The sequence below is a fragment of the Devosia sp. LjRoot3 genome, from assembly GCF_964252865.1.
Lineage (GTDB): Bacteria > Pseudomonadota > Alphaproteobacteria > Rhizobiales > Devosiaceae > Devosia.
In genome coordinates, this window is sequence record NZ_CAXUPK020000006.1 from 169,099 (window position 1) to 222,550 (window position 53,452).

General features: G+C 61.7%; 59 protein-coding genes and 1 pseudogene (2 of these 60 running past the window's edge). 25 read left to right on the forward strand and 35 right to left on the reverse strand.

Going from position 1 to position 53,452, the window contains the following annotated elements:
* Positions 1-462, reverse strand: partial view of a siderophore ferric iron reductase gene (locus ACSQ2A_RS20450; protein WP_436073725.1) — the 5' portion only. The gene continues 330 nt to the left of window position 1, outside the view; only the first 462 of its 792 coding nucleotides appear in the window; the start codon lies at positions 460-462; its stop codon lies off the left edge, out of view.
* Positions 463-612: 150 nt separating this feature from the next.
* On the opposite strand from ACSQ2A_RS20450, the gene ACSQ2A_RS20455 reads away from it, so the two are divergent.
* Positions 613-1,041, forward strand: a complete 429-nt coding sequence (locus ACSQ2A_RS20455; RefSeq protein WP_295413900.1) for a TadE family protein — start codon at positions 613-615, stop codon at positions 1,039-1,041.
* Positions 1,038-2,672, forward strand: coding sequence for a TadG family pilus assembly protein (locus ACSQ2A_RS20460; protein ID WP_436073726.1), 1,635 nt, complete (start codon positions 1,038-1,040; stop codon positions 2,670-2,672). The genes ACSQ2A_RS20455 and ACSQ2A_RS20460 overlap by 4 nt, the downstream gene beginning before the upstream one ends.
* 95 nt (positions 2,673-2,767) lie before the next feature.
* On the opposite strand, the gene ACSQ2A_RS20465 is transcribed toward ACSQ2A_RS20460, so the two are convergent.
* Entirely contained in the window at positions 2,768-2,986 is a 219-nt protein-coding gene (locus ACSQ2A_RS20465) for a cold-shock protein (protein ID WP_056312801.1), read from the reverse strand.
* A gap of 313 nt (positions 2,987-3,299) precedes the next feature.
* On the opposite strand from ACSQ2A_RS20465, the gene ACSQ2A_RS20470 reads away from it, so the two are divergent.
* The 4 genes from ACSQ2A_RS20470 to ACSQ2A_RS20485 all read left to right on the forward strand — a co-directional run bounded on the left by ACSQ2A_RS20470 (position 3,300) and on the right by ACSQ2A_RS20485 (position 6,409).
* Positions 3,300-3,665: a GntR family transcriptional regulator gene (locus tag ACSQ2A_RS20470; protein ID WP_295413890.1), complete on the forward strand. Its 366-nt coding sequence runs from the start codon at positions 3,300-3,302 to the stop codon at positions 3,663-3,665.
* A complete protein-coding gene (locus ACSQ2A_RS20475) occupies positions 3,662-4,561 on the forward strand; it encodes an ABC transporter ATP-binding protein (protein WP_436073727.1) in 900 nt (299 codons plus the stop codon). The genes ACSQ2A_RS20470 and ACSQ2A_RS20475 overlap by 4 nt, the downstream gene beginning before the upstream one ends.
* Positions 4,558-5,451, forward strand: coding sequence for a hypothetical protein (locus tag ACSQ2A_RS20480; protein ID WP_295413885.1), 894 nt, complete (start codon positions 4,558-4,560; stop codon positions 5,449-5,451). The genes ACSQ2A_RS20475 and ACSQ2A_RS20480 overlap by 4 nt, the downstream gene beginning before the upstream one ends.
* A 148-nt stretch (positions 5,452-5,599) precedes the next feature.
* Positions 5,600-6,409 (forward strand): hypothetical protein, encoded by an 810-nt coding sequence (locus ACSQ2A_RS20485; RefSeq protein WP_436073728.1) that lies wholly within the window; start codon positions 5,600-5,602, stop codon positions 6,407-6,409.
* Here ACSQ2A_RS20485 and ACSQ2A_RS20490 read toward each other — a convergent pair.
* Positions 6,406-7,278, reverse strand: coding sequence for a glycosyltransferase family 8 protein (locus ACSQ2A_RS20490; protein WP_436073729.1), 873 nt, complete (start codon positions 7,276-7,278; stop codon positions 6,406-6,408). The genes ACSQ2A_RS20485 and ACSQ2A_RS20490 overlap by 4 nt on opposite strands.
* Before the next feature lie 3 nt (positions 7,279-7,281).
* Entirely contained in the window at positions 7,282-8,160 is an 879-nt protein-coding gene (locus tag ACSQ2A_RS20495) for a glycosyltransferase family 8 protein (RefSeq protein ID WP_436073730.1), read from the reverse strand.
* A 138-nt stretch (positions 8,161-8,298) separates the two neighbouring features.
* Here ACSQ2A_RS20495 and ACSQ2A_RS20500 point away from each other — a divergent pair, with 138 nt between their 5' ends.
* Positions 8,299-9,336, forward strand: a complete 1,038-nt coding sequence (locus tag ACSQ2A_RS20500; protein ID WP_436073731.1) for a DUF2793 domain-containing protein — start codon at positions 8,299-8,301, stop codon at positions 9,334-9,336.
* On the opposite strand, the gene ACSQ2A_RS20505 is transcribed toward ACSQ2A_RS20500, so the two are convergent.
* Positions 9,325-9,909, reverse strand: coding sequence for a helix-turn-helix domain-containing protein (locus tag ACSQ2A_RS20505; RefSeq protein ID WP_436073732.1), 585 nt, complete (start codon positions 9,907-9,909; stop codon positions 9,325-9,327). The genes ACSQ2A_RS20500 and ACSQ2A_RS20505 overlap by 12 nt on opposite strands.
* A gap of 73 nt (positions 9,910-9,982) precedes the next feature.
* Between ACSQ2A_RS20505 and ACSQ2A_RS20510 the strand changes: the two genes are divergently transcribed.
* Positions 9,983-10,390 carry a VOC family protein gene (locus ACSQ2A_RS20510; protein WP_436073733.1) on the forward strand — a complete coding sequence of 136 codons (408 nt, stop codon included), beginning with the start codon at positions 9,983-9,985 and terminating at the stop codon, positions 10,388-10,390.
* Here the strand turns inward: ACSQ2A_RS20510 and ACSQ2A_RS20515 are convergent.
* The gene (locus ACSQ2A_RS20515; protein WP_436073734.1) at positions 10,384-10,983 is read right to left on the reverse strand and encodes a hypothetical protein; all 600 of its coding nucleotides are present in this window, start codon (positions 10,981-10,983) and stop codon (positions 10,384-10,386) included. The genes ACSQ2A_RS20510 and ACSQ2A_RS20515 overlap by 7 nt on opposite strands.
* A 125-nt stretch (positions 10,984-11,108) precedes the next feature.
* Here ACSQ2A_RS20515 and ACSQ2A_RS20520 point away from each other — a divergent pair, with 125 nt between their 5' ends.
* Positions 11,109-11,999, forward strand: a complete 891-nt coding sequence (locus ACSQ2A_RS20520) for an NAD(P)/FAD-dependent oxidoreductase (protein WP_436073735.1) — start codon at positions 11,109-11,111, stop codon at positions 11,997-11,999.
* A gap of 167 nt (positions 12,000-12,166) precedes the next feature.
* On the opposite strand, the gene ACSQ2A_RS20525 is transcribed toward ACSQ2A_RS20520, so the two are convergent.
* Positions 12,167-13,204 (reverse strand): aldo/keto reductase, encoded by a 1,038-nt coding sequence (locus tag ACSQ2A_RS20525; RefSeq protein ID WP_295413866.1) that lies wholly within the window; start codon positions 13,202-13,204, stop codon positions 12,167-12,169.
* 70 nt (positions 13,205-13,274) lie between these two features.
* On the opposite strand from ACSQ2A_RS20525, the gene trhO reads away from it, so the two are divergent.
* The 3 genes from trhO (at position 13,275) to ACSQ2A_RS20540 (ending at position 16,968) form a co-directional block, all read left to right on the forward strand.
* Positions 13,275-14,315 (forward strand): oxygen-dependent tRNA uridine(34) hydroxylase TrhO, encoded by a 1,041-nt coding sequence (trhO, locus tag ACSQ2A_RS20530; protein ID WP_436073772.1) that lies wholly within the window; start codon positions 13,275-13,277, stop codon positions 14,313-14,315.
* Positions 14,316-14,402: 87 nt separating this feature from the next.
* Positions 14,403-15,332 carry a LysR family transcriptional regulator gene (locus ACSQ2A_RS20535; RefSeq protein WP_295413864.1) on the forward strand — a complete coding sequence of 310 codons (930 nt, stop codon included), beginning with the start codon at positions 14,403-14,405 and terminating at the stop codon, positions 15,330-15,332.
* Positions 15,333-15,354: 22 nt separating this feature from the next.
* Positions 15,355-16,968 (forward strand): GMC family oxidoreductase, encoded by a 1,614-nt coding sequence (locus tag ACSQ2A_RS20540; protein WP_436073736.1) that lies wholly within the window; start codon positions 15,355-15,357, stop codon positions 16,966-16,968.
* Positions 16,969-17,099: 131 nt separating this feature from the next.
* Here ACSQ2A_RS20540 and mbfA read toward each other — a convergent pair whose 3' ends face one another.
* On the reverse strand, positions 17,100-18,080 hold the full coding sequence (gene mbfA / locus ACSQ2A_RS20545) for an iron exporter MbfA (protein ID WP_436073737.1): 981 nt from the start codon (positions 18,078-18,080) through the stop codon (positions 17,100-17,102).
* 168 nt (positions 18,081-18,248) lie between these two features.
* Between mbfA and ACSQ2A_RS20550 the strand changes: the two genes are divergently transcribed.
* Positions 18,249-18,488 (forward strand): hypothetical protein, encoded by a 240-nt coding sequence (locus ACSQ2A_RS20550; protein WP_436073738.1) that lies wholly within the window; start codon positions 18,249-18,251, stop codon positions 18,486-18,488.
* Positions 18,489-18,656: 168 nt separating this feature from the next.
* Here the strand turns inward: ACSQ2A_RS20550 and ACSQ2A_RS20555 are convergent, their stop codons facing one another.
* Entirely contained in the window at positions 18,657-19,910 is a 1,254-nt protein-coding gene (locus ACSQ2A_RS20555) for an NAD(P)/FAD-dependent oxidoreductase (RefSeq protein WP_436073739.1), read from the reverse strand.
* A gap of 36 nt (positions 19,911-19,946) precedes the next feature.
* Positions 19,947-20,867: a LysR substrate-binding domain-containing protein gene (locus ACSQ2A_RS20560; protein ID WP_436073740.1), complete on the reverse strand. Its 921-nt coding sequence runs from the start codon at positions 20,865-20,867 to the stop codon at positions 19,947-19,949.
* 112 nt (positions 20,868-20,979) lie between these two features.
* Here ACSQ2A_RS20560 and ACSQ2A_RS20565 point away from each other — a divergent pair, with 112 nt between their 5' ends.
* Positions 20,980-21,126, forward strand: a complete 147-nt coding sequence (locus ACSQ2A_RS20565; RefSeq protein WP_436073741.1) for a hypothetical protein — start codon at positions 20,980-20,982, stop codon at positions 21,124-21,126.
* A 55-nt stretch (positions 21,127-21,181) separates the two neighbouring features.
* Positions 21,182-21,580 (forward strand): hypothetical protein, encoded by a 399-nt coding sequence (locus ACSQ2A_RS20570; protein WP_436073742.1) that lies wholly within the window; start codon positions 21,182-21,184, stop codon positions 21,578-21,580.
* A gap of 2 nt (positions 21,581-21,582) precedes the next feature.
* Here ACSQ2A_RS20570 and ACSQ2A_RS20575 read toward each other — a convergent pair whose 3' ends face one another.
* The gene (locus ACSQ2A_RS20575) at positions 21,583-22,437 is read right to left on the reverse strand and encodes an extensin-like domain-containing protein (protein ID WP_436073743.1); all 855 of its coding nucleotides are present in this window, start codon (positions 22,435-22,437) and stop codon (positions 21,583-21,585) included.
* 92 nt (positions 22,438-22,529) lie between these two features.
* On the opposite strand from ACSQ2A_RS20575, the gene lepA reads away from it, so the two are divergent.
* Complete coding sequence (gene lepA / locus ACSQ2A_RS20580; protein WP_295413839.1) at positions 22,530-24,335, forward strand: translation elongation factor 4; 1,806 nt, start codon at positions 22,530-22,532, stop codon at positions 24,333-24,335.
* A 405-nt stretch (positions 24,336-24,740) separates the two neighbouring features.
* Here lepA and ACSQ2A_RS20585 read toward each other — a convergent pair whose 3' ends face one another.
* Positions 24,741-25,871, reverse strand: a complete 1,131-nt coding sequence (locus ACSQ2A_RS20585) for a DUF2235 domain-containing protein (protein WP_436073744.1) — start codon at positions 25,869-25,871, stop codon at positions 24,741-24,743.
* A gap of 126 nt (positions 25,872-25,997) precedes the next feature.
* Positions 25,998-26,186 carry a hypothetical protein gene (locus ACSQ2A_RS20590; protein WP_084587478.1) on the reverse strand — a complete coding sequence of 63 codons (189 nt, stop codon included), beginning with the start codon at positions 26,184-26,186 and terminating at the stop codon, positions 25,998-26,000.
* A gap of 157 nt (positions 26,187-26,343) precedes the next feature.
* Between ACSQ2A_RS20590 and ACSQ2A_RS20595 the strand changes: the two genes are divergently transcribed.
* Together ACSQ2A_RS20595 and ACSQ2A_RS20600 are read left to right on the forward strand one after the other, a co-directional pair.
* Positions 26,344-27,240, forward strand: coding sequence for a WYL domain-containing protein (locus ACSQ2A_RS20595; RefSeq protein WP_436073745.1), 897 nt, complete (start codon positions 26,344-26,346; stop codon positions 27,238-27,240).
* A 62-nt stretch (positions 27,241-27,302) separates the two neighbouring features.
* Entirely contained in the window at positions 27,303-27,827 is a 525-nt protein-coding gene (locus ACSQ2A_RS20600; RefSeq protein WP_436073746.1) for a hypothetical protein, read from the forward strand.
* A gap of 503 nt (positions 27,828-28,330) precedes the next feature.
* On the opposite strand, the gene ACSQ2A_RS20605 is transcribed toward ACSQ2A_RS20600, so the two are convergent.
* Positions 28,331-30,655 carry a membrane-bound PQQ-dependent dehydrogenase, glucose/quinate/shikimate family gene (locus tag ACSQ2A_RS20605; protein ID WP_436073747.1) on the reverse strand — a complete coding sequence of 775 codons (2,325 nt, stop codon included), beginning with the start codon at positions 30,653-30,655 and terminating at the stop codon, positions 28,331-28,333.
* Between the two features lie 313 nt (positions 30,656-30,968).
* On the opposite strand from ACSQ2A_RS20605, the gene ACSQ2A_RS20610 reads away from it, so the two are divergent.
* On the forward strand, positions 30,969-31,868 hold the full coding sequence (locus ACSQ2A_RS20610; RefSeq protein ID WP_436073748.1) for a DMT family transporter: 900 nt from the start codon (positions 30,969-30,971) through the stop codon (positions 31,866-31,868).
* Between the two features lie 31 nt (positions 31,869-31,899).
* Here ACSQ2A_RS20610 and ACSQ2A_RS20615 read toward each other — a convergent pair whose 3' ends face one another.
* The 4 genes from ACSQ2A_RS20615 to ACSQ2A_RS20630 all read right to left on the reverse strand — a co-directional run bounded on the left by ACSQ2A_RS20615 (position 31,900) and on the right by ACSQ2A_RS20630 (position 34,411).
* Positions 31,900-32,607, reverse strand: a complete 708-nt coding sequence (locus ACSQ2A_RS20615; RefSeq protein WP_295413822.1) for a L,D-transpeptidase — start codon at positions 32,605-32,607, stop codon at positions 31,900-31,902.
* A 58-nt stretch (positions 32,608-32,665) separates the two neighbouring features.
* On the reverse strand, positions 32,666-33,004 hold the full coding sequence (locus ACSQ2A_RS20620) for a hypothetical protein (protein ID WP_295413819.1): 339 nt from the start codon (positions 33,002-33,004) through the stop codon (positions 32,666-32,668).
* Positions 33,005-33,057: 53 nt separating this feature from the next.
* Complete coding sequence (locus ACSQ2A_RS20625; protein ID WP_436073749.1) at positions 33,058-33,807, reverse strand: M48 family metallopeptidase; 750 nt, start codon at positions 33,805-33,807, stop codon at positions 33,058-33,060.
* Between the two features lie 145 nt (positions 33,808-33,952).
* Positions 33,953-34,411, reverse strand: a complete 459-nt coding sequence (locus tag ACSQ2A_RS20630) for a DUF2852 domain-containing protein (protein ID WP_295413813.1) — start codon at positions 34,409-34,411, stop codon at positions 33,953-33,955.
* Between the two features lie 140 nt (positions 34,412-34,551).
* Here ACSQ2A_RS20630 and ACSQ2A_RS20635 point away from each other — a divergent pair, with 140 nt between their 5' ends.
* Together ACSQ2A_RS20635 and ACSQ2A_RS20640 are read left to right on the forward strand one after the other, a co-directional pair.
* Positions 34,552-35,856 (forward strand): ActS/PrrB/RegB family redox-sensitive histidine kinase, encoded by a 1,305-nt coding sequence (locus ACSQ2A_RS20635; RefSeq protein ID WP_295413811.1) that lies wholly within the window; start codon positions 34,552-34,554, stop codon positions 35,854-35,856.
* 56 nt (positions 35,857-35,912) lie between these two features.
* Positions 35,913-36,464 carry an ActR/PrrA/RegA family redox response regulator transcription factor gene (locus tag ACSQ2A_RS20640; protein WP_295413808.1) on the forward strand — a complete coding sequence of 184 codons (552 nt, stop codon included), beginning with the start codon at positions 35,913-35,915 and terminating at the stop codon, positions 36,462-36,464.
* 100 nt (positions 36,465-36,564) lie between these two features.
* On the opposite strand, the gene ACSQ2A_RS20645 is transcribed toward ACSQ2A_RS20640, so the two are convergent.
* A complete protein-coding gene (locus ACSQ2A_RS20645) occupies positions 36,565-36,915 on the reverse strand; it encodes a DUF1428 domain-containing protein (protein WP_295413805.1) in 351 nt (116 codons plus the stop codon).
* Positions 36,916-37,041: 126 nt separating this feature from the next.
* Here ACSQ2A_RS20645 and ACSQ2A_RS20650 point away from each other — a divergent pair, with 126 nt between their 5' ends.
* Positions 37,042-38,697: an MBL fold metallo-hydrolase RNA specificity domain-containing protein gene (locus tag ACSQ2A_RS20650; RefSeq protein ID WP_436073750.1), complete on the forward strand. Its 1,656-nt coding sequence runs from the start codon at positions 37,042-37,044 to the stop codon at positions 38,695-38,697.
* A 4-nt stretch (positions 38,698-38,701) separates the two neighbouring features.
* Here the strand turns inward: ACSQ2A_RS20650 and ACSQ2A_RS20655 are convergent, their stop codons facing one another.
* The 7 genes from ACSQ2A_RS20655 to ACSQ2A_RS20685 all read right to left on the reverse strand — a co-directional run bounded on the left by ACSQ2A_RS20655 (position 38,702) and on the right by ACSQ2A_RS20685 (position 45,516).
* The gene (locus ACSQ2A_RS20655) at positions 38,702-39,841 is read right to left on the reverse strand and encodes an MFS transporter (protein WP_436073751.1); all 1,140 of its coding nucleotides are present in this window, start codon (positions 39,839-39,841) and stop codon (positions 38,702-38,704) included.
* Between the two features lie 15 nt (positions 39,842-39,856).
* Complete coding sequence (locus ACSQ2A_RS20660) at positions 39,857-40,321, reverse strand: MmcB family DNA repair protein (RefSeq protein ID WP_436073752.1); 465 nt, start codon at positions 40,319-40,321, stop codon at positions 39,857-39,859.
* Positions 40,314-41,468 (reverse strand): MFS transporter, encoded by a 1,155-nt coding sequence (locus tag ACSQ2A_RS20665; RefSeq protein ID WP_295413797.1) that lies wholly within the window; start codon positions 41,466-41,468, stop codon positions 40,314-40,316. Before ACSQ2A_RS20665 ends, ACSQ2A_RS20660 begins: the two co-directional genes overlap by 8 nt.
* A gap of 70 nt (positions 41,469-41,538) precedes the next feature.
* Positions 41,539-42,720, reverse strand: coding sequence for an MFS transporter (locus ACSQ2A_RS20670; RefSeq protein ID WP_436073753.1), 1,182 nt, complete (start codon positions 42,718-42,720; stop codon positions 41,539-41,541).
* Positions 42,717-43,889, reverse strand: coding sequence for an MFS transporter (locus ACSQ2A_RS20675; RefSeq protein WP_295413794.1), 1,173 nt, complete (start codon positions 43,887-43,889; stop codon positions 42,717-42,719). Before ACSQ2A_RS20675 ends, ACSQ2A_RS20670 begins: the two co-directional genes overlap by 4 nt.
* An 89-nt stretch (positions 43,890-43,978) precedes the next feature.
* Positions 43,979-44,563 (reverse strand): hypothetical protein, encoded by a 585-nt coding sequence (locus ACSQ2A_RS20680; protein ID WP_436073754.1) that lies wholly within the window; start codon positions 44,561-44,563, stop codon positions 43,979-43,981.
* An 80-nt stretch (positions 44,564-44,643) separates the two neighbouring features.
* Positions 44,644-45,516, reverse strand: coding sequence for a LysR family transcriptional regulator (locus ACSQ2A_RS20685; protein WP_295413789.1), 873 nt, complete (start codon positions 45,514-45,516; stop codon positions 44,644-44,646).
* A gap of 181 nt (positions 45,517-45,697) precedes the next feature.
* Here ACSQ2A_RS20685 and ACSQ2A_RS20690 point away from each other — a divergent pair, with 181 nt between their 5' ends.
* From ACSQ2A_RS20690 to ACSQ2A_RS20700, 3 genes are read left to right on the forward strand one after another with little or no spacing between them, the layout of a single operon-like run.
* Positions 45,698-45,856, forward strand: a complete 159-nt coding sequence (locus tag ACSQ2A_RS20690) for a DUF1127 domain-containing protein (protein ID WP_436073755.1) — start codon at positions 45,698-45,700, stop codon at positions 45,854-45,856.
* 1 nt (position 45,857) lies between these two features.
* Positions 45,858-46,853: an aldo/keto reductase gene (locus ACSQ2A_RS20695; RefSeq protein WP_436073756.1), complete on the forward strand. Its 996-nt coding sequence runs from the start codon at positions 45,858-45,860 to the stop codon at positions 46,851-46,853.
* Positions 46,846-47,844: an aldo/keto reductase gene (locus ACSQ2A_RS20700; RefSeq protein WP_436073757.1), complete on the forward strand. Its 999-nt coding sequence runs from the start codon at positions 46,846-46,848 to the stop codon at positions 47,842-47,844. The genes ACSQ2A_RS20695 and ACSQ2A_RS20700 overlap by 8 nt, the downstream gene beginning before the upstream one ends.
* A gap of 53 nt (positions 47,845-47,897) precedes the next feature.
* Here the strand turns inward: ACSQ2A_RS20700 and ACSQ2A_RS20705 are convergent, their stop codons facing one another.
* From ACSQ2A_RS20705 to ACSQ2A_RS20745, 9 genes and pseudogenes are all read right to left on the reverse strand, one after another.
* Positions 47,898-48,248: a septal ring lytic transglycosylase RlpA family protein gene (locus ACSQ2A_RS20705; protein WP_295414458.1), complete on the reverse strand. Its 351-nt coding sequence runs from the start codon at positions 48,246-48,248 to the stop codon at positions 47,898-47,900.
* A 453-nt stretch (positions 48,249-48,701) separates the two neighbouring features.
* On the reverse strand, positions 48,702-49,337 hold the full coding sequence (locus ACSQ2A_RS20710) for a peroxiredoxin (protein ID WP_436073758.1): 636 nt from the start codon (positions 49,335-49,337) through the stop codon (positions 48,702-48,704).
* A 159-nt stretch (positions 49,338-49,496) separates the two neighbouring features.
* Entirely contained in the window at positions 49,497-50,018 is a 522-nt protein-coding gene (locus ACSQ2A_RS20715) for a CreA family protein (RefSeq protein WP_295413778.1), read from the reverse strand.
* Between the two features lie 164 nt (positions 50,019-50,182).
* Positions 50,183-51,000: pseudogene (locus tag ACSQ2A_RS20720) on the reverse strand (amino acid ABC transporter permease).
* Between the two features lie 177 nt (positions 51,001-51,177).
* Positions 51,178-51,969, reverse strand: coding sequence for a substrate-binding periplasmic protein (locus tag ACSQ2A_RS20725; RefSeq protein WP_436073759.1), 792 nt, complete (start codon positions 51,967-51,969; stop codon positions 51,178-51,180).
* Between the two features lie 213 nt (positions 51,970-52,182).
* A complete protein-coding gene (locus tag ACSQ2A_RS20730) occupies positions 52,183-52,551 on the reverse strand; it encodes a YegP family protein (protein ID WP_436073760.1) in 369 nt (122 codons plus the stop codon).
* Positions 52,552-52,614: 63 nt separating this feature from the next.
* Positions 52,615-52,917: a SelT/SelW/SelH family protein gene (locus ACSQ2A_RS20735; protein ID WP_436073761.1), complete on the reverse strand. Its 303-nt coding sequence runs from the start codon at positions 52,915-52,917 to the stop codon at positions 52,615-52,617.
* Positions 52,914-53,375, reverse strand: coding sequence for a Crp/Fnr family transcriptional regulator (locus ACSQ2A_RS20740; RefSeq protein ID WP_436073762.1), 462 nt, complete (start codon positions 53,373-53,375; stop codon positions 52,914-52,916). The genes ACSQ2A_RS20735 and ACSQ2A_RS20740 overlap by 4 nt, the downstream gene beginning before the upstream one ends.
* 73 nt (positions 53,376-53,448) lie before the next feature.
* A protein-coding gene (locus ACSQ2A_RS20745) for a glutathione peroxidase (protein ID WP_436073763.1) crosses the window boundary here: on the reverse strand, positions 53,449-53,452 show its final stretch. 476 nt of this gene lie beyond the right edge of the window; the window shows 4 of its 480 coding nt (coding positions 477-480); the start codon falls outside the window, past its right edge — the gene reads right to left on this strand; its stop codon occupies positions 53,449-53,451.

The window sequence follows — 53,452 nt, forward strand, 5'->3', positions numbered from 1 at the left end:
TGTAAGCTCATTGATTTCAGCGAGGAGACCATCGGCGAAGGCGCGGAGGTCCGTGCCGGCGCGCCAGATGAGGTCGTCGAGATCGGCCTTGTGCTGCGGGCCGGCCGGCAGACGAAAACCGCTGACATCGATCCCCTTGACCTGCTGGCTCACGCTCGACAGTTGCGGCAGGGCGCCATGGACGTGCGCGCCGATGACAGCGACATAGGCCGGCTGCCAGAAAAGATTGGTGAGGAGGCGCACGGCATAGAAGGGCTGGCCTGCCGCGGGATAGGTTGCTTCGAGCCTTGCATAGAGCTCGCGCAGGAATTGCAGATTGTCCCCGCCCGGCACATACCAGCCCGGCAGAGCTTCACCCGGCGCGCCCTTGAGAAAGCCGGTGACCCGCGCTGCGGTTTCAAGAAACCGCGTCAGCGCGACATCATCGCTATCAAGGGCAAACAGAAAATTACGGGCGGCCACAGGGCTTTTCCATGGTTTCGCCCTCCCTATAACCGCATCCGCCCAATATTCAAAGACCCAAGTATATTGGGAAATATCCGTAAGTACGGTTTTATACTTTTATAACAGATGAAGCGGACAATTACCTGACAACGAACGTATGGGGGCAGTATGCTGCACCACAGCGCTTCTTGTCTACGCAGTAATCATGGCAGTGCGGCAGTAGAATTCGCCATTCTGGCGCCTGTCTATCTATTGATGCTTTGCGGCATGCTGGCCTATGGGCTCTATTTCGGGGCGGCCCATTCGCTGCAGCAGCTGGCTGCCGACGCGGCGCGCATTTCCATTGCCGGGCTCGACAGCGCCGAGCGCGACAGCCTCGTCGGGCGTTATCTCGACCGCCATGCCGGCGACTATATGCTGCTCGATCGGCAATACCTGACCTATGCCATTGGCGATGACCCCGGCGATCCCACCCAATATCGCGTCGCCCTGCGCTATGACGCCATAGAATTGCCGATCTGGAACCTTTATCCGCCCCTGCCCATGCCCAGCCGCTACATGGTCTATGGCGCCACGATCAGGCAGGGCGGGCTGTGATCGCTTCATTCTTTCGCGACAGCAGCGGCAATATGGCGGTGCTGTTCGCCACCGCCTTTTCGCTGTCGGGCGTCATCGGCGCCATCGCCGTCGACGCTGCCGCGCTTTATCACGAGAGGCGCGTCATCCAGTCCACCGTCGACCTTGCCGCCCTCAGCGCCGCGCGCAATCCCGGCCGCGCCGAAGAAATCGCCGCGGAAGTGCTGACCCAGGCCGGCTTTGCCGATCAGGCCGGCCTCGTCGTCACCGTCGGGCGCTTCGAGGCCGATGCGAACCGCGCGCCGGAAGACCGCTTCGTGCCCGACCGCACGCCGGCCAATGCGGTCAAGGTGCAGTTCGAGCGCCCGGGCACGCTGCATTTTGCCGCGAGCTTCACCCAGTCCCCGATGATCGGGGCGACGGGTCTTGCAACCGTCACGCCGGAAGTCTCCTTTTCTTTGGGATCGCGCCTTGCGAGCCTCAATGGCGGCATTGCCAATGCGCTGCTGAGCACATTGCTGGGCACCACGGTCAGCCTTTCCGTCGTCGACTATAACGGGCTTGCTTCGGCGCGGGTGGATGCCCTGAGCTTTCTCGATGCGCTGGCGCTCGAAATGGGCCTCAATGCCGGCAGCTATAATGAAATCCTGTCCTCTGAAGCCTATGCCGGCGACATCGCCGCGGCGCTTGCGAGCCTCGTCAGCGGGGCGGAAAAGGCCGCGCTCACGACGCTGGCCAATGCCGGCCAGGGCAGTCGCGTGCCGCTCGGCAAACTTTTCGACCTTGGCCGCTACGGTTCCCTGGGCCTCGACAGCGCCGGGGCGGCCCTCAATGCCCGCGTCTCCGCCCTCGAAGTCCTTTCCGCTGCCGCCGCGCTCGCCGATGGCGACAAGCAGATCTGGCTCAGCCTTGGCGGGCATCTGCCCGGCATAGCAGCGCTTTCGGTTGAACTCGCGATCGGTGAGCCGCCACAGGGCGGCGCATGGTTCGCCGTAGGCCCGGTCGACACCGTCATCCGCACGGCACAGGTGCGCTTGCGCGTGGATGCGCAATTCCTCGGCGGCCTCGTCCTGCAAGGCGCGGTCATCCGCCTGCCGCTCTGGCTTGATCTTGCCCATGCCGAGGCCCGCGTTGCAGGGGCCTCCTGCCCCGATCGCGACCACCCCAATGGTACCGCCGAGATCGCCGTGCTGCCCGGCGCACTCGAACTTGCCATCGGCCAGGTCACCAATGCACAGATGCGCGATTTCGGCGCCACCCTGCCTGTCACACCGGTGCGTATCCTCGATGCACTCCTCCTGCGCATTTCCGCCGCGGCGCATGTGGAAGTGGCGCAGACGACGCCGGTGCTGCTGGCATTTTCCTCCAGCGATATCGGCTCGGCGCGTCTGAAGACGGCAAAAACCACGACGCTGGTGACCTCGCTCGGCCAATCGCTGCTGGCCGACCTCAAGCTGGAAATTTCCGTGCTCGGCCTCGGCCTCTCCCCGCTCAATGTCATCGCCAATGCCCTCAAGGCTGCCATCACCCCGATCGCCGCCCCGCTCGATTCCATCGTCAACACGCTGCTCACCACGCTGGGCCTGGGCATCGGGGAAGCGGATGTGCGGGTCTATGGGGTGCGATGCCTCAATCCGGTGCTGGTGGGATAATTTCGCTCTCGGCCAGCAAAAAGCCCGCCCAGCTTGTGCTGGGCGGGCCAAATTTTCAGATCGCTATGGAGCGACCTTCAACGCTCTTGCAGAACTTACTGCTGAACGAGCGTCAGGTTGATCGCGGACTCGCGGCCATCACGACCGGTCTCGACCTCGTAGGTGACCTTGTCGTTTTCGTACAGGCCATCGACGCCCGAACGCTGAACTGCGGAGATGTGAACGAAGTGGTCCTTGCCGCCATTGTCGGGGGTGATGAAACCAAAACCCTTGGTGGCGTTGAAGAACTTGACGGTGCCGTTGATGGTGGCCATTTCAGTATCCTAAAAGCTCGGAGCCGAAGCGAAGCGAGCGTTTCCCTCCGCAACATGCAAGAGGGCCTACAGACGTTCGCAAAGCGTATCAGTGAGCCAAGACCGGGATTAACCGGGAGAGGCAGCCAACTTCGGCTGAAAACGTATGGGGTGCTTTATGACAGCGGATCGTGGCTAGAGCAAGACCGCAAAGAAAAAACCAAGATCGTGTTTGGGGCCGGGCGAGAAAACGCGTTCCCATTCCGAGCTTTATCACCGCTTGACTCGGCGCATTAGTGTGCTACACATGTATCACACTAGATAGGCACGACACATGGATGATTTTCACGCCAGCCAGCCGATCTTCGTGCAGATCCGGCAGCGGCTGATCGAGATGATCCTGCGTGGCGCAGTCGGGGAGGGCGATTCCCTTCCCTCGGTGCGCCAGATTGCAGCAGAACTTTCGGTCAATCCGCTGACGGTCACCAAGGCCTTCGAAGCCCTGGTCGAGATCGGCGTGGTCGAAAAACGGAGGGGTCTTGGAATGTTCGTTACCCAAGGCGCACAAGACAAATTGCTTACCCACGAGCGCGAAAAGTTCCTCAAGGAGGACTGGCCGCGCATCCTCACCCAGATCAAGGCCCTGAACCTTGATCCCAAAACCCTCTTTGCCGAAACCCCGGTGGAGCCCAAGCCATGACTGACACCAATCTCACCCTCGAGCCCGTCGTCACCGCACGGGGTCTGAGGAAAAAATTCGGCCGCAAGGAAATCCTGCACGGGCTCGATTTCGACATTCCCGCCGGCCGCATCTATGGCCTTGTCGGGCACAATGGCGCGGGCAAGACCACGACGCTCAATGCCATGCTGGGGCTGACGAGCTATGAAGGCACCATTCGCGTGCTCGGCGAAGATCCCTTTGCCCGCCGCGCCAAGCTGATGGAAAACGTCGCCTTCATTTCCGACGTGGCGAGCCTGCCGCGCTTCCTCAGGGTGCGCGAACTCTTTGCACTTCTCTCCAACATCCATCCCAATTTTTCGACCGACAAGGCGCGCAGCTTTCTCGAGGGCACCGACATCAAGCCCGAGATGAAGATCAAGACGCTCTCCAAGGGCATGGTGGCGCAACTCCACCTCGCCGTGGTCATGGCGATCGATGCCAAGCTTCTGGTGCTGGACGAGCCGACGCTCGGCCTCGACATCACCTATCGCAAGCGCTTCTACCGGCGGCTTCTCGAAGACTACATGACCGAGGAACGGACCCTGATCATCACCACCCACCAGGTGGACGAGATCGAGTTCATGCTCTCCGACATCATGTTCATTCGCGATGGCGACCTGATCCTCCACATGCAGATGGAGACGGTGAACGAGAAATTCTCGCAGCTCGTGACCAATGAGCCGGAATTGCAGGCCCAGGCCCGCGCCCTCGGCCCGGTCTATGAAGAAACGCGCTTCGGCCAGACCGTCTTTATCTTTGACGGTGTCTCGCGGGAAAACCTCGAACCCCTTGGAAAAGTCTCGACCCCGACGCTTTCCGACCTCTTCGTCGCGCTGATGCAGCGACCGACTGCCAATCCGGAGACGGCCCGATGAAGGCTTTTGCTGCACTCGTCCATCGCGAATATATCGAGCATCGCGGTGCCTTCTTCATCGCGCCGCTGGTCATGGTGGCAATCGTCTTCCTCCTCACCATCTTTGCCTTCAGCGTCGACCGCATCAACACGCGCTTTTCCGGCCAGATGCTGACCGTGATGCCCACCTGGGTGTTTGAGGCCGGCTTTGCCGCGCTTGCTGCCGGCTGGCTGATTTACCTCGGCTTCGTGCTATTCTTTTACTGCGCCGATGGCTTTGCCGCCGACAAGCGCAACAATGCCATGCTGTTCTGGAAATCGATGCCGGCTTCGGACCTGAAGGTATTGCTGAGCAAGCTCACCGCTGCCGTAACCATCCTGCCCGGTTCGATCTTTGCCGTGGCGCTCCTCAGCATCGTCCTGATGTTTGGCGTCGCCTATGTGACGACGATGATTGCGGGCCTTGGCAGCGCCACCCTGCTCTGGAGCATTCTGGTCATTTTTGCGCAGATGAGCCTTGTGCTCCTCGTCGTCATCGCCTGCGCTCTTCTGTGGTACCTGCCCTATATGGCTTTGGTGGGGGCCATGGGCACGGCGGCCGGCCGCTGGGCCATCCCGCTGGCCCTGCTTTTGCCTTCGATTCTCTCAGTGCTCGAATGGGTCGTCATGGGCGGGGGTATGCATCCCTTTGCCACGCGCACCTGGGACTATCTCAATTACCGCTCGCAGTTTCCGGTCGCCGTCGACTATCTCGACCGCGTCTGGGAAGGCCAGCAGGCCTTTGACGCCACGGCTTTCACCATCGACTTCCTGCAGAAATTCGACTGGCTGCAGGTCGGGATCGGCGCCGTTTTCGCTGTCGTCGCGATTTACATCGCCAGCGAATATCGCCGCCGCTCCGCCGCCAATTGAGATTTCGTGCGGCTTGACCACCCACCCCTGCCCCCCTCTTCACACGAGGCGAGCGCCTCCCTCCCCCTTGCGGGGAGGGAATGAGGGTGGGGGTATTTTGGCAGTGCCAAGTCCATGCTAGGGAGCGGTCCGAACAGGACCGCTTCCGATGACCCTGCCTACCATTGTCAGTTTCTGGCACGGCCCTTTGAGCTGGCTCGAAATTCTCTGCATCACCTCCTTTGTCCGGCAGGGACACAAGGTGGAGGTCTATTCCTACGAGCCGATCACTGCCCTGCCCGCGGGCGCCGAATGGCGTGACGCTACAACTGTGCTGCCGCAGGAAAAGCTGGTCTTTTACAAGGGCCGCGGTACGCCCGGCGTCTTTTCCGACCATTTTCGCTACGCGGCACTGAAAGCCGGGCTCGGCGTCTATGCCGATCTCGACATGTATTGCCTGCGCCCCATGGAAGGCCCGTTCGACTATCTCATGGCCTGGGAACGGCCGGGCTCGGTCAATGGCGCCGTGCTCTATATGCCGCCCGATGCGCCGCTGCTGGCCGACCTGCTTTCTGTCTTTGAAGAGAAGAAGCGTCCGCTGCTCGAGCCGCACCTGCCGCCACTGCGGCGCTTCGAGGTCGCCATTCGCCGCCTCGTGGGCGACCGGGTAACGCCCGAACACATGCAATATGGCGCAACAGGGCCCATGGCCCTCACCCATTTTGTCGCGGAACATGGTCTCACCGCGCGGGTGCTACCCTCGGCAACCTTCTATCCCGTGCCCTATGAAGGCATTCCGGCACTGATGAAGTCGGGTTCGGACCTCGACGCGGCGATCAGGCCCGAAACCCTCGGCATCCATCTCTGGCGCAGCCAGCTCACCGACCGCGGCCGCGCCGGCCTGCCGCTGCCGGAAGCGGACAGTGCCTTGGCAAAGCTGTGCGCCCGCGAGGGACTTGATCCCGCGAAAGTTGCTTAGCGCCCTAAGCGCAGCTTTTTGAGCCACCACCGCTTCCAGCGGTGTTTTGCAAAGCGATAAAACAGATCATTGGTCATGACGTGGCGATAAAAGCGCGCATAGGCCACGGACTGGAAGGTATGCGCAAAGACGCTCCACGGCTTGGTATCGCCCGTATAGTGGACGATAGCCGGATCGAGCCCGTCATGGGCGTGACGCGCATCGATGGTGTTCCAGCGCCAGGGTAGCTGCAACCACTTGCCCCGAAAGATCAGGTTGAGCAGGTCCTGGTCATAATAGATCCGCTGCATGATCCCGGAGGCATAGGCCTCTTCCATGCGCCCCAAAATGTCGGCCTCGCGCCACTTGGCGATATCGATAAGCACCATGCCGGCATTGAAATAGGGATCGGCGGGATCAAAGATATCTCGGTTCTTTTTCAGGTCCCGCTGCCCGGTAATCAGCGCCCCAGCCGGGTCGCGTACCGCGGCAATGGCCTTGCCCTCAAGGTCGAGATCAAAAAGACAAAAAATATCGTCGCGCACCAGCATGTCGCAATCGAGATAAAGGATGCGCTCGACATCGGGGCCAACCAGACGGTCGATCATCAGCCGCGCATAGACGATATTTGAGAGACGCTTGTTCTCCGGCATGCGGCCGGCGATGTCGCGGAACATGTCGGACTGGTCGAGATCGTACCAGCGCAGCTCGACCGGAAACTCTTCCACGATCTTTTCGAGATCGGCCCTGTGCTCGGGCGCCAGCGTCCGGTGGCAGAGGTGAAAGACCAGGTCTTCGCGCCTATGCGTGAAGAGGCAGACCGAGCGCATGGTGGCAAAGGCCGGCGCCCAGAAATTGTCATCGAAAGTCAGGCAGACATGCATTTTCATGGGTCAGCGCGCCAGCCGCAGCTTCTTGAGCCAGTATCGCTTCCAGCGGTGCCGCATGAAGCGATAGAAGAGGTCATTGGTCATGACGTGCCGATACCAGCGCGAATAGGCCGACGAGCGCAGCATGCCGGCGAACAGCCCCCAGGGTTTTGTTTCACGCGTATAGTGCAGGATGTGCGCATTGAGCGCCTCATGGGCGAGATGTGCGTCAATGGTGTTCCAGCGCCAGGGCAGAGCCTGCCAGCGGTTGCGGAAGACCAGATTGAGCACGTCCTGATCGTAATAGAGCCGTTCGATCCAACCCTTGCCCGCAATCACGGCGACTTCGGCCTTGACGTTGAGCTCGCGCCATTTGGGCAGGTCGACCAGCAGCATGCCGGAATTGAAATAGGAATCGGCCGTGTCGAAAATCCCGACATTTTGGCGCATGTCGCGCCGGCCCATGATGAAGGGCTGCAACGAATCCTGCACCGCGCCCAGCGGATGCCCGCCCAGGTCCAGCTCATAGAGTTTTTCGATCGGCGCACGCACCAGCATGTCGCAATCAAGATAGATGATGCGCTCGATATCGGTGGGCAGGATGTCGGCCATCAGCAGCCGGGCATAGACGATCTTTGGCCAACGGCTGCTGGCCGGCAGTTCGGCAACAAAGAAGTCGAAGAGTTCGGATTTTTCCAGCGGATACCAGCGCAGGCTCGCGCCGAATTCGCGCACTATGCCTTCGATGTCATAGCGATGCTCATCCGATATCGGCATGTGCAGCAGATGAAAAACCAGATCCTTGCGCCGATGGGTGGAGAGGCACACCGAGCGCATCACCGTATAGGCGGGCGCCCAGAAATTGTCGTCGAAGGCGAGGACGATGTGGATGGGTGCGCTCATTCCGCTCTCAAACTCAAGATCGAGAGTTTCTCATAAAGGCTCGGCGCACAAAGGGAAGAGGGTTTGGGTTATCCCGCTAATCCCCGCCCCCTCGGGCGGGTGGAAAATAGGGCAATCTCTCAACAAGGATTGCCAGACATGGACGACACCCCCCGCCTCAGCCTGCCGCAGATCATTTCCGGACAGGCGCTGAAACACATCACTCACAACGAAGCCCTGATGCGGCTCGATGCGCTGGTGCAGGCCAGCGTCGAAGCGAGCACGGTCACGACACCGCCCACCACCCCGCTCGAAGGCGAAGCCTGGATCGTTCCAGTTTCGGCCACCGGCGCCTGGGCCGGACATAGCGAGGAAATCGCCGCCTTCCAGGCCGGCGCCTGGACATTTTACGACCCCGCGCCCGGCTGGCAGGTTTTCGACAAGGCCAGCGGAACGCTCTGCATCTTTTCCGGCACCGGCTGGATTGCCGTGGCTGCCACCGGCGCCGGCCTGCCGCAGTTCGGGATCAATGCCGATGCCGATACCACCAATCGCCTGTCGGTCGCGGCCGATGCGACGCTCTTCACCCATGATGGGGCCGGACACCAGCTAAAACTCAACAAGGCGACAGCAAGCGACACGGCCAGCCTGCTCTTTCAGAGCAATTGGTCGGGCCGTGCTGAAATGGGCCTGCTCGCCGACAATGCCTGGCGCCTCAAAATCAGCGCCGATGGCAGCAGCTGGAGCAATGCGCTGGTCGTGGCCAGCGATGGCAGCGCCAGCTTTGCCGGCGCGGTAAAGCCAGCCACCGACAATGCGCAGACCCTCGGCGCCAGCGGCGCGCGCTGGAGCGCGGTCTGGTCCGCCACCGGCACGATCCAGACGTCCGACATGCGCCTCAAAACCGATATTTTGTCGACCGACCTTGGCCTTGATTTCATCCTGGCCCTGAACCCGGTGCGCTATCGCTGGCGCGACAATGCCTTGGACGAGCGCGTGCATTATGGCCTTATCGCGCAAGAGGTGCTCGCCACCGCCCAGGCCCATGGCGCACCAAATTTCGGCGGCCATGTGCTGGTCGACGATGACGACGCCGACAGCCAGCAGGCCCTACGCTATTCGAGCTTCATTTCTCCGCTCATCGCAGCCGTCCAGGCGCTGGCGGAGCGCGTCAAAAAACTGGAATCAGGTCTTTAGGCCCCTAATCAAGGCCTTGATTGTCTTGCGATAGTCGGCCAGTTCCTCGGCCGGCGCCAGGGCGGCGCGATCAAAAAGCGCGTCGAGGAGCTGGGCGAGCGGCAGGACCGGCAGGTCGCGGATCGCGCCTGCCGCCACCGCGGCCGCAACGCCCTCCACCAAGGTCTTGAGCCCGAAGCGGGAATTGATGGCCTCGAGCCTTTCCCGCGCGATCACGGCCGGCGCTTCGATGAGAAGAATGCGCCGACGGCCGGGATCCTGCATGGCCGCGAGATAGGCGTCGCCCCCCTCGATCAGCGCCCGGACCGGGCCCGGCTCATCCTCTGCCTCGGCCGCCGCATTGATGGCGAGCGCGAGAAGCGCGTGCTCTTCCTCGACCACCGCCTCGAACAGCGCCTGTTTGTCGGCAAAATGGTGGTAAAGTGCGCCGCGGGTCACCCCGGCTTCGGCCGCGATGGCGGGCGTATTGGTGGCGGCGTAGCCGTTTTCGGCAAATTGCCGCCTTGCCGCTGCGATCAGGGCGCGGCGGGTCGCGTCCCGCCGCTCCTCCTGTGTTCTGCGCTGCACTTGCATACATACACCATGTTTGTTATTGTTACGTACACACAGTATGTTTCTAAACTGTCGTTTTCGCAAGGAGAGACCGATGTTTTCAGCCTATTATCCGCTCCTGCAGGTCCGGGACGTTGCCGGCACAGCCGCATTTTACAAGGACCTCTTCGGCTTTACCGAGGTTTTCGCCAGTGATTGGTACATGCATCTGCGCGCGCCCAATGGCTCGCAAGAGCTCGCCATCATTGCCCATGACCATGACACCATCCCGCCTGAAGGCCGCAAGCCGACCAGCGGCCTGATCCTCAGTTTTGAAGTGGCGGATGCCGCCGCAGAGGCTCAACGCTTTGCCGGCAAGGGCATAAAAATCGCTCAGGAACTGCGCGACGAGGTTTTCGGCCAACGTCATTTCATTGCCAGCGATCCCAATGGGGTGCTGCTCGACGTGATCACGCCGATCGATCCGGACCCCACCTGGCTCGCCGCGCAGGGCGGTCAGTAATACCAGGTCAGCGCCGCGGCCGTGTCCGCATTGAAATGCAGCGTCACCGTCACGTCGTTGGTCGGGTCGGTGACGCCATCGGTAAATTGCCGCTGCAACAGGGTGATGGTCTCGGCTGCGGTGTCCGACCCTTTAAGAATATAGTCGTAGCAATCGATGCCTTCGCTGCGACCCTCGCCGATCTCGGTTTTTAGCGACCAGAGCGGGCGGCCATTGACGGCCGTGCCGTCGGCGCGATTGATGGCGCGCAGCGTCGGCACCCAGTCATAGCCCGTCTCGCAGATATAGCGGTTCTCTTCGAATGTTCCGTGGTCGGTAAAGATCACGTCGTAATCGGCGTCCCAGGCATTGCCGATCTCATAGGTCGCGCCCTCGTCTGTCACCTCGAGATAGATATCGGACCAGGAGCAGCTGCCCTCCTGTTCGATATAGCACCAGCGCTCGGCATTGCGCATCAGCGTGGCAATCTCGGTAATGGGAACCAGCTTGCCGACCTTCATCCGGTCCAGCACGTCCTCAGTTCCTGCATCGAAGGCCAGAGCAGGCGAAATCCCAATGAGACCAACAACAAGGCAAGCTAAGAGACGACGCATATTCTCCCTCCCAAGGGCTGTCCGCGCCGCACTCTAGGTCAAACGCGACGGGAGCGAAACCTCGGCTTGACATTTTTGTTATGTTATTACATTGCAGTCGATATTGCGACGAATGGAGATCTTTCATGCAGGATGTCATCATCATCGGCGGCAGCTTTGCCGGCCTCACCGCCGCCATGCAGCTTGGCCGCGCCCGTCGAAAGGTCACCGTGCTCGATACCGGCCTCAACCGGAATCGCTATGCCTCGCACGCACACAATATATTCGGGCACGACGGCACGCCGCCGGGCGACCTGCTGACAGCCGCCAGAGCCCAGGTCGCGCACTATCCGACCGTCAAGATGATCGAGGCGCGGGCCATCGGTGTTTCCGGCGAGCCGGACAATTTTGTCGTCACCACGGCGTCGGGCGACACGATTTCGGGCCGCAGGCTGATCCTGAGCTATGGCATCGTCGATGAATTCCCCGCCATTCCCGGCTTTGCCGAGAGCTGGGGCAAGACGGTCATCCATTGCCCTTTCTGCCACGGCTATGAAGTGGCAGGTACGCGCTGGGGCCTTCTCTATTCCTCGCCCATGTCGCTCCATGGACCAGTGCTTTATGCCAATTGGACCGATGACATCACGCTGATCCTCGATGGGCACGCGATCGTCGACGAGGAGCGCAGCAAGCTCGAAAAGCGCGGCGTTAGAATTGTCGACGGCAAGCCCTCAACCATTCATCACGATGCCGGACGCATTTTCGGCGTCACCATGCAGGACGGCGCGCGGATCGACCTCGAAGCCCTCTATGCGCATCCGCGCAATCGGCCTTCGGCGGACCTGCACCTGCAGCTTGGCCTCGACACCAAGGAGACGCCGACCGGCATCATGCTCGCGGTCGGGGACATGCAATTGACCTCCCGCCCCGGCATTTTTGCCGCCGGCGACCTGGTCACCGGCATGCATTCGGTCACCTTTGCCAACAATACCGGCTCGCTCGCCGCCATGGGCGCGCTGCAATCGATAATGGTTTGAGGTCTTTCGAGACCACCTGACTATCCCAACCACGGCGTCATTCCCGCGAAAGCGGGAATCCCCGTCTCGAAATGGAGATCCCCGCTTTCGCGGGGATGACACGGTGGGATTCGAAAGTACGGTTGGAACAAAGACGGGCAGCCCCAAGCAGGGCTGCCCCAAATCCCCTACCGCAACCAGCCCTGCGGGCGCGGATGCAGTTCCATCTGACCGCCCTTGGTCGCTTCATCGATCGCCGCAACCTCTTCCGGGCTCAGCTCGATATTGTCGATCACGCCCAGATTATCCTTGAGCTGGGCCAGGGTGCGCACGCCGATCAGCGCCGAGGTCACCTCCTTGCGCCGCAGCACCCAAGCGAGCGCCAATTGCACCAGCGACTGGCCGCGATTCCGCGCGATAACGCTGAGCTTGTCGACCGCTTCGAGCACGCGCGGCTCGATATGGCTGGCGCGCAGCGTGCCATTGGGATTGTCGCCACGGGAGCCATCCGCGTGGCCCGAGGAATATTTCCCCGAAAGCACGCCTTGGGCCAGGGGTGAAAAGGCAATGATGCCGATACCGAGATCGCCACAGGCATCGATCGTCTTGTCGTTCTCGATCCAGCGATTGAGCACGGAATAGCTCGGCTGGTGGATGGTCGTCGCCACGCCCATTTCCTTGAGAATTCGATGCGCTTCGCGCGTTTCCTTCTCGGGATAGGAGGAGATGCCGACATAGAGCGCCTTGCCCGAGCGCACCGCATGGGCCAGCGCGCCCATGGTTTCCTCGAGCGGCGTATCGGGATCAAACCGGTGCGAATAGAAGATGTCGACATAGTCGAGCCCCATGCGCTTCAGGCTCTGGTCGAGGCTGGCGAGCAGGTTTTTCCGGCTCCCCCATTCGCCATAGGGCCCCGGCCACATATTGTAGCCGGCCTTGGTGGAAACGATCATTTCGTCGCGATAGGGGCGGAAATCGCGGCCCAAAACCTGGCCGAACAGTTCTTCGGCCGAGCCGGCCGGCGGCCCGTAATTGTTGGCGAGATCGAAATGGGTGATGCCCTGGTCGAAGGCATAGCCCAGAATTTCCATGGCACCGGGATAGTCGCGCGTGCCGCCGAAGTTTTGCCAGAGGCCAAGGCTGAGCACGGGCAGTTTCAGGCCCGACTGCCCCGAACGGCGATAGTGCATGGTGTCATAGCGTGCGGGATCCGCGCGATAGGTCATGAAAAGTCCTCCCGATGTCTTGCTTGCGGCCGCCCGTGACGCCGGGCTCGGCCAGTGGTATGAGCGCGCCATGACCGCGCTCAATCCAAAATCCGCCGCCACTGTGCAACAGGACAATCATCCATACAAGGTGATGGCGATCTACAAATTCGCCTCCCTGCCCGATGCCGAAGCGCTGAAAACGCCGCTCGCCGCCTTTTGCTGCCACCGCGGCATCAAGGGCACGCTTATTCTGGCGCCCGAAGGCATTAATGGCACCGTGGCCGGCACGCCCGACGCGATCGACGCCCTGGCCGATTTTTTGTTTGTCTCCGGCCCCTTTGGCACCCGCCTTCTTGGCGCGGAAACCAAATATTCCTTCGCCGATGACGCCCCGTTCCTGCGCATGAAGGTGCGCCTAAAACCCGAAATCGTGACGCTGCGTGCGCCCGAGGCCGATCCATCCCAACAGGTCGGCACCTATGTCGAGGCCAAAGACTGGAACGCGCTCATCGACCGCAACGATGTCGTGTTGGTCGATACCCGCAATGACTATGAAGTCGGCCTCGGCACGTTTCAGCGCGCGCTCGACCCGAAAACCGCGAGCTTTGTCGAGTTCAAGGACTATGTGGCCAAAAACCTCGACCCCGCGCGGGACAAGAAGGTCGCCATGTTCTGCACCGGCGGCATCCGCTGCGAAAAGGCCTCTTCCTACCTGCTGAGCCAGGGTTTTGAGGAGGTGTTTCACCTCAAGGGCGGCATCCTCAAATATCTCGAAGTGACACCCAAGGAAGACAGCCGCTTTGCCGGCGAATGCTTTGTGTTCGACGAGCGCGTCTCGGTCGGCCACGGCCTTGAACTGGGCAATGCCACCCTCTGCCGCGCCTGCCGCCATCCGCTGACGGAAGCCGATCGCCAGCACAAGGACTTTGCCGAAGGCCTCTCCTGCCCCCACTGCATCGACGACACGGCCAAGCACGAAGCGGCCGCCGAACGCCAGAAGCAGATGGACCTCGCCAAAAAGCGCGGCACCGCGCATCTCGGCGACGCCGTCGCCGAAATCGCAGCCAAGGCCAAGGCCCGGAAGCAAGCTCTGGCCGAAGAGTCCCGGGCGCGCAATTCGGAAGACTGACGTCATCTGCGCCATTCAACGCATAGACATGTCCTATGCGAAAACCCATATTCCGGCTTATCGACCGCTCTTGCATAAGCCAATCCTATGGACCTCGACCAGCTTCGCACCTTTGACCGCATCGTTCGCGAGCAGAGTTTTACCAAGGCGGCGGCCTATCTGAACATCACCCAGGCCACCGCCTCGATGCGCATGCGGGCGCTGGAACAGCTTTTAGGCGTCACCCTTTTTGTTCGCGGGCGAACGGTCAGCCTCACCGACCAGGGCATGACCTTTTTGCCCTTTGCCCGCCGCATCATCGGCACCGCACAGGAGGCGCGCGAAGCCCTGCGTAGGGTCGAGCGCGGGCGCATCGCCATCGCTTCGCTCCGCAGTCTCGTCTCCCCGCTCATCACCGAAAGCCTCCTGCGCTTTCAGGAAAAGTACCCGGCCGTCGACGTGGTGGTGAACGAAGGTCGGCAGGCCCAGATCGCCGAAATGCTGCATGAGCGCGAATCCGAACTGGGCATCCTCTGCTGGCCCAATCTCGAACCACTCGCCGTCGATCTCGTGCCGCTTCTCACCATGCGCGAGCGTGTGCCGCTGGTGATCTCGGCCGACAAGGCGGCAAAACTCAGCGCCACCCCGGAGATCGAAGAGGTGCTTGCCTTGGTGCCGCGCGCCATTTCGCTGATCTGGTGGCAGGTGGCTCCTGAAGCCTCCACCGCCCTGACCCGGCGCGCACCCACCAGCGTCGAACTCCCCACGGGCCCCGCGCGGCGTCTCGCCATCAAGGGCGAAGGCATCGGCTTTTTCGTCAATTCCGCCGTGGCCGACGACATCGCCGCCGGGCGCCTCGTCGAAATCCAGCCGATCGATATCGAACCTCTCCATCGCGACACCGCCATGGTGGTGCGCTCGCTGGCAGCGCTCGAGCGGCCCATGCTGGTCGATTTCATCCGCGAAATTGCCGTGGAATGCGCGCGGGTGGGCACAATCCTCGATAGCCGACTAGAAGACCTGCTTGCTGCCGCCTAATCTCCCGCCAAGAGGAGATATTATGCCCACATACGACTTCATTATCGCCGGTGGCGGCTCGGCTGCCTCCGTCACGGCCTGGCGCTTGGTGAAAGAATTCGGCTTTTCGGTGCTGATGCTCGAGCGCGGTCGCGCCCGCACTAACCGCATCATGGCCATGCCCGCTGGCTATATGAAATATCTGGGCCAGGACACGTTCCTTGAAATGCACAAGACCGTGCCCCAGCCCCAGCTTGGCGGCCGCGCGCCCATCGTGCCTGTCGCAAAAGTTCTCGGCGGCGGCTCCTCGGTCAATGCCATGGTCTATATGCGCGGCCAGAGGGAAGACTATGACGGCTGGGCCCAAAGCCTCGGCAATGACCCGAGCTGGTCCTATGACGCCATATTGCCCCACTTCAAGGCCGTCGAAGACAATGCGCGCCTCCATGACGGCTTCCACGGCAGCGGCGGGCCCCTCCGTGTTTCCGATCCCGGCTATGCGACGCAAACGACGCACGATTTCATCGCCGCGGCACAGGCGCTCGGCCACAAGGCCAATCCCGATTTCAATGGCGCCACCCAATTCGGCGTCGGCATCATGCAGCACACCTATGGGCAATGGGGTCGCTACAAGGAACGCTCGGACGCGGTAAAAGCCTTCCTCGATCCGCTGAAATCCGACGGCAAGCTGACGATCATTTCCGGCGCCCGCGTCGATCGCATTCTGGTCGAAAACGGCCGCGCTAATGGCGTCGCCTATACCAAGGATGGCGAGAGCCACACTGTTCGCGCCGAGCGCGAAGTGCTCGTCGGCGCCGGCACGTACAACAGCGCAAAACTGATGATGCTCTCGGGCATCGGCCCCGCCGATCACCTGCGCCAGCACGGCATCGACGTCGTCGCCGACATTGCCGGCGTCGGCCAGAACCTGCAGGACCATCATGAGGTCCCGGTCATCGCCACGACCAAGGGCAAGTCCGGCTACTTTGGGCAGGACCGCGGCTGGAACATGATCCGCAACGGGCTGCAATATATCCTGACCAATTCCGGCCCCGTCACCACCACCGGCATCGAAGCCTGCATGTTCTTCGATCCCGATGGCGGCAGCCGCCCGACGATCCAGCTCTATTGCGCGCCCATCGTCTATCTCGACCGCGACGTCTCGGCGGCAAAGCCCACCTATGGCGTCACTTTTACGTCCTGCCTCTTGCGCCCCAAGGCCCGCGGCAGCGTCACCCTGCGCTCGGCCAATCCAGAGGACCAGCCGGTAGTCGATTGCAATTTCTTCGGTGACCCCGACGACTTGCGCCTCACCATCGCGGCGCTGCACGAGGCACGAAAACTGCTGAAGTCAGCACCCCTAGCGGACAAGATCGACACCGAACTGCTACCCGGCCAGGCCGTGATGGACGATCCCGAAGCGCTCAACCGCTATTGCGGGCAAACAGTGAAGACCAACTACCACCCCGTCGGAACGCTGCGCATGGGCCGCGACGATGATCCGACGGCCGCGGTCGATGCCGAACTAAAGGTCCGCGGCATTGACGGCCTGCGCGTGATCGACTGCTCGATCATGCCGCAGATTGTTTCCGGCAACACCAATGCTCCGGCCATGGCGATCGGCTCGAAGGCGGCGAGTCTGGTCGCGGGGGCTTAGCCCCCGCGTACGCCGCTGGCGCATCTCGCCCACCGCGTCATTCCCGCGAAAGCGGGAATCTCTACCTGGGCGCGCACCACGGAGAGGGATTCCCGCTTTCGCGGGAATGACGCCGCGTGTGGGGCGAGACGCTAAGCACTCCCGATCAGCACGCCGGCCGCAAACACCAGCGCGCCGCCCAGAACCACCTGCATCACCGCCCGCCAGAACGGGGTCTGCATGTAACGCTTCTGGATGAAGGCGATGGCCCAGAGTTCAAGCAGAACCACGAGGCCGGCAATAAAGGTCGCCGTCCAGAAATCATGGATGAGATAGGGCAGCGCGTGCCCGAGCCCGCCCACTGCCGTCATGATCCCCGCGGCAAGGCCACGCTTGATCGGCGAACCACGGCCCGTCAGCTTGCCATCGTCGGAAGCGGCCTCCGTAAAGCCCATGGAAATGCCGGCGCCCACTGCGGCAGCAAGACCAACCAAAAAAGTCTGGTGCGTATCGCCCGTCGCAAAGGCCGCCGCAAAGACCGGCGCCAGCGTCGACACCGAACCGTCCATCAGCCCGGCGAGGCCCGGCTGCACATAGGTAAGAAGGAACTGGCGATGCGCCTCGTCCTTCTCCGTGTCGTGGCCGGCGTCGCCCAACAGCTTTTCGTCGAGCTTTGTCGCCGATGCCGCATGGCCGCGCTCGGCCCGGGCGAGATCGCCGAGGAGCTTGCGGATGCCCACGTCATTGGCTTGCTTGGCCGCCTCAAGATAAAAGTGGTAGGCGCTCTCCTCCATTTCCCAGACCTGCTGGCGCGCCTGTTCGAGCGTCAATGTCTTGAGCAGCCAAACAGGCTTGCGATTGAGGAAGCCGCGCACATGCTCGCGGCGAATGGGCACCAGGCGTTTCCCAAAACGGTCGACATAGATATCGAGCAACCGCCGGCGATGATCGTCTTCCTCGGCCGCCATGGCTTCGAGCAGCGCGGCCGTGCCGGGATAGGTCTCGCCCAGCCGCGTTGCCAGTTCGGAATAGATGCGGCCATCCTCTTCCTCTGCGGCGATGGCGAGAGACAGGATTTCACGTTCCGAAAGCGTTGCGAAGGCGCGTCTATTGTCCGGCCAGAGGGTAAACATGTCCGCCTCATAGATTAGAATGATTCCAAACATTGTTTAGAACCGTTCTAATGTCTATGCAAGAGGCATTCGGCCCTGCGACGTTAACGCTCTTTCCCGCTTTGTGGCCTCTGCCATTGTGACGGGGGCAGCGCATTCCCATCTGCTTTCGCTCAAACGGGAAAAAACATGTCCAGCGACAAGCCAGATCACGCCACACTCGAAGCCCAGCGACGGCGCTCGAATGTCTATGCGTTCCGCCGGCTGAAATGGGGTGCGCCCGAGAAGCTGAGGTCAAGCGCGTCGCGGACAAAGGTAAAAATGCCGCTGCCCCTCGCAAGACCGAGCAATGGAAGGACGCTCAATGTCGCCCTCCTCGTCGCCGTGGGTTTTGCCTGCGGCGTGATCGCTGTGGCGGCGCTGGGTTAACCGGGCATCTGCGTAACCCGAACCCCCTCCCCATCCCTCCCCGCAAGGGGGAGGGTGTTGGGCCGGTGGCTAGCGCATATCCAGCCAAATACTCGATGCAGCACCTCCCCCTTGACGGGGGAGGTTGGGAGGGGGTGTCGGCAATCTCAGAAGACGGGCCAAAGCCTATCAATGTCCGAGGAACCTTTCCATCCGGAACGGCTTTACATCAATCGCCGTCGCTTCCCCGGTCATCATCTGCGCCAACAGCTCGCCCGTCGCCGGCCCCAGCGTAAAGCCGTGATGGGCATGGCCGATACCGGCATAGAGCCCCTCATGACTTGGCGCCTTGGAAATGATCGGCATCATATCCGGCGTACAGGGTCGCGCCCCCTTCCACGGCTGCGGATCGACGCGTTCGCCCAGCGGAAAGACTTCCTTGGCCGCCTGCTCGGCCTTGCCCAGCTGCACCGGGGTCGGCGCCGCGTCGCGCAGGTTGAACTCCGCGCCCGTCGTCAGGCGAATACCGCGCGCCATGGGCGCCAGCACATAGCCAACCTCGGCATCGAGCAGCAGGTGATTGAGCGCCGCGCCCTCGGCCGGTTTGTAGTGCATGTGATAGCCACGCTTGACGAAAAGCGGCAGGCGATAGCCCAATTTGTCGAGCACTTCCGGCGCCCAGGGCCCGAGCGCGATGACGGCCTGCTTTGCCGTATGCAGCGTGCCGCCGACCCGTGTCTGCCAAGTGCCCCCATCCTGCGTCAGCCCCGAAGCCTCGCCGGACACAAAAGTGCCGCCCAGTTTTTCGAAAAGCTTGAAATATTCCGTCACGAGCCCGCCGGGATCCGTGACGGTCCAGGGATCGGTCCAGTGAATGCCACCGGCCAGCCCGCCGATCAGGCTCGGCTCCAGCGCCTTCAAACCGGCCCAATCCACCACCTCGTGGTGAATGTTGAAGCGCTTCCGGTCTTCCTCCGCCTTGGCGGCTTCGCGCTGCAGCTTTTCGAGCGTGCGGAAAACCAGGTACCAGCCCTTTTTCGAGATCAGCTTTTCCGCATCCGGCCCGGCCTCGGCGATCAATTCCGCATGGGTATCGATCGAGCGGGCAATCAGCGGCGCATAGTTTTCGACCACCTGCCGATAGTGGTCCGGCGAAGAAGCCCACCAATATTTCAGCAATGGCGGTGCAATGCGCGGCAGGGCCAGCGGCTCATAGCGCGCAGCAGTGGACAGATGCAGCCCCACCTGCATCAGCGTATGGAGATCACGCGGAAAAGCGTGCGGCCGCACCCCTTCGCGCTGAATAATACCGGCATTGCCATAGGAGGTTTCGCGGCCGGGCTGGTTCTTGTCGACCAGGGTCACGCTGCGCCCGCGCTTCAAGAGATGGATCCCGGTAGAAATGCCGACAATGCCGGCTCCAAGGATCAGGACGTCTTGCATATTCGCCTCCTTGACGAATTTCCGGTCCCCGCCCGCCTAGCCGGCGTTTGGCGGGGACTGGAACAGATAGCCTCTGGCGCTGGCAGGCACTTCCTCGGCCAACCAGTCGCGAAACAGTTTTAGTTTTTTGGACTCTCGGCGCCCCTTGGCGGTCGCGAGATAGTAGCCATGCCCGCCCTGAACCGGCTTTTCGAAGGGCCGCACCAGCCGCCCGTCGCAGACCGCATCGGCGCTCATCATGTCGGCAGCGAGCAGAATCCCCTGGCCGGAAATGGCGGCGTCAAAAGCCAGCGACGCGTCGGAATAGACCGGGCCCGACAGTTTTAGTTTCGGATCGAACCCAGCCGCCCCGAGCCAGAGCGGCCAATCGAGCATGCTTGTCTGGTCGGCGATCACGGGAATTTTTCCGAGGTCGGACATATCGGGATAGCGCCGCAAGAATTCGGGCGCGCAGACGGGCTGGAAATCCTGCCCGCCGATCAGGCTGACGGAGACGGCAGGCCAATTGCCATCGCCAAAGCGAATACCGCAATCAAGGTCCGGCCGCGTCAGGTCGAGCATGGCGCCGGTCACGGTCAGACGCACCTCCAGCCCCGGATGGCGCGAAGAGAATTTGTTGACCCGCCAGATCAGCCAGCGCGAAGCAAAGACGCTGCCTACCGTGACATTGAGTACGCCCTCATGCGCGCCGGTCAGCGTCGCCAGCCCATCGCGCAGCGAGGCAAAACCGGCCGAGAGCTGCGGCAGGATGTCGATCAGCTCCGGCACGGGTTTCAGGCCCTGCGGGGTACGCGAAAAGAGCTCCATGCCCAGCCGCTCCTCGGCCCGCCGCAGGTGCTGGCTGACCGCGCCGACGGTGACACCCAATTCCTCGGCAGCCGGGGCCAGTGCACCGGCCCGCGCCACGATCTCGATCGCCCGAAGGGCATTGAGCGGAATTGGAAAAGGGCTGCTCATATAGATTTTCTATACTGAGGTAAAAACCTTGTCCATTGCGGCGAAGGGGTCTCGGGCGCAGGATGAAGACACTTCAACACCACCCCGCAACGTTAGCGAACAGGAGACAACCATGTCCCGCCTGAACGACCTTTTGCGCCTTGTCATTGCCTGGCTCAATGCGCCCGCCGTGCCAGCACTGGTGGAACCGGAAATGAGTTCGAAGGATTGGGCTGACCTGCCCCCGCACCATCCCAAGGCCGACTGCACGCCGTGCTGAGGCCATAATCGGCCTGACAATGGCGGGGAATGTTTTCCGAGCATGGAGTGCCGACATGCCCCGCTTCGCCCTAGCCTTTTCTGTCCTTGCCCTGACCATCGCCGCCCCCCTGGCGCAGGAGGCCGCACCGGCACCTACTGCCACCCCGACCATAACGGTCGATCCGAGTGCAGTCGTTGATGCCATGCCCAAGCAGGGCCAGCTTCTTACCGGTCTCTACGCCACTCAGGCGACGATTGAACTGTGCAACATCACTGTCGCCGAGCCGGGCGTCACCGCCATGAACGCGCATCGCCGCCAGCTCGAAACCGATTTTCACCTCGAAGGCGAGTCTGCAGTGAAAGCCTATGAGACGGTAAAGGCCGATGTCGAAAAAGCCGGCGTCGATTGCGCCGAAGGCAGCGTCGACCGCCAGCAGACCGACGCCGTCATCGCCGTCTATTCCGGCACCTGATTTTACTCGCAGATCTGCGCCGTGCAGGTCTGCCCGTGGCAGCCGAGGTCGAGATGCAGGTGATCTTCATGATCTGCATTGGCCTCGGGCCCTAAGACAGTCGTGAACTTTCCACACGCCGCGCCATGTGACTGCCGGAGCAGCTTCGCCTCCGGCGTCGTCGCCGGCAGCCAGTTTTCCTTCACCGCAATGCTGCGCCCATCGGCCAGGGTAAAACCGACGATATCAACGGCATTGGCAAAGCCATGCTCCGAGGTGAACTGCTCCGCCCCACCGACACGGGGGCGGCACATATAGCTCGTGCCCGTCTGCAGCGCTGCGAGTTCGCTATCCAGCGCCGCCTTGGCATAGGCATCCACTTCCCCAGCCCAATCAACCATCGCCGTCGCCATCTCGCAATTGGTCTGGATCGGACTGGTCAGTTCCACAGTCTTCCCATTCAAATTCAGCGCCGTCACCTCGAGCGGCGATTGCACCGCGCAGACACCTTCAGCGATCGGCGCCAGCATTTTGGCCACCACCTTGCCTGAAATCACCGCCGGGCATGCCGTCTGGTAGATTCGGTCATCCACTACCTCGGCCGCAGGCGGCTCGGGCTCCGGCGCAGCCTCCTCCTCAACCGCCACTTCCGGCTCAGGCTCGTCGCCCAAACCCTCCGGCCGCGGTTTTGGCAGCGGTGGCGGCGTTTCGGCCTCTTCCTCTACCTCCATTGCCTTGGGCACAGGCTTCGTCGCCGGCGCCCTTTGGGGCACGAGATCTTCGACGAAATCCTCGAGGGGTTTGAAAAAATCCTGGGCCGGGACGGAGACCGGCAGGAGGATCAAAAGAGCGGCGAGGGTGCGAATGGGAAAAGTCATGCCCCTGCAAACGCGCTTTCGCATGCAAACGTTGCCGTTTACCGCGCGGAAACCATCTTTCTTGGAGTCCAGCCTTCTGCTATCAGCGCCCCATGACCACGCCGCTCAAGAATATCCGCAATTTCTCCATCGTCGCTCACATCGACCATGGCAAATCCACGCTCGCCGACCGCCTCATCCAGATGACCGGTGGCCTCGACCTGCGCGAGATGAAGGAACAGGTCCTCGACTCGATGGATATCGAGCGCGAGCGCGGCATCACCATCAAGGCGCAGACCGTGCGCCTCAACTACAAGGCGAAAGATGGCGAGGACTATGTCCTCAACCTCATCGACACGCCCGGCCACGTCGACTTCGCCTATGAAGTTTCCCGTTCCATGGCCGCCGTCGAAGGTTCGCTCCTCGTCGTTGACGCCTCCCAGGGCGTCGAGGCGCAGACCCTCGCCAATGTCTATCATGCGCTCGACGCGAACCACGAAATCGTCCCCGTCCTCAACAAGGTCGACCTGCCCGCAGCCGACATTCCGCGCGTAAAGCAGCAGATCGAGGACGTCATCGGCATCGATGCTTCCGACGCCGTCGAAATCTCGGCCAAGACCGGCCTCAATATCGAGTCCGTGCTCGAAGCCATCGTCACGCGCCTCCCCGCCCCCAAGGGCGACATCAATGCGCCGCTAAAAGCCCTGCTCGTCGATTCCTGGTACGATACGTATCTGGGCGTCGTCGTTCTCGTCCGCATCATGGATGGCGTGATGAAGAAGGGCCAGCGAATCCGCATGATGGCCTCGGGCGCCGTTTACGAACTCGATCGCGTCGCCGTGCAGACCCCCAAACTGCTCGAGGTCAAGGAACTGACCCCCGGCGAACTCGGCGTCTTCACCGCCTCGATCAAGGAAGTGGCCGATACCAATGTCGGCGATACCATCACCGATGATCGCAAGCCGACCGAAAACCCGCTGCCCGACTTCCGTCCGGCCCAGCCGGTGGTGTTCTGCGGCCTCTTCCCGGTCGATGCCTCGGATTTTGACGAGCTGCGCGCCGCCATGGGCAAGCTGCGCCTCAACGACGCCAGCTTCTCCTTTGAAATGGAAACCTCCGCCGCGCTCGGCTTTGGTTTCCGCTGCGGCTTTTTGGGCCTGCTGCATCTCGAAATCATCCAGGAGCGCCTCTCCCGCGAGTTCGATCTCGATCTCATCGCCACCGCTCCTTCGGTGGTCTACGAGGTCCAGATGACCAATGGCGAGACGATCATGCTGCACAATCCGGCCGACCTGCCGGATGTGATGAAGATCGAGGAAATCCGCGAGCCCTGGATCAAGGCGACGATTCTGACGCCCGACGAATATCTCGGCGCGATCCTGAAACTCTGCCAGGACCGCCGCGGCATCCAGAACAATCTGAGCTATGTCGGCAATCGCGCCATGGTCGAATATGACCTGCCGCTCAACGAAGTGGTCTTTGACTTCTACGATCGCCTGAAGTCGATCTCGAAGGGCTATGCGAGTTTCGACTATCACCTCGATACCCATCGCGAGGGCGATCTGGTGAAGCTGTCGATTCTCGTCAATGCCGAGCCGGTCGACGCGCTCTCCATGCTGGTGCACCGCTCCGTTGCCGAATCGCGCGGCCGTTTGATGTGCGAAAAGCTCAAGGAGCTGATCCCGCCGCATCTGTTCGTCATTCCGATCCAGGCCGCCATCGGCGGCAAGATCATCGCGCGTGAGACTGTGCGCGCCATGCGAAAAGATGTCACCGCGAAGTGCTATGGCGGCGACGCGACGCGTAAGCGAAAACTCTTGGACAAGCAGAAAAAGGGCAAGGCCAAGATGCGTCAGTACGGCAACGTCAACATCCCGCAGGAAGCGTTCATCAAGGCGCTGAAGATGGGCGATGAGTGAGTTTTCAGGCTCATTCCATTCTCTGACTGTCACCCCGGCGAAAGCCGGGGCCCATCCTGAGGTGCTAGTCTCGCTATTCCGATTCTGACCTGTCCAGGCTGTCGAACAGATCAGGCGTGTCTTCGTCTCGCTTTCGAGACAGCCCGCGGCCAACAGTGAAGCACGGGTGCTTCACCTGCCTCAGCCCGTCACCGCCCTCAAAGAATGCAGCACCTGAATTCGGCATCCTAATGCGAATGATTGGCTTGCCGCATATCGGGCACGACAGGCTATACGATCGCAGCTTCCGCTGCGATCGGTCTTCCCGAAATACCGTCGTTTCGCTGACTCGGATAGCACGCCCGCCTACAAATCGTGGATGTGCCTTTCTCGTGTGAAAGTTCCCTGCCATGGCACATCCCGCCTTTAGCCATTCGCTTTCGGCCAGACGGCTCGAAGCGTCAGTGGCCGATAAGGCCGCCAGTCCTTAGCCTTGGCCTCGTATGCCAAACGGATCTTTGTGCTCTCGGAAAGGAGGTCGGCCCGCTGCGGCCCATCACGATCCGCAAGTTGATAGATGCGATCCATCAAGCCCGGCTTCTGCGTCTGGTTATGCAGAGGCGCCAATGGGTCCGTGGCTCTCCGCAGTGCCTCCAACCTATCGAGGTTGAGTGCCAATCCTTCAACGGCCGCGCCATCCATGATCCACGCCAGAGCGTCATTGGATAGTTCCCTAATGTCGCCGCCACCGCCCACAGAGCCGTGATCACCGGGAAACCAGATTTGCTGGTACTTCCCGCTGTCGCCCGCTGCCGCGTTCAAGATGTCTAGATTGTCCCAGAGTGATGGCTCGAAGCTGAGCCGGCGTTCGTCAGTCGCCACGGCGTGCCGTGCGGCTCTTACCGTGCTGCTGAGCTGGTGATCGTGGAACTCGTACTTCTTTGTCGGGAAGAACGTATTGATAAGCAGGTGCTTGGGCACCCCAAGCGCTCCCACCGTATCCCAAACGCCGACATAGCGAATGGTCAACATTTTCGCAGACGAGACGACATCCGGCAGAGCTCCATGATCGAGACGCCATTGCCTATCAAGCTCCTTGAGGATCACGCCCGGCGACCAAAGCATCCGGCGCCTCTGCGCCTCGTCGCTATCGGGCTTCGTGGCCGCGTCTTTGTAGAACTCGACGATCTCGCGGATTTGTCCGGCCTGCGACCGAGGTGCGATACCGCACTTCCGAATTAGACCCGCAAGGGACCGGGCGGTGTAAGCTCCACGCGAGAACCCGAAAATATAGACCTCGTCGCCTGGCTCATAGTTGAAGATCAAGAACCGGTAGGCGGCTTCGATCTTCTCAAGCAAACCCCAGCCAAACGCGCCTTGCAAAAGCTTGATAAATTCCGGGCCATCCGTGCCGACGCCTTCGTCGTAGTACGTGATCTGCTGGATGCCTGCTGCATCAACGGGCAATACAAGCTGCGCGCCAACCAAAACATTGGTTGGGTGCTCCGCAGACATTCGGTTCCAAGTTCCGTCGCAAAATATAGCGATCCGCTTCATTAATGCGTCCTCACGCCAATGGGTATGTCGGGATACTCTTTCGCCTGCCGCAACTTGGCCTGCATGTACTCTTGGTAGTCGTCTCCCTCATCCGCCTCGGCGCGTAGCCTTTTGATCTGCAGATACTTAGGAGTTTTTGGTGTCTCGACCATCTGGTTCCTTCGCAACCCCCTTGAAGGGGCCGTCCGACTGTTTCACTTCCATGAAGTGACCTGTGCGCTCATCGCGCTTTTGGTAATTCCCATCCGGACGCTGAAACTGCGTGCGTCCAGTCACTGAGCCACGGCGAAAATCGTTGCCGGTGTTCTTTGCCATTCTGTTCCCCGATCAATTCGAGCGTAATTGCTCTCGGCGGTCTCATCGCAGCGCGATGCGGGCTTGCGGCGCAATGCGTTTTGAGCGATTCTGACCGTCTCAAAACTATATGGGTCTAATTTGTGTACCCGTCAAGATACTATGCTGGTGATCCACAATGACCGAACGAGAAGACCGCTCCTGGGGACAGGCGAAGCGTTTTGAATTCCTGGAATGGAGGCTGTTTTGGGTTGGACGGCTCAACCGCCGAGATTTGGAACAGCAGTTCGGCATTTCCACGCCGCAAGCTTCTATTGACCTGCGTAACTACCAAGAAGCTGCCGAAGGCAACTTGGCGTATGACGCGACCCTAAAGGCCTACGTGAGGGGCCCGCGCTTTGCGCCTCACTTTTTGCGCGTATCCGGTGAGCGATATCTGCTTCAGATGCGAGCTTTGCACATGGGCGCAATAGATCTCGCGGATACTTGGTTTTCAGAAACACCGAGCACAGATACGATGCCTCAATTGTCAAGAAAAATGAAGGATGAAGACCTAAGAACGGTCGTCTCTGCTATATCAGACAAAACAGATCTAAAAATAAATTACAGATCATTTAGCGGCTCAAGAGTCCGGAATATTGCGCCCCACTGCTTGGCTTATGACGGCCACCGATGGCACATTAGGGCTTGGTGCCACGAGCATAAAGAATTCCGGGATTTTCTGCTTACTCGCATCTCTGAACCACTGATCGGGCAACGTAGCTTGGCGGACGCGAGCGCAGACCTAGTGTGGCATCGAAGTGCGACTCTAGTAATCTGCCCGCACCCAGATCTCTCAGAAGAACAGAGAGAAACAATAGAGCTAGATTTCGGGATGATCGGGGGGAAGGTTGAAATCAAAATGCGATTGGCGCTAGCCTTCTATTTCATAGCCCGGAATGATTTGGACAAGCCCCACGCTGACCCCCTACGCCAACAGATCGTGCTCCAAAATATTGACGACGTGAATGATGCAGTCAAAAAAGCTGCGGATGAATCAAAGACATTAGCCACCTGGACGGAGCCAGCCAACTAATCCCCGCCCCCTGGCCTTGCATTATGCTTTCCTATCCGGCACCCGCCGAATAGGAGACTTTGATGCCACTCGCCCCGACAATCTCGCACTTCCTCGCCGAGCGCCACGAATCCCTCTGGCTGCAACTTTCCGCCCTGCACAAGGACATTTGCACCATCGCCGCCAAAAAACCGGAAGCGCCGGTGGGAAATACCGAGCGGGCCACGGTGGAAGGGTTGATCAGCGATTGCAGGCCGTTTCTCAAGAAGCCGGCCGATCGGCTGCCGGTTGCCGCGCAAAACTTTGCCGGGCTCGCGGTGCAGTTGGGTCAGGTGCTGGCCATGCTGGAGGATTTTGAGAATCGCCATGCCTTTTGGGATGGCAAGGCGGGTTGTCGGTGCTGGCGCGTTGCCGGTGCGGCCCTGCCGGTGGCCCGGCTGCGCCAGGCGGTGCCGCCCTTCGAGCTCAAGACGTCCAAGGGACGCGATATGCGCGAGGCGCTGGCAAAGCTGATGGATGCCAAGGAAAGCCGTGTTTATGAGGCGGGTTTTGCCGCCGGGCGCGCAGCGCGGTTGGGGCCGCCTGATATCGACCAGGACCTTTTCTGAAAAAACTTATCCCCGCCCCCGGGGCGCGGACATAAATTGGCGCCATCACCTCGCGCGGGCAGGTCTGCATGCGAACTGAGCGGGGTGTGCCGGTCGCGGTCCCGTTCGCATGGGAAAGCGGGTTCGGGCATCGGTCCCTCGCGACGAGCGATCAAGAGGCGCTGTGGATGCTGTCCAAAAACCCGGCCCCCGGGGTGGCTTTTGCCCCGTATGAAATAGTCCCAAGGAGCAAATGCCACCTCGGGGTCTGCCTACTTTTGGAATTGAACCGGAGGCGGTGACGCCGGCCGGGGTTTGGGCTTGGGCTGAAAACTCCCCAACCACTCGGTGTCACCCCGGCGCAGGCCGGGGTCCATCTTGAGATGATGGCGTGTGGCACTTTTCGGGGATGGGTCCCGGCCTACGCCGGGATGACATCCAGTGGGTGAGGTGACGTAGAACCCAAAAAAAGCACCCCTCCCCACACGAAGCGGGAAGGGGCAAAAACCCTAAAAGCCCAAAAATTAGTTAGGCAGGGCGAAGGCCATCACATAGTCACCCTTGTCTGCCGAATAGGGCGCGCCGCCGACGGAAATGACCACATATTGCTTGCCCGTTTCGGGGGAAACATAGGTCATGGGCGTAGCGCTCGAGCCGACCGGGAGCGGGTACTTCCACACTTCGTTGCCGTTTTCGGCGTCGTAGGCGCGGATGTAATAGTCCTGGTAGCCGGCAAAGAAGACGAGGCCACCGGCTGTGGCCGAGGTGCCGGCATAGGTCGGCAGGCCCATGGGCATGGGGAGCTTGGTCTTGATACCCAGCGGCCCGAGCTGTTCGGCGGTACCGGCGGGCACCTGCCAGGCGATCTGGCGGGTGTTCATGTCGATAGCGGTGACAGTGCCGAAGGGCGGGTTGACGCAGGGCACGCCGAGCGGGGAGACCCACATTTCGGTGGCCATGCCATAGGGCGTGCCATGCTGGGGCGAGGGGCCGTGGCCCGAACCGTCGGCATGGACGCTCTTGGCGAAGGCTTCATAGTCGTCGCGGGGCACGAGGGCGAACTTGCTGGGGGCCCGCACGTCGTTGAGGAAGATGCGGTTATTGGGCACGTCGACCGAGACCGAACCCCAGTTGAGGCCGCCGATATTGCCCGGCTGCTGGATGACATAGTCGAGCCCGATGGGGGTGAAGTCACCCTCGTAGCGCAGTTCCTTGAAGGCGATGCGGCACATGAGCTGGTCGAACATGGTCAGCCCCCACATCTTGGCTTCGGTCAGGTGTTCCGCCCCGATCGTGGGCATGCCGACCGAATAGGGCTGGGTGGGGGAGAGATATTCTTCCGGCACATGCCCGGTCTGGGGCACGGGCTTTTCCTCGACATCGGCCAGCGGCTCGCCGGTCGCGCGATCGAGAAGGAAGAGCTGCCCGCGCTTGGTGGTCTGCAGGACGGCTGCAACCGTGCCGCCATTGCCATCGGGCAGATCGAGCAGGGCCGGTTGGCTCGGCAGGTCATAGTCCCAGATGTCGTGGTGCACGGTCTGGAACTTCCAGCGCTCCCGCCCGGTATTGATGTCGAGCGCCACAAGGCTGGCATTGTATTCGTCCGCAAAGGGCGGGCGATTGCCACCAAAGTAGTCGGGCGTGGAGTTGCCGAGCGGGGCATAGATCAGGCCCAGCTCGTCGTCATAGGCGGCCGTGGTCCACATATTGGGCGTGCCACGGGTATAGGTTTCGCCCGGCGGGGGCAGTTTTGTGATGGCCTTGTTGCCAAGGTCCCAGGCCCAGTCGAGTTCGCCGGTGACAGCGTTGAAGGCGCGAATGACGCCGGAGGGTTCGCCCACCATCTGGTTGTCGACCACCCAGCCGCCGACGACGATCTTGTCGCGGGCGACAAGCGGGGCAGAGGTCTGGAAGTAGAAGCCGGGGATGACTTCGCCCATGTTTTCGCCGAGCGACACGAGGCCATTGGTGCCGAAATCGGGGCAGAGCTGGCCGGTCTTGGCGTCGATGGCGAAGAGGCGCGCGTCCACGGTGGTCATGATCAGACGCGTGTTGCAGAGCTGGCCATCGACCTGCTGGTCGGCGGGCAGTTCAAAGTAACCGAGGCCACGGCAGCGTTGCCAGAAGGGAGCGCTGGCCTTGGGGTCGAATTTCCAGACTTCCTCGCCGCTATCGCCATTAAGGGCGATGACGACGTTGGTGGTGGTGCAGGAATAGACGAGATCGTCGATTTGCAGCGGCGTGTTCTGGTCAAAACCGATATCGCCGCGACCGGTGCGATAGGTCCAGGCGACATCCAGGTCTTTCACGTTATCGCGGTTGATCTGGTCGAATGGTGAGTAGCGCAGGCCAGCGGTCGTGCGGCCATAGGAGGTCCAATTGGCCGGAGTGTTGTCGCCAGCCGCCAGCTGGTAGGCCGGAATATCGGCCGATGGGCGAATGACGCTTTGCGGCTGGAAAGCGAACGCAAAACCAACGGCAAAAAGCACGGCGGCAAGAGCCGCACCGCCATAATAGACGCCGCTTTTCGCGGGCTTTGCAACGGCCGGCGTGAAGAGAAGGGCAAAACCGGCCAAAGCCAGCGGCGCCATAAGGCGGGCAAAGAGCGGCCAGAATGCAAAGCCGGCTTCCCAGATCGCCCAGGGCACGGTCAGAACGGCAACGAGAAGGACAAGCTGTCCGCCAAGGGCCTTGTCGCGCAGCATCAGCACAGCCGCGACGAGATAGACCAGACCAACAATGGCGTAATAGGCCGAACCTCCGAGAGTAATCAGCCATAGGCCACCACCCGCCAGCCCCACGCCGATCAGCGCGAGGACAATGGCGTATAACCGCGCCAGCAGTTTCATGAATCACCTGTTCTCAAAAATTGACGGCCGAGAGTGACGCTGGGCCGAAAAGGCCTATGCCGCCCCGTCGGATCAGCTTAGCGCCGCCCCGGCCTGACGTATAGGTCAAGACATAAACATGGGTCGCATGCGCTCTGAAACAGTGCCTTGTCAAGTTTTGCGTGCCGGGAGGGAAAGCCCCCTTGCCCATCGGGCAAGGCCGACCGCGCAGATGATGCCAAAGTAGATACCGGGGTTCGCTGGACATTTCGCCGGCGTTTTGTATCAGGGGTGCCGGGCCTCTCCTGCCCCGTTTCTCGCGGAATCTTTCTCCATGCGCGGCCTTTCCGGCAACTCGCTCGGGATCATCTTGATGGTCCTCTCCACCGCCTGCTTCACCATCAATGACAGTCTGCTCAAGTTGGCCATGCATGAATTGCCGCCTTTCGAGGCGCTGTTCCTGCGCGGGCTTGGCTCGACCTTTCTCGGCCTGCCCCTGCTGGCTGCGCTTGGATTTTTGAAGTTCGTGCCGCGCATGCTCGATGGGCGGGTGCAGATCCGCAATCTGCTCGAACTCACCGCGGCGATGGGTTTTGTGGCCGGCCTTGCCTATGTGCCGATCGCCGATCTCACGGCGCTGGGACAAACCTCACCCCTGCTGCTGCTCATCGGCGCCATGGTGTTCTTCAAGGAAAAACTGACGGGCCTGCAGATCGGGCTCATCGTACTCGCCTTTGCCGGGGCACTGCTCGTGGCACAGCCGGGCGCCAGCGGGTTTTCGCCCTATACCCTCTTCGGCCTCTGGAGTGCGGCTGCCGTCGCCGCACGCGATCTCGTCGGGCGGAAAATAAAACTCGAAATTCCGGGACTTGTGGTGGCGGTTGGCGCCGGAGCCATTGAAATCATCGGCGCAGGCCTTGCCGGGCTCCTGCTCGAAAGCTGGACCATGCCGTCACCGCTGACACTGGCCTTTGCCGTCGGGTCGAGCGTGTTCCTGATCCTGGCGCATTGGCTTTTGCTCAATGCCTATCGCGCAGCCAGCGTCGCGGCGGTCGTGCCCTTCCTCTACATGTCGACCATCTGGGCGCTGATCTCGGGCATGCTGATTTTCGGAACTTTCCCCAACGCCCTGGCTCTGTGCGGCATTGCCGTCATCATGGCGAGCGGGGTGGCCGTGGTGGCGCTGGAGCGCTGGCCGAAAAAGGCCGTCATTTCCGACGGCCATCCGCTGTAAGAAAAAGGGGGCCGTCGGCCCCCTTTTTGGATCAAGCGACCGACTGATCGGCCAGAACCACGATGGGCGAGCCATTGGGCACGCGGTCGTGCAGGTCGATGATGTCGTGGAACAAGAGGCGGACGCAGCCCGAGGACACGGCCTTGCCGATCGAATGCACGTCCATATTGCCGTGCACGCGATAGAGCGTGTCCTTGTTGCCCTGATGGATATAGAGCGCGCGGGGGCCGAGGGCGTTTTCGAGCCCGGGCGGCTGGCCGTGGCGGTATTTCTCGATTTCCGGCTGACGCTCGATCATTTCGGACGGCGGCGTCCAGGTCGGCCATTTGCGCTTATAGGCGATATGGGCGCGGCCATTCCATTCAAAGCCGGCGCGGCCGATGCCGACGCCATAGCGCATGGCGCGGCCATCCGGCATGGTCCAGTAGAGGAAGCGGTTGGCAGTATCGACCACCACCGTACCGGGCTTTTCGCCGGTCACATTGTCTACTTCCTGGCGCCAATAGACGGGGTCGAGCAGGTGAATGGGCGCGGCCGGAATCGGGAAATCCTCATCGGGCAGTGGTCCATACATGGCGAGCACGTCGGGCGGCACGATGCGGCCGGCCGGTTCCGCCGTCGCGACTGCGGAGCGGGTGGAGCCGGTGGTCGAGCAACCGGCAAGAGCAAGGGCGCCGAGGCTGGCAAGACCAGCCAGCACGGCGCGGCGCGACGGGTGCGCGCTCACAGCGATAGACATGAAAAGATCCTTGGCCCCGGAAGGGGCTCTTGAACGAAAGGGAGGGGCGGCGCGGGGTTTAGGCCGCTATCGGGGGCCGCAAGACCTGGGCGCCGGGCCAGACGGCGACAGTATCGCATTGGCGCTCGGGAACATCCTCGCCCTCAGGAGCCACCGGCAATTGGGGCGGCAGGGCGGGAATGGCGTGGTGCGAACCACACGGCATGACGATGCCCTCGCCGAGATCGATCTCGCCGCGCTGCACTTTTACAGTGACGCGAATGGGCACGTTCTCGGCATCGACGTGATTGAGCACGACGATGGGGGTCGCCACATAGCGATGCGCATGCGCAGTCGTCACCCCGGCAAGGGTGGCGAAGGCAAAAAGAATCGCGATGGACAAAACGAGACGCTGCATGTCCCCAAGGCTGCTGGGGGTCAATTGCGGCGACAAGGGGGCAGATGGGATGATCAGCCGCTATTGCCGGGCGGTTCCCATGCCATGAGCTGCCGACCGTGTGCTTTTAGCCACGCTCGCCCGCGCTCCATGTCCGGCAGGGTGCGCGTAACCGTGGCCCAGAAGGCATCGGAATGGTTCATCTCGACGAGATGGGCAACCTCATGGGCCGCGACATAGTCGAGCACGAAGGGCGGGGCGAGGATGAGCCGCCAATTGTAGTTGATCGAGCCGGTCGAGGAGCAGGAGCCCCACCGGCTCGACTGGCTGCGCAGTTTTATGTCCTTCACGGTCACGCCAAGCCTTTGCGCATGAAAGGCGCTGCGCTCGCTGAGATCGGCAAGGGCTTCGGCCTTCAGCCAATCGAAAAGCCGACGCGGCTGATGCTCGGGCGTTCCCGGAACGCGCAATTCAGGCAGATCGACAAGGGGCAGGATTTCCACCCGTCCCCGCGGGACACCTGTGCCAACCACCAGATGCGGCACGCCGCGCAGCGGCACTTCCGTGCCCGCTTCGAGGCGCATGGAACGGGCGGTGCGTGGCAGGCGCGCGGCCAGCCAATGGCGATGGCGCAGGAGAAAGGCTTCGGCATCGGCCCAGCGGGATCGCTCCGGCAGGGTCAGCACCGGCCCAGAGGCCGGCAGCGACAGGCGAAAGCTCGACGCGCGCTTGCTCAGTTTGACCGCGACCTCGACCAGCCGGCCGTCGAGTTCGACGGTGACGCTCTTGGGTGCTTTCGGGGTTTGGCGAAGGAATGAGAACATGGAGCCGCAGAATCAATCGAGGCCAGTCTAGTGCGGTTTGCCGGCAATGCCGATCAAACTTATCCGACACCTTGGCGACGAACAAAAAATGGCGCCCTTGCGGGCGCCAGTTCACTTGGGAGGTAAAGGGAGGGCGGGGCCGGCCTTAGCCGTTATTGCCCCAATTGTTGTTGTTCGGGTTGTTGTTGTCGCCAAAACCCTGGCGGGAGCCACGATGCTCGCTCATGAAGCGGTCGAACTCTTCGCGATCCTTGGCCTTGCGCAGGTTGGCCATATAGTCGTGGAAGGCGTCGATTTCGGCGTCGAGCCGGGCGCGTTCTTCGTCGAGACGGCGCAGCTGTTCGGCGCGGTAGTCGTCGAAGGCAGCATTGCCCGAGGAAGTGTGTTCACGGCTGAAGCCGCCAAAGTGCTTCTTGTTGTTGCGCATATAGCCACATCCCTTGTTCCAGTAGGCCTGTGCTTTTTCGGCAGAGCCGCCAAACTTCTCACCCCAGAGGATGTAGCCGAGGACGGCGAGGCCAATAGGCCAGAAGATGATGAAGCCGAGTACCATGAGGGCGATGGTCAGTGGCGACCATTGCGGTTTGATGATTGCTGTGTTCATGTCGTTTCGTTTCCCAGTCACGTCGCGATGCGCATAACGTGGCCCTCCATGGGGCAGGATCAAGAATGTGCCTATGGGATTTCTAGGCTTGAAATGACGCTTTTCCCTTCCTATGCGGCGCATAACCGTTCCCCAAAATCATGAGCGAAGAGAGCCTGTCGATCAGCGACGACACCTCCCATTGGCGGCCGTTGCGCCTGCAGACGCTGGTGCTGCTGCGCTGGCTGGCCGTGGTGGGGCAGACCATTGGCGTGCTCTTTGTCCATCTGGGGCTCGGCTTTCCGCTGCCGCTCTGGGAATGCCTGGCGCTGATCGCGCTTTCCGCCGGCCTCAATGTTGGGCTGTTCCTGCGCTATGGTGCCAAGGGACAGCTCTCCCCGCGCTTTGCTGCCATTCAGCTCGCTTTTGACCTCTGCCAATTGGGCGGGCTGCTGGCCCTGACTGGTGGCCTCCTCAATCCCTTTGCGCTGCTGCTTCTCGCCCCGGTCTCGGTTTCGGCCACGACCCTGCCGCCGCGCGAAACGCTGCTGATCTCGGCGCTTGCCGCCGTGATCGCCTCGGTGATTTCAGTGCTGCACCTGCCCCTGCCCTGGACCCCGGGCGAGGAACTGGTGTTCAACCGCATCTATGTGATCGGCATCTGGGTCTCGATCATCTGCGGCATTGCCTTCATCGCCGCCTATACGATCCGCGTCGCCCATGAATCGCGCCTGATCGCCGATGCGCTCGCGGCGACCGAACTCGCCCTCTCGCATCGCGAGCAGCTTTCAGCGCTCGATGGCCTCGCCGCCGCTGCCGCCCATGAACTGGGCACCCCACTCTCGACCATTGCGCTGGCCGCCAAGGAAATGCGGGCCGAGGTCGAAGAGGGCAGCCCCCTGGCCGAAGATGTTGAACTGATCATCTCGCAGGCCGCGCGCTGCCGCGCCATCCTCTCAAAACTGCGAAACCTCGGCAGCGATCCGGCAGATATGTTCGCCAAGGCGCCGCTGACCGATATTCTGGCCGAAGTCGCCCGCCCGCATGAAGGCCGCGGCAAGGTCATCTTGTTCTATTCCGAGCGCGCGACGGGCACCTCTCCGGTGTTTCCGCGCTCGGTGGGCCTGCTCTATGGCCTTGGCAATCTCATCGAGAACGCCACCGGCTATGCGCGGGAAACCGTGCGCATCGATACCGAATGGGACCAGTCCGCCATCACCGTCACGGTGACCGATGATGGCCCCGGCTTTGCCCCCGAACTCATCGCCCGGCTGGGCGAGCCTTATCTGACCACCCGCCCGCGCGACCCGCAGGGCGGCGACGCCCACCAGCCCGGCGGGCTCGGGCTCGGCATCTTCATCGCAAAAACCCTCCTGGAGCGCACCGGTGCGCGCCTCAGTTTTGAAAACGAAAAGCCCACGGGCCATGCCCGCGTCACCATAACCTGGCCGCGCGCGGCACTGTGATCACACGGCACGCGCTCGATTTTGACGAAAGAGCGGCAAACGCATAAGAAAGCGCCATGAACACGCTCGAAGAACTCCTCGCGGCCGATCCCAGTCTTCTGCTGGTCGATGACGATGCGGCCTTCCTCTCCCGGCTCGAACGCGCCATGGCGCGGCGCGGCTTTGCCGTGCGCACCGCCGGTTCGGTCGCCGCCGGCGTTGCCGCCGTCAATGAACAGCCGCCGGCCTTCGCCGTCGTCGACCTGCGCCTCGAAGATGGCAATGGGCTGGAAGTCGTCTCGGCCCTGCACCAGAAGCGCCCCGATGCCCGCGCCGTGGTGCTCACCGGCTATGGCAATATCGCCACCGCCGTGACCGCGGTGAAACTCGGCGCCATGGACTATCTCTCAAAACCCGCCGATGCCGACGACGTCATCAATGCGCTGCTCGCCACCGGCGAAGACAAGCCCGAGCCCCCGGAAAATCCGATGTCGGCCGACCGGGTGCGCTGGGAGCACATTCAGCGCGTTTATGAACTGTGCGACCGCAATGTGTCCGAGACCGCCCGCCGCCTCAACATGCACCGGCGCACGTTGCAGCGCATTCTGGCCAAGCGCGCACCGCGCTAACAAGCACGAACCGCCGCGTCATCCCCGCGAAAGCGGGGATCTCTGTTTCCATGAGCGAGATTCCCGCTTTCGCGGGAATGACGCTGCGCTAGTTGCGCCCCTAAACCACGAACAGGTTCGAAAACCCGCCAAAAATCATCCGCTTGCCGTCAAACGGCATGTCGGGGACGTTCTGCATGGCCGGGTCTTCCATCATTTTCTTCATGACGACGTCGCGCGTCGCCTTGTCGGGATATTCGATCCAGGAAAAGACGATGACCTCGTCCTCCTTGGCCTGCACGGCGCGCTGAAAGTCCGTCACCTTGCCCGGCGGCACATCGTCGCCCCAGTTCTCGACCGTGCGGGTCGCACCCCACTGCTTGGCGAGCTCGGCCACGCCCCGGGCATGGGTGATGTATTGGTCCTTGTTCGCCCTCGGCACGGCAGCGACATAGCCATCGATATAGGTCATTTCGTCTCTCCTCATTCACTCGAGCAAAACGGCAGAGACACAATCACGGTTGCTCCGCCGCCTCGACTTTGACGAATGGCTGGGGCTAAGTTCGACACCCAACGAGAAAAATCGGGAGTCTTTTCGATGACGGTGACCCTCCATTTCCACGGCGCAGCAGGGACGGTCACCGGATCGTGCTACCGGGTGGTGCATCCTCAGGGGCAATTCCTCGTCGATTGCGGGCTGTTTCAGGGCAACAAGTCGGTGCGCGACCTCAACCTGAAACCCACGCCCTTCAATCCCAAAGAAATCGACTTTCTGCTCCTGACCCACGCTCATATCGACCACGCGGGACTGCTTCCAAAACTCTATGCCGAGGGCTGGCGCGGGCCGATGTGGATGACCGAGCCCACCGCGGGTCTGCTCGAATATCTCCTCCCTGACAGCGCCGGCATTCAGGAAAGCGAAGCCGAGCGCGAGACCAAGAAGCGCGGCCGTCGCGGCGATGAACCGGCCAAGCCCCTTTACACCATGGAAGACGCCACCGAAGCGCTGCTGCATCGGCAGACCTGCAATTATGGCGAATGGATCAATCCCGGTCCGGGCGTGCGTGCCCGCTACTGGAATGCCGGCCATATCATCGGCTCGGCCTCCATCGAGGTTGAAGTCATCAATGGCGACGGCAAGCCGGTGCGCCTGATGTTCTCGGGCGATATCGGCCCCGACGAAAAGGTGTTTTACAACGAGCCCGAAGGCCCGGCCGGCTTTGACTATATCCTCTCCGAATCCACCTATGGCGGGCGCGAGCGCGAGGACTATACCCTTGCCCAGCGCCGCGAGGCGCTGAAGACCGAGATCAACCTTGCTTTGGGCAAGGGCGGCAATCTCGTCATCCCGGCCTTCGCGGTCGAGCGCAGCCAGGAATTGCTGCACGATATCGGCGTCCTCATTCGCGACGGCGAAATCAACCCGCGCCTCGTCGTGCTCGATTCCCCGCTCGCGAGTAAAGTGACCGGCGTCTATCGCAAATATGCAAAGATGTTCGAGGACACCGAGCTCGCCGCCGACGAGCTCTTCAACGATTCCCGTTTCCGCATCATCGAGGCGGTGGAGGATTCAAAGGCGCTCAATGCCATCAAGGGCGGCGCCATCATCATGTCGGCTTCCGGCATGGCCGATGCCGGCCGCATCAAGCATCACCTCAGAAACAACCTCATCCGCGCCAATGCCACGGTGCTCTTTGTCGGCTATCAGGCGCCGGGCACGTTGGGCCAGATCATTCTCTCGGGCGCCAAGGAAGTGCGCATTCACGGCACGCTGGTGCCGGTGCGCGCCACCGTGCGCTCCATGGGCAACTATTCGGCCCATGCCGATCATTCCGAATTGATGGAGTGGATCAAGGAGCGCCTGCCCGCGCACGGTGCCATCTTCCTTACCCATGGCGAGGACGAAGAGCGCACGGCCCTCCGCGCCGCGCTGATGGCCACGGGCCTTGGCGGCGACCAGATCGTCTTGCCGCAGCTCGACGACTATTTTGAACTGACCGCTGCTGGCATTGCCGCCGCCAAGGCACCGGCCGCCCGCCGCGTCGATCTCAGGCAGTTGCCGGCCGATTGGCACAATGCCTTTTCGGATTTCACCATCCGCTTGAGCCAGCGCCTCCACGACCTGCCCGACAGCGAAAAACTGGCGCTGATGACCTCACTACAGCGAAAGCTCTCGGAACTGGGCGCCGCGCCCAGCCCCATGCCCGTGCCGACGCCGGTCACCCCGGTCGAGACACAGGCCTTCGACGAATAGTTTTCTATAACGCCGGGCGCGGCTTCAGGCGCCCGGCCATCACAAAGGTCAGGACCAGCAAGGGGATGAGCATGGAAAACGCCATGCGCACCCCGAGCCCCTGCGCCACAGCGCCGATCAAGGCGGGCGCGCCGAGATTGACGAGCTGGAAGATCAGCGTTGTCGCGGCAACATTCTGGCTCGCCGGACGATCCCCGATCCGGGCGGCAGCCGAGAGCATCAGCGGATAGAGCACGCAGATGCCGATGCCCACGATCACGAAGCCGGCCAGCGCGATGTAGGCATTGGGCGAGAGCACGATGAGGACCATGCCTGCAACCGCGACAGCCGAAAGCAGCCGCGCCACCCGCACCGGCCCAAAGCGGTCGATGACACGATCGGCCAGCAACCTGCCCACAGCCATAGCGGCGAGAAGAGCGGGCAAAGCCAGCGACTCGACAAAGGGCGACACATCAAAACTGTCGCGCAGATAAATAATCGACCAGGCGCGCGAGGCGCCTTCGGTGAGGCCGGCACCAAGGCCGAAGGCAACAAGGCCCAGCGTTGCCAGCGTCGGCAGCGCCAGCTTTTTGACTTTTTCGCCGCTATGGGGCCGCGGCGGCATGACCGGCATGGGCACGACGACAACCAGCAGGAGCACGATCAGCAGCGGCGCCAGCGCCCAGAGGTGAATGGCGGGATCGACATGAAAACCGCGCAGCGTCGCGCCGAGGAGCGAGGTCAGCAAAAATCCGACGCTCCAGACGCCATGACAGGTGTTCATCACCCGCGCGCCGGTCGCCGCCTCTACCCGGTCGGCCTCGACATTCATGGCGATATTGCTGAGCGAGAAGCCGATGCCGTTGAAAGCAAGGAGAATGAACAGCGCCGCGGGATGCAGCAACACGGTCGCCAGAGCTGCCGTGATGATGACGATGGGCAGCACCGCCAGAATGGTCCGCCTTGGCCCGAAACGCTCGATGATGGCGCTCGAAAACAGGAACATGGAGAGCGCGCCAAGCGGCTGGCCCATCAACACCAGGCCAAGTTGGCCCTCGGAAAGCCCCATAGCGACCTGCAGGTCGGGAATGCGCGTATGGATCGCGCCGGCAGCCAAGGCATGGGTGAAGAAGAGCGCAATCACGCGCCAGCGGGCAGAGGTCATTATCTGGTCAGTACTTTAGCGCGGACCGGGGTCCATCAGCACATGGATGCGGTCGGCGCCCAGGCGGGCGAGTTTCAGCATCAGTGCCTTGCGGCGGGCGGGAGCAAGGGGAGTGTCGGGACTATCGCGCAGAATGGCGCCATCATGCCCGTCGGCAACAATGAGGCCCTCGCTTTCGGGAAAAATTTCCCCATCGAGTTCGGGCGGCTTGGCAAAGAAGAACTTGTCGGAAAATTCGCGATATTCGGGCCATTTTCGATCGACCTGAAAGTCGATCAGGCTCGACTTGATCTCGATGATCCAGATCTCGCCTTTTGGCCCCACCGCCAAGACGTCGGCGCGCCGCCCATTGCTGAGCGGCACTTCGGCATAGCAGGCCATGTCGTGCCGCTCGCGCAGCATGCGCATGACCCCGCGCTGCACGCGCAGGGCCGTGGCCGATTGTCTCAAATCGACAATGGACGGCAGATCCTCAGCCATGGGCGACCGCTGCAAATCTCCGCGCCGGCAGGGCGCGGATGACAAGGAGCGCGGCAACCAGCAGCGGTACCACGACCCAATAGGACATGCGGATACCGAACTCTTCGGCAACGAGGCCAAGCAAAGGCGGGGCGAGGAAGAAGACCACAAAGGTCATCTGCCCGAGCGAAGCAACATTGACCGATGCCGGCCGATCAGTGCGCTGCGCTGCCGCCGAGACCGCCAGCGGATAGACGGCGCTGCAACCAATGCCGGTCAACACGAAGCCGAAGAGCGCCACATATTCATGCGGCGCCGTCGCCACCATGATCAGGCCAGTCATGGCGATCAGCAGCAGCGTTGCCGCCACGGCGCGCGGCGAAAAGCGGTCGACGACGCCATCCATGGAGAGACGCGCCACGGCCATGGCCAGCGAAAAGACCGTGACGCTGAGGCCACCAATAAAGGGTTCGACGTGGAACACGTCGCGCATATAGATCGCCGACCAGTCGATCCCGGCGCCTTCGGCCAGAAGCGGCGCCGCGCCGATGATGCAGAGGGCTGCCAGGCCAATGGTCGGAAAGGCGATGCGCGGCGCTTCACCGGCATGAGAGTCAGGACGCAGCGGCGCATTTTCGATGCCGCGGAAGACAAAAAGCCCGGCAATCACCACAACGATGAACGCCCCCACCAGATGCAGAGTGACCGGTACGCCGGCCTGCCGCAGGCCGGAACTGATGAGCGCCGTTACGAAAAAGCCCAGGCTCCACATGCCATGGGTGCGGCTCATGATGCCGTAGCCGAGCTGGGCTTCAAGGCGGTCAGCCTCGAGATTGACGATGATTTCGACCGCACCCGCGCAGATGCCGGCAAAAAACAGCAGCGGCACCACGAAGAGGGCCGAAGGCATGAAGGGCACCAGCGCATAGAGCGCCGAGGCAATGAAGATGGTGACGAAGACGCCGGTTCGCGCCGGATAGCGGGCGATGAAGGGACCGGAAAAGGTAAGGCCCACCAGCGCCCCGCAGGACATGGCGATCAGCATCAGCCCCAGCTGTCCCTCGCTCAGTCCAAACTGGAGCTGCAGGTCGGGCAGGCGCGACAGCATGGCGCCCATCGAGAGCGCGAAAATGAAGAACACCCCGAAAATCCGGTAGTGTGGGCGCATGAAAATTCTCCTTGCCCGGGTTCTGGCGCGCGGCGGCGTCAGAACCCGTCAGCAATCGTCTTTTGGCCGGTCAGCCGAGCGGCGTCGGCTCGGGCGGCAGTCCGTGGGGCGCATCCACCTTCTTGGTGCCCAGCGCAAAGCTAGACGCCCAGAGACCGGCCAGCAGCAGCGGCAGGCAGATGAGGTAGGACCAGCGGATGCCCAAAAACTCGGCGACAAAGCCAAGCAGCGGCGGGGCGAGGAAGAATACGACAAAACTCACCTGGCCGATGGCCGCCACATTGACCGCCGCGGGGCGATCGGTGCGCTGCGCCGCGGCCGAAACCGCCAGCGGGTAAACCGCCGAGCAGCCTGCGCCCATGAGCGCAAAGCCGACCAGCGCCAATGCTGCCGTCGGCGCCGTGCCGACGAGGAGAGCGCCAAAACTCGCCGCCGTCAGCATGACCATGGCGACATTGCGCGGCCCGAAGCGGGCAACGATCGGATCGGCCGAAAGACGCATCGCCGCCATGAAGAAGGCAAAGAGCGTCAGGCCCATGCCGCCGATGAAGGGTTCCACCGCAAAGACGTTGCGCATGTAGATGGCCGACCAGTCGATCCCCGCGCCTTCAACAAGGAAAGCGGCAAAGCCGATGAGACAGAGCGGCAGCAGGCCCAGATTGGGGAAGGCGAAGCCATGGCTTTGGCCCTCGACCTTTGCCGGTTTCGGCGCTTCCGTCGCCGAAAACAGCAGGTAGCCAGCAACGATAACGACGATCACCGCCACGATGCCCAGATGCAGGCCGGCCGAAAGGCCGGACTGGCGGATCATGGCGCCAAAAAGCGCGGTGACGAAGAAACCGACGCTCCAGAAACCATGGGCGCGGTTCATGAAACGCTGACCAGTCTGCACTTCGAGCCGGTCGATTTCGACATTGAGATTGATCTCGAGCGCGCCAGCCAGAAGCCCTGCCAGGAACAGCACGGCAAACATGGCCGGGGCCACCGGCAGCCAGGGAATGGTGGCAAAGAGCAGCGCCGGGCCAAGCACGGTGAACAGCGCCGTCTTGCGGAAGCCGAGCTTTTCGACCACTGGCGGGCCAAAGGTGAGCGAAATCAGCGAACCAATGGCCATGCCGATCATGGTCAGGCCCAGTTGCCCCTCGGAAATGCCGAAATGGGTCTGGATATCAGGCAGGCGCGCCATCAGCGCGCCCGTCGTCACGGCGAAAAGGAAGAAGCTCGCATAGATGCGGTGCTGGGGCGCAATCATGACGTGGCCTCACGCAGAACGGGTTTGGGCGCCAGGACATGGGCCGTGGTGAAGCCAAGAAGGACGAGCGGAATACCGACACCAAAGACCCACTGGATGCCAAAATGCTCGCCGATGAACCCGAGGAGCGGCGGCCCCAAGAGGAAGGCGGTGAACGAGAACTGCGCGAGCGCTGCCACATTGACGGCGGCAGGACGGTCCGTCTGCTGTGCGGCAGCCGACATGGCCAGCGGGAAGAGCGCACTGGAGCCGACGCCAATCAGCGCAAAACCGAGATAGGCGACCCAGGCGGCCGGCGCGAAGAAGGCCAGCAGCACGCCGATGCCGAGAACGGTGAGCAGCACGCGAGCGACAAGCACCGGACTAAAACGCTCGACAAAACCATCGGCAAAAAAGCGCGCCACGCCCTGCGAACCGGCAACGGTTGCCACGGCAAGACCAGCCCAGAAGGGTTCGGCATTGAAGAGATCGCGCATATAGATGGCCGACCAGTCGATCCCTGCGCCTTCCATGAGCATGGCGGAGAGACAGACGGCGACCAGCGCCATGATCGGCAGGGTCGGGCGGGCAAAGCGCGGCGCTTCATCCGTGCTGGTGCCGGCGCGATGCGCGGCTGGCTCGAAACGACCCAGGACCAGAAGGGTCGCGACGATGATGACCGGGATCATGATGAGCAGATGATAGTGCACTTCAAGCCCGGTCTGGGCGATGAAGGAGCCCACCATGCCGGCGGCAAAGAAGCCCAGGCTCCAGAAGGCGTGCGCGCGGCTCATGATGCGGCGGCCGATGGCGTGTTCCACCCGGTCGGCCTCGACATTGATGATGACTTCAATGGCGCCGATAGTGAGACCAACCGGCAGCAGCAAGAGGAAGAATGTCAGCGGCGTCTGCGCCCAGCTTGCCAGCGCATAAAGCGCCGAAAGCAGCGGAATGGCGGTCAGCAGCACGCGGCGATAGCCAATGGCTTCGACCACGCGGCCGGCAAAGGTCAGCGAGATCAGCGTGCCGACGGCCGAGCCGATCAGCGCCAGGCCAAGCGCGCCTTCGCCCACGCCCATGGCCGTCTGGATATCGGGCAGGCGCGGAAAAATGCTGCCCATGGCAAAGGAATAAATGAAAAACGCCCCGAAGACCTTGATCTGGGGCGGCAGCTCAATGCCGAATCGCATGATAGGAAAATGCTCTAAAGATCAGTCAGAGGCGACGTTAGGACATTTCACGGCTCAGCGAAATGGGCGCGCGCATGCCCCAATGGAGTTTATTGCAACGTTTGCATTGCTGCCACATCACCGGACGGGCTGGAGAACTCGTCGCGCAGCACCGAGACCCCATCGAGCAGATTGCGGACGATTTCGAGCCGCCGGAACGGCCCGCCGACGCGATTGGCGACCGGGTTCGGCTTCAGCGCCGCGACGCGATTGCGCCGGTCGGGACCGAAATAGCCGGCAGTCTCGTAAAAAACCATATTCTGGCCGATCTGCCGGCCGAGGCGCTCGCGCAGTTTCGAGGTCGACTGCGGCAGGGCCACGATGTCGTCAAAGCCCATATTGATGCAGGCCATGATGGTGTCGATCGATGGATCCTCGGCGCAATAGACCATGGGCGAAAAGCGGATGGTGCGTGAGGAGGCAAAGCGGATCGCATCGGCCACGGGCCGCAATGCGCTGAGATCGGCGACGGGAGAAAAGAGAAAATAGCAGACCGGGGTTTCACCCGCCTGCTGCACCACCTGGCTGATACCGCGATAGTCCGACACACCGGCAAAGCCGATATTTCCGGCCATGTCGAAAAGCGTCTGCCAGGCCGTGTCCCCCGGCCCGACGACATAGGCGTATGCTTTCATAGCACCGCTGTCCCTGCTGCATTCCCGGAGCGAATGCTAAGCCCAAGCCCCTAATAGGGGCCTAACGAAATCTTCCGGAACTACCCGTAGATCGGCTTTTCCCCGCGAAACAGCGGCCCGTTCTCGTGCATCAGCGCGGCGATGCGCTCGGTGACCGCACGCACGGCCGGGGTGTGGCGCTCTTCGTGGTGACAGACGAGCCATTGGTCGGTCTCGAGTTCGGGAATGGTGCCCGCCATACGATCGACGCGTGGATCGCTATCGCCGACAAAACAGGGAAAGACCGACATGCCGGCACCGGCTGCCACCAGTTCCAGCACGCTCATGGCGTCATTGCCGCGCGTCGCGATCCGATCGCCATGCCGGGCATGCAGCCAGCGGGCCGAATGGGTCTGGCTGCCGTCGCCAGCGACACCAACGAAGTAACCGGCGGCCACGCCACTGATGAGTTCCGGTCGCGCATAGAGCCCATAGGCAACCTTGCCCACCAAGCGCCCGGCGAGCCATTGTTCGGTCGGCCGCTGGTTGCGGATGCCGATATCGGCATTGCGGCGGCCGATATCGACCTTGTGGTTGGCGGTCACCAGTTCGAGCGCGAACCGATCGCCCGCCGTCCAGATTTTTCCGATATTTTTCGCGAGGAAAGCCGAGGTCCAGGGACCAGCTGAGACGCGGACCACGCGCTCGCCGATGGCACCATCCTTCCAACGCTTCAGGGACAGCATGGCCCCCTCAACCTCTTCGGCGCGCAACAGCAGTTCTTCGCCCGAGGGCGTTAGCCGATAGCCGGTCTGGCTGCGCACGAAGAGCGGCTCGCCCACCTGCCGCTCCAGCGCCGTCACGCGCCGGCCGAGGGTCGCCGCCGAAAGGCCCGTCGTTTCCGTCGCCGCGCTCAGCCCGCCGAGCCGCGCCACATCGAGAAACAGCCGGAGATCGTCCCAGGAGAAATCCATTTTTCATTCCTGAAAAGCGCCTTGCAGTCTCGACTGTAGCCTAACGGCATGCAGAAGCGCAATTATCTCCTCACCGGGTCGCCGGGAGCGGCCCAAGCCTTTGCAGAAAGCACCAGTTTTGAAACGCCTGATCCCAATCCGGCGCCGGATGTTTGCGCGCAAAATCCGAGGAGACGAAATCATGTTCGAACCCATCACAAGCCGCCTGCGCCGCTGGCACCTGCGCAACGTCACTCGCCGCAAGCTGTCCATGCTCGATGACCGTCTGCTGACCGATATCGGCACCAAGCGCAGCGGCATTGCCGACTTCATTTCCGCCCGGACCTGCGAAGGAGAATGACATGATGCAAAAACGCAAACTCGGACCCAATGGCCCAAAGGTCGGTGCCGTCGGCATGGGCTGCTGGGCCATTGGCGGGCATTTTACCCTCGACGGGCGCAATGACGGTTGGGGCCAGGTCGATGACGCGCAATCGGTGCGTTCGATCGAACTGGCCCTCGATCTCGGCGCCAGCCTCTTCGACACGGCCGATGCCTATGGCACCGGCCACAGCGAAAGCATTTTGGGCAGCGCGCTCAAAGGCCGCCGCGACGAGGCTTTTGTCGCCACCAAATTCGGCTTCACCTATGACGAGGGCAGCAAGGCGCTGGTCGCGACCGATGTGTCGCCGAGCTATATCGAATGGGCCTCGGCCAAATCGCTGAAACGCCTGGGCACAGACTGCGTCGACCTCTACCAGATCCATGTCGGCGATCTCAGCGACGACGTCGCCGACCGGGCCGGCGAGGCTTTGGAAGGCCTTGTCGAAAAGGGCCGCATCCGCGCCTGGGGCTGGAGCACCGACAATACCGCTGCCGCCCGGCGTATGCTGAAGTATCCGCATTTTGCCGCCGTGCAGCAGGAACTAAGCGTGCTCTGCGACGGGCCGGACATGCTGGCCCTCTGCGCCGAGGCTGAACTTGCCAGCCTCAATCGTTCGCCCCTCGCCATGGGCATGCTGAGCGGCAAGTTTTCCGCCACTTCGCGCCTTGCCAAGGACGATGTGCGGGCGGCGGGTCACTCCTGGGTGCGGTTCTTTGCCGATGGCAGGCCAAAGCCGGAAACCCTCGCCAAAGTGGGCGCCCTACGCGACCTCCTCACGACTGGCGGCCGCACCGTGGCGCAGGGCGCGCTCGGCTGGAACCTTGCCCGCTCGCCCCACACCATCCCCATTCCCGGCTTCAAAACCGAAGCACAGGTCCGCGACAATCTCGGGGCCTTGGAAAAAGGCCCCCTGCCCGCCGCCGTCATGGCCGAGATTTCGGGCATTCTGAACAAGGAAATCGAACATGTTTGATGCCGATACGCTTGCTGAAACAACCATGACCACCAATCGCCTCGGGCGCTTTGGTCCCGTCAGCCGGCTTACCCTTGGCGGTGGCGGCATCGGCCAGGTCTGGGGCCCGACCTCGGAGGACGAGGCCGTGGCGACGCTGCGCGCGGCCGTCGATGGCGGTATCTCACTCCTCGACGCGGCGCCCGGCTATCTCATCTGCGAAGCCATGATCGGCCGCGCCTTCGAGGGGAAATTGCCCAATGGGGTGCGGGTGACAACCAAATACAGCCTCGGCACCGTGCCCGAGGAAGACGTCTATCCGCGCCTCAAAACCTCGCTCGAAAAAAGCCTTGCCGCCATGCGGCTCGAACGCGTGGACATGATGCTGCTCCATAGCGAAATACGCCCGGACGATTATGACTATCCGCCCGGCGAGCCACCCAAGAACGAGCGTTCGACCAGTCTGTCGCTCTATCGCAATGCGGTGCGCCCGGCTTTTGCGCGCCTCGTGCAGGAAGGCCTCATCGGCGATTGGGGCATTACCGGCATCAACCACGCCGCCGCGACCATTGACGCCCTGTTCTCGGGGCCTCTCCCGGCTGCCGTGCAAGCCATTGCCAATCTGCTCGACAGCCCGGGCGCGATGAATGGCACCGGCCTCGCCCCGCGTCCGCGTGATGTCATCGCGGCGGCACAGGCGGCCGGTGTCGGCGTCATGGGCGTGCGGGCCGTGCAGGCAGGGGCTCTTACAAGCAGCTTCGATCGGCCCGACACCCACGGCCCCGACCGCGAGGATTTTGCCCGCGCCCAATCCTTCCGCGAGCTTTGTGCCCGCTGGGGCGAAGACCCGGCTCTCGTCGCCCACCGCTATGCGCTTGGGATCGACGGCGTCGATACGCTCGTGCTGGGCGTGAAGAACCGCGAGGAACTGCGCATGGCGCTTGAAGCGGAAAGGCGGGGGCCACTTGATCCCGAACGGCTCGCCGCCATCGAGGTTTTGGGCCTCAGATAACGAAAGGCCGCCCTACGGGGCGGCCTTTTCACTGACGCATGATCAAAAAGGGATCACATGGATTCGAGGCAGACCGAAGTCACGCCGCGATTGCGGAAGCCGAGGGCGTTGGCCGCGGCTTTCGAAAGGTCGATGATGCGCTTGCCGTGGAAGGGCCCGCGATCATTGATGACCACTTCAATCGACTTGCCCGAGTTCTGGTCGGTGACCTGAACCTTGGTGCCGAAGGGGAGAGAACGATGCGCCGCCGTCATGGCGTTTTCGTTGAAGATTTCTCCCGATGCTGCCCGCTTGCCGTTAAAGCCGGGGCCATACCAGGAAGCGCCACCACATTGGGCGTAGGCTGCCGTCGAAGTTAGTGCGAGGGCGGCCGCCGCTGCGGCGACGAGAACGGCTCTTCTGATCAATGGTCTATGCTCACTGAAGTTGTCGATGAGCTTTGACTAAAGATGAGGCGCGGCACGATTAAGGGCGGAATCGCGCGAGATTGTGCTGTGTTGCCTCATTGCCGCAGGTTTGGCGGCAGTCATTCATTAACCATTCAGGTGGACTTGATCGATTCTTAGAAACTGAATCTCAAGAAATGCCGATTCGGCACGCCCCACGCCCTGATCGGTAAGAATCAGGAAACCACGTTGTGCACTGTGGCCATGAGGCAACGGTTCCAAGGAAGTGACAGAAAAGCCCGGATTTCGGGCGGTCAAGCCTGTGAACTACGAGAATTCCGGCCTTTTCATAAAATGCGAACAATGACTATGGCCCGATTTGGGCAGGCAAAAGGCCAATTGCGGCAAAGAAAATGGGCGATGGAGTGATCCACCGCCCAGTCAGTCAGGGAGAAGACAGATGCCAGTGGCTCAGCCACGCGGCTGAGGCACAATGCGGAGATAGGGCTTCAGTTCCTTCCAGCCCTCGGGATACTTGGCCTTGGCCGCTTCATTGGAAACGGCCGGAACGATGATCACGTCCTCGCCGCTCTTCCAGTTCACGGGCGTCGCCACCTGGTGCTTGGCGGTCAGCTGCAGGCTGTCGATCACGCGCAGCACTTCATCGAAATTGCGGCCGGTCGAAGCGGGATATTCGATCTTGAGCTTTACCTTCTTGTCCGGACCGACGACGAAGACGGAACGGACGGTCAGGGTATTGTCGGCATTGGGGTGGATCATGTCGTAAAGACGCGCCACCTTGCCTTCGGTATCGGCCAGCAGCGGGAAGTTGAGCGAGGCGCCCTGCGTCTCTTCGATATCCTTGGCCCAGCCGCCGTGGTCTTCGAGCTTGTCGACGGAAAGGCCCAGGACCTTCACGCCGCGCTTTTCGAATTCGGGCTTGAGCTTGGCGGTATAGCCGAGTTCGGTGGTGCAGACCGGGGTAAAGTTCTTGGGGTGGCTGAAGAGCACTGCCCAAGACCCTTCAATGAAGTCGTGGAAGTGAATGGTGCCTTCGGTGGATTCGAGGGTGAAATCAGGGGCGGTATCGCCGATCAGGATCGCCATGTTTGTCTTCCCTTGCCGCCAGCGGGCGGCGCTTAATGTCTGAAAAGAGAATATCGTGCCCCATGCCGCCGTTTGAAGCGGCTGCGAGCGGAACGCTTTTGCCTTGTTTTAGCCAAGACCGGCAAGGCTTTGCCTGGTGAGGGCAGAGGCCGGAATGGCCTATTGCACCATGACCGAGCCGGACACTGCACCGGCGGCGGGCGCACCATTCTTCCAGGTTACGTCGAGCCCGTTGAGCGGCACAACCGAAAGGCTCATCTTGCCCGAGCCCTGCTGGATTTCGCGCGCATGCGCCAGATAGATCAGCGAATTGTTCGCCTGATCGTAGATGCGGGTGACGCGCAGCGACTTCCAGATCAGCGAGCGCGCTTCCTTGAAGATTTCTTCGCTGCCGCTCTTCGGAATGTCGCCCACAGTGATCGGGCCGACGGCCGAGCAATCGAGCGCGGAATAGGATGGGTCCTCGAACCAATTGCCCTGGCTGATGCGGTCAATGAAGGAGCGATTGAAGAAGGCCAGGTGGCACACCACACCCTGCACATCGGGGTCGGCCACCGCTTCGATGGAAATATCATTGCCGGTCCAGTCGACCCCGACATTGCCCACCTCCGAGCGATTGCCACAGGCGGCAAGGGCAAGAACGGCGGCTCCGAAAACGGCAAGGCGGGCAAATTTGTGCATTGGGTCCTCCAGCGATGTTTTTACAACATGGTTGGTGTGAAGAGCTGCCGCAAGTGACCTCCCCTCCATCGTCATTGCCGGGCTCGTCCCGGCAATCCATCTCTCCTCCGCTGGGGACTACCGGGACAAGCCCGGTGGTGACGACGGAATGGAGAGCGTCGCGACTAAAAACGATCTTTTCGCGCCATGAACATTTCGAGCCATCGCACCAGCAGCGAAAGCGAAATCGTCATGGTGAGATAGAGGAAGGCCACGACATTATAGGTCTCGAAAAACTGGAAGCTCGACGAAGCGTGCAGCTTTCCAAGCTGGGTAATGTCCTGCACCCCGAGCGCTGACACCAGCGCCGAGTCCTTCACCATGGAGACGAAATCATTGCCGAGTGGGGGCAGAATCGTGCGCAGGGCCTGGGGCATGATGACGAGGCGAAAGCACTGGAAGCGCGATAGCCCGAGCGAGCGCGCCGCTTCCACTTGACCGCGCCCCACCGCCTCGATGCCAGCGCGAAAAATTTCGGCGATGAAGGCGGAGTAGCAGATGGTCAGCGCCAGGATCGCGCGCCAGACGAAGTCGAAGCCGCGCACTGTCGCGGGTTCCATCCAGCCCAGTTCAATGAGCGGGCCAACCACCCAATTGAAGGCCGAAACCAGCGCCGGGGCGCCGACAAAGGCGATGTAGAACAGAAAAACCAGGATCGGGATGCCGCGGATGATTTCGACGTAAAAGGTCGCGATTTCCCGCAGCACGCGGACATTCGAGGTGCGGGCGAGGGCGATGAGCAGGCCCAAAATTGTCGCCAGGCCAAAGGCGAGCAGCGTCACCCAAAGCGTCGTCAGCACCCCGCCCGAGAGTTTTTGAAAGATGTCCGCATAGGTTTCGTCAGCCGTGATGGCCCAAAAGCCGAGCACAAACAGCAGCCGACAGCGAGCAGCCACCAGGGCATGCGGGCAAGAATGGAGGGACGGCGCGGGCGGGTGGTCATGTGGGGGAGATAGCCGAAAGCAACGAGTTTGTCGTCACCCCCTCCCAACCTCCCCCATCAAGGGGGAGGTGCCATATCGAGTTGGTGGTACGATCCAGCCAAAACCACTGTTCCTTCACCTCCCCCTTGATGGGGGAGGACGGGTGGGGGTGTTGGCAATCGCCAAAAGCCAAAGGCTTACTCACCCGTATATTCAAAGAACCAGTAATTGATCCGCTCATCGAGCCAGCCTTCGGCCTCGAGCTGGTCGAGCGCGGCATTGAAGGGTTCTACGAGGTCCGAGCCCGGCGTCAGGATCAGCCCGAGCGGGTCGGCCTTGATGGCTTCGCCGACCTGCTTGAAGGCCCCTGGATCAGCGCCGATATAGCCGGCCGAGGCCGCCTGGTCGGCAATCACAGCATCCACGTCACCGGCCTTAACGGCCTGAACGGCGGCACCAAAGCTGTCAAAAACTTTCACGCGCGGATTGGCTTCGTCGCCGTCGAGCACGTCATAAATAGCCGTGTAGAAGGACGAGGTACCAGCCTGGGCGCCGAACAGCAGGTCGGCATTTTCGGCAAAGCTTTCCTTGCTGGTGATGCGCTCTTCATCGGCGCGAACTAGAAAATACTGCTCCACCGTGATGAAGGGTTTGGTGAAGTCGATCTGCTCATCGCGCTCTGCAGTGATGGTGATGCCATCGGCGCCGACATCGAACTGGCCGGTGCGGACGGATTCGATCATCACGTCCCAGGCGACGAGGTCCCATTCAACCTTGGCGTTGAGGCGCTTGGCGATCTCGTTGATCACATCATATTCGAGCCCAATGCCTTCCCCGGTCTTGGGATCGGCGAAATTGAGCGGGTAATAGGCGTTTTCCGTCACCGCATGGATGGTGCGACCAGCCAGATCTGGCAGGTCCTGCGCCGAGGCGGGCAGACTGATCAAGGCCGCGGCGGCCAAAGCAAGAAGGGAGGAGGTTCTAGACATCGTTGCGTCCCCAAACGTTCTGATCGCCAGACAATATTGTGGTTTGCGGCAAGGGGCGAGGCGCCCCTGCCAATTTTAGTTCCGAAAAGACTGGTGCGCGGCAAACAACCACGGCGTCATTCCCGCGAAAGCGGAAAACCCTGTTCGCGCCGAAATCCCCGCTTTCGCGGGGATGCACGCGGGGTGCCGGAAAGGCTGATCGGTGTCGAGCCCTCAGGCCTCGTCGACAACCTCGGCGCCCGGACCATTCTTTTTCAGCGATTCGATGGCGTTGGTGGCGCTTGATTTCTGCTTGTAGGTCTCGGTGCGCGCCATGGTTTCGTTGTTGGAAGCAACGAAGCGCACGAAATGCTGGCCATCCTTGGATTCGACGATCTCGAAGCGATAGCCCTTGCCGTCCTCGCCCTTGGAGAGGTCGACCGTGGCCGCTTCGGGCGCATTCTTTTTCAGCGATTCCACCGCCGATTTGGCCGATGCCTTCTGCTTGTAGTTTTCCGACCAGAAAATCGTCTCGGCATTGTAGACGAAGGCAAACTTGAACTGCTCGTTTGCAGCCGCAGTGATCTTGAACTTGTGAGCCATGACGCCGGGCCTCCCTTGGTTAAGACAAGGAAAGACTAGCGAAAACCGGGCATTTGGAAAGACTTATTTGCTTGCAACGCTATCGATATGGCCGAGGCTGCGCTCGGGATCGATCCGGTCGCGCACCATTTGCTTGAGCACCCGGCTATCGGGAAAGCCGCCATCGCGCTTGCGCTCCCAGACGAGCTCATCGCCAAAATGGATCTCGAAAATGCCGCCGGTGCCCGGCACCAGCGTCACCGATTGCAGTTCGATCGAAAAGGTGGACAGCAGTTCCTGCGCCATCCAGGCCGAACGCAGCATCCAGTTGCACTGCGTGCAATAGGTGATCGTTATGGCCGGTTTCGGCGTCGTCTCGTCGCTCATTTGCGCTTCTTCTTGCCCGTTTCGCTCGGGTCGACCAGGCTTGCGAGGATTTCATCGACGAGGTCGAGATCCTGCCTTTTGCCGGCCGCCTGTTGCTGCAAGTCGACGAGATAGGAGGTGGTGTAATAAAGCCGCCGCGCCAGCATGGTGGCGATATGCAACGAAAATTCGGGATGCCCATCGAGAAAGGTCAGGGCATCGGGAATTTCATAGGCTTCCACTTCGGACAGGGCTTTTACCGTCGCCGAATGCGGCATGTCGAGCAGCACCGCCATTTCGCCAAAGATCGAGCCGGGCTCGTCCACATGGGTCACCTGCGTGCGCTCGCGGATGATCTCCACCTGGCCCTCAACGAGCACATAGAGCTTTCCGAAGCGCTCGCCCTCGGGCAGGACCACCTGCCCTGACTTGAAGCGCTGTTTTTTCAGATCCTTGCAATAGTCGAGAATGTCGGCCATGGCACGCCCTCGTTCATCCGCCGCCTTCTAAACTAAAGGCTTTGTGGCGCAAAGCAATCTGGCTCGCGGGCGCCTAG

Bases quoted from the DNA above. Each gene is read 5' to 3' on its own strand.
- ACSQ2A_RS20540 (WP_436073736.1), top strand. From the start codon at position 15,355: ATGCCCACATACGACTTCATTATCGCCGGTGGCGGCTCGGCTGCCTCC.
- ACSQ2A_RS20635 (WP_295413811.1), top strand. From the start codon at position 34,552: ATGAGCGAAGAGAGCCTGTCGATCAGCGACGACACCTCCCATTGGCGG.
- ACSQ2A_RS20650 (WP_436073750.1), top strand. From the start codon at position 37,042: ATGACGGTGACCCTCCATTTCCACGGCGCAGCAGGGACGGTCACCGGA.
- ACSQ2A_RS20740 (WP_436073762.1), bottom strand. From the start codon at position 53,375: ATGGCCGACATTCTCGACTATTGCAAGGATCTGAAAAAACAGCGCTTC.
- ACSQ2A_RS20470 (WP_295413890.1), top strand. From the start codon at position 3,300: ATGGATGATTTTCACGCCAGCCAGCCGATCTTCGTGCAGATCCGGCAG.
- ACSQ2A_RS20710 (WP_436073758.1), bottom strand. From the start codon at position 49,337: ATGGCGATCCTGATCGGCGATACCGCCCCTGATTTCACCCTCGAATCC.
- ACSQ2A_RS20695 (WP_436073756.1), top strand. From the start codon at position 45,858: ATGATGCAAAAACGCAAACTCGGACCCAATGGCCCAAAGGTCGGTGCC.
- ACSQ2A_RS20595 (WP_436073745.1), top strand. From the start codon at position 26,344: ATGACCGAACGAGAAGACCGCTCCTGGGGACAGGCGAAGCGTTTTGAA.
- ACSQ2A_RS20615 (WP_295413822.1), bottom strand. From the start codon at position 32,607: ATGTCTATCGCTGTGAGCGCGCACCCGTCGCGCCGCGCCGTGCTGGCT.
- ACSQ2A_RS20690 (WP_436073755.1), top strand. From the start codon at position 45,698: ATGTTCGAACCCATCACAAGCCGCCTGCGCCGCTGGCACCTGCGCAAC.
- ACSQ2A_RS20620 (WP_295413819.1), bottom strand. From the start codon at position 33,004: ATGCAGCGTCTCGTTTTGTCCATCGCGATTCTTTTTGCCTTCGCCACC.
- ACSQ2A_RS20730 (WP_436073760.1), bottom strand. From the start codon at position 52,551: ATGGCTCACAAGTTCAAGATCACTGCGGCTGCAAACGAGCAGTTCAAG.
- ACSQ2A_RS20485 (WP_436073728.1), top strand. From the start codon at position 5,600: ATGACCCTGCCTACCATTGTCAGTTTCTGGCACGGCCCTTTGAGCTGG.
- ACSQ2A_RS20625 (WP_436073749.1), bottom strand. From the start codon at position 33,807: ATGTTCTCATTCCTTCGCCAAACCCCGAAAGCACCCAAGAGCGTCACC.
- mbfA (WP_436073737.1), bottom strand. From the start codon at position 18,080: ATGTTTACCCTCTGGCCGGACAATAGACGCGCCTTCGCAACGCTTTCG.
- ACSQ2A_RS20555 (WP_436073739.1), bottom strand. From the start codon at position 19,910: ATGCAAGACGTCCTGATCCTTGGAGCCGGCATTGTCGGCATTTCTACC.
- ACSQ2A_RS20550 (WP_436073738.1), top strand. From the start codon at position 18,249: ATGTCCAGCGACAAGCCAGATCACGCCACACTCGAAGCCCAGCGACGG.
- ACSQ2A_RS20585 (WP_436073744.1), bottom strand. From the start codon at position 25,871: ATGAAGCGGATCGCTATATTTTGCGACGGAACTTGGAACCGAATGTCT.
- ACSQ2A_RS20725 (WP_436073759.1), bottom strand. From the start codon at position 51,969: ATGTCTAGAACCTCCTCCCTTCTTGCTTTGGCCGCCGCGGCCTTGATC.
- ACSQ2A_RS20700 (WP_436073757.1), top strand. From the start codon at position 46,846: ATGTTTGATGCCGATACGCTTGCTGAAACAACCATGACCACCAATCGC.
- ACSQ2A_RS20475 (WP_436073727.1), top strand. From the start codon at position 3,662: ATGACTGACACCAATCTCACCCTCGAGCCCGTCGTCACCGCACGGGGT.
- ACSQ2A_RS20670 (WP_436073753.1), bottom strand. From the start codon at position 42,720: ATGATTGCGCCCCAGCACCGCATCTATGCGAGCTTCTTCCTTTTCGCC.
- ACSQ2A_RS20560 (WP_436073740.1), bottom strand. From the start codon at position 20,867: ATGAGCAGCCCTTTTCCAATTCCGCTCAATGCCCTTCGGGCGATCGAG.
- ACSQ2A_RS20665 (WP_295413797.1), bottom strand. From the start codon at position 41,468: ATGCGCCCACACTACCGGATTTTCGGGGTGTTCTTCATTTTCGCGCTC.
- ACSQ2A_RS20535 (WP_295413864.1), top strand. From the start codon at position 14,403: ATGGACCTCGACCAGCTTCGCACCTTTGACCGCATCGTTCGCGAGCAG.
- ACSQ2A_RS20575 (WP_436073743.1), bottom strand. From the start codon at position 22,437: ATGACTTTTCCCATTCGCACCCTCGCCGCTCTTTTGATCCTCCTGCCG.
- ACSQ2A_RS20680 (WP_436073754.1), bottom strand. From the start codon at position 44,563: ATGAAAGCATACGCCTATGTCGTCGGGCCGGGGGACACGGCCTGGCAG.
- trhO (WP_436073772.1), top strand. From the start codon at position 13,275: ATGACCGCGCTCAATCCAAAATCCGCCGCCACTGTGCAACAGGACAAT.
- ACSQ2A_RS20465 (WP_056312801.1), bottom strand. From the start codon at position 2,986: ATGGCCACCATCAACGGCACCGTCAAGTTCTTCAACGCCACCAAGGGT.
- ACSQ2A_RS20660 (WP_436073752.1), bottom strand. From the start codon at position 40,321: ATGGCTGAGGATCTGCCGTCCATTGTCGATTTGAGACAATCGGCCACG.
- ACSQ2A_RS20610 (WP_436073748.1), top strand. From the start codon at position 30,969: ATGCGCGGCCTTTCCGGCAACTCGCTCGGGATCATCTTGATGGTCCTC.
- ACSQ2A_RS20645 (WP_295413805.1), bottom strand. From the start codon at position 36,915: ATGACCTATATCGATGGCTATGTCGCTGCCGTGCCGAGGGCGAACAAG.
- lepA (WP_295413839.1), top strand. From the start codon at position 22,530: ATGACCACGCCGCTCAAGAATATCCGCAATTTCTCCATCGTCGCTCAC.
- ACSQ2A_RS20590 (WP_084587478.1), bottom strand. From the start codon at position 26,186: ATGGCAAAGAACACCGGCAACGATTTTCGCCGTGGCTCAGTGACTGGA.
- ACSQ2A_RS20675 (WP_295413794.1), bottom strand. From the start codon at position 43,889: ATGCGATTCGGCATTGAGCTGCCGCCCCAGATCAAGGTCTTCGGGGCG.
- ACSQ2A_RS20495 (WP_436073730.1), bottom strand. From the start codon at position 8,160: ATGAGCGCACCCATCCACATCGTCCTCGCCTTCGACGACAATTTCTGG.
- ACSQ2A_RS20510 (WP_436073733.1), top strand. From the start codon at position 9,983: ATGTTTTCAGCCTATTATCCGCTCCTGCAGGTCCGGGACGTTGCCGGC.
- ACSQ2A_RS20500 (WP_436073731.1), top strand. From the start codon at position 8,299: ATGGACGACACCCCCCGCCTCAGCCTGCCGCAGATCATTTCCGGACAG.
- ACSQ2A_RS20480 (WP_295413885.1), top strand. From the start codon at position 4,558: ATGAAGGCTTTTGCTGCACTCGTCCATCGCGAATATATCGAGCATCGC.
- ACSQ2A_RS20505 (WP_436073732.1), bottom strand. From the start codon at position 9,909: ATGCAAGTGCAGCGCAGAACACAGGAGGAGCGGCGGGACGCGACCCGC.
- ACSQ2A_RS20685 (WP_295413789.1), bottom strand. From the start codon at position 45,516: ATGGATTTCTCCTGGGACGATCTCCGGCTGTTTCTCGATGTGGCGCGG.
- ACSQ2A_RS20515 (WP_436073734.1), bottom strand. From the start codon at position 10,983: ATGCGTCGTCTCTTAGCTTGCCTTGTTGTTGGTCTCATTGGGATTTCG.
- ACSQ2A_RS20605 (WP_436073747.1), bottom strand. From the start codon at position 30,655: ATGAAACTGCTGGCGCGGTTATACGCCATTGTCCTCGCGCTGATCGGC.
- ACSQ2A_RS20735 (WP_436073761.1), bottom strand. From the start codon at position 52,917: ATGAGCGACGAGACGACGCCGAAACCGGCCATAACGATCACCTATTGC.
- ACSQ2A_RS20455 (WP_295413900.1), top strand. From the start codon at position 613: ATGCTGCACCACAGCGCTTCTTGTCTACGCAGTAATCATGGCAGTGCG.
- ACSQ2A_RS20640 (WP_295413808.1), top strand. From the start codon at position 35,913: ATGAACACGCTCGAAGAACTCCTCGCGGCCGATCCCAGTCTTCTGCTG.
- ACSQ2A_RS20565 (WP_436073741.1), top strand. From the start codon at position 20,980: ATGTCCCGCCTGAACGACCTTTTGCGCCTTGTCATTGCCTGGCTCAAT.
- ACSQ2A_RS20490 (WP_436073729.1), bottom strand. From the start codon at position 7,278: ATGAAAATGCATGTCTGCCTGACTTTCGATGACAATTTCTGGGCGCCG.
- ACSQ2A_RS20525 (WP_295413866.1), bottom strand. From the start codon at position 13,204: ATGACCTATCGCGCGGATCCCGCACGCTATGACACCATGCACTATCGC.
- ACSQ2A_RS20570 (WP_436073742.1), top strand. From the start codon at position 21,182: ATGCCCCGCTTCGCCCTAGCCTTTTCTGTCCTTGCCCTGACCATCGCC.
- ACSQ2A_RS20520 (WP_436073735.1), top strand. From the start codon at position 11,109: ATGCAGGATGTCATCATCATCGGCGGCAGCTTTGCCGGCCTCACCGCC.
- ACSQ2A_RS20715 (WP_295413778.1), bottom strand. From the start codon at position 50,018: ATGCACAAATTTGCCCGCCTTGCCGTTTTCGGAGCCGCCGTTCTTGCC.
- ACSQ2A_RS20630 (WP_295413813.1), bottom strand. From the start codon at position 34,411: ATGAACACAGCAATCATCAAACCGCAATGGTCGCCACTGACCATCGCC.
- ACSQ2A_RS20655 (WP_436073751.1), bottom strand. From the start codon at position 39,841: ATGACCTCTGCCCGCTGGCGCGTGATTGCGCTCTTCTTCACCCATGCC.
- ACSQ2A_RS20600 (WP_436073746.1), top strand. From the start codon at position 27,303: ATGCCACTCGCCCCGACAATCTCGCACTTCCTCGCCGAGCGCCACGAA.